49 protein-coding genes are annotated in these 56328 nt (G+C 65.0%); 21 read left to right on the top strand and 28 right to left on the bottom strand.

All coding sequences use genetic code 11. The features are described 5' to 3' along the window. The first annotated feature begins 378 nt into the window (after positions 1-378). Positions 379-639, top strand: coding sequence for a hypothetical protein (locus ACREE8_RS13675; RefSeq protein WP_431573561.1), 261 nt, complete (start codon positions 379-381; stop codon positions 637-639). A 155-nt stretch (positions 640-794) separates the two neighbouring features. Here ACREE8_RS13675 and hutU read toward each other — a convergent pair whose 3' ends face one another. Continuing rightward, complete coding sequence (gene hutU / locus ACREE8_RS13670; RefSeq protein ID WP_431573560.1) at positions 795-2474, bottom strand: urocanate hydratase; 1680 nt, start codon at positions 2472-2474, stop codon at positions 795-797. A 198-nt stretch (positions 2475-2672) separates the two neighbouring features. Here hutU and ACREE8_RS13665 point away from each other — a divergent pair, with 198 nt between their 5' ends. Genes ACREE8_RS13665 through ACREE8_RS13655 form a run of 3 tightly spaced genes read left to right on the top strand, consistent with a single transcriptional unit; the run spans position 2673 to position 5615 of the window. After that, positions 2673-3428, top strand: a complete 756-nt coding sequence (locus ACREE8_RS13665; protein WP_431573559.1) for a hypothetical protein — start codon at positions 2673-2675, stop codon at positions 3426-3428. Continuing rightward, positions 3425-4258 (top strand): hypothetical protein, encoded by an 834-nt coding sequence (locus tag ACREE8_RS13660; protein ID WP_431573558.1) that lies wholly within the window; start codon positions 3425-3427, stop codon positions 4256-4258. Before ACREE8_RS13665 ends, ACREE8_RS13660 begins: the two co-directional genes overlap by 4 nt. 34 nt (positions 4259-4292) lie before the next feature. Further along, complete coding sequence (locus ACREE8_RS13655; protein ID WP_431573557.1) at positions 4293-5615, top strand: hypothetical protein; 1323 nt, start codon at positions 4293-4295, stop codon at positions 5613-5615. A gap of 81 nt (positions 5616-5696) precedes the next feature. Here ACREE8_RS13655 and ACREE8_RS13650 read toward each other — a convergent pair whose 3' ends face one another. Beyond that, a complete protein-coding gene (locus ACREE8_RS13650) occupies positions 5697-9023 on the bottom strand; it encodes a S8 family peptidase (RefSeq protein WP_431573556.1) in 3327 nt (1108 codons plus the stop codon). Between the two features lie 409 nt (positions 9024-9432). After that, positions 9433-10341: a hypothetical protein gene (locus ACREE8_RS13645; protein ID WP_431573555.1), complete on the bottom strand. Its 909-nt coding sequence runs from the start codon at positions 10339-10341 to the stop codon at positions 9433-9435. A 181-nt stretch (positions 10342-10522) separates the two neighbouring features. Here ACREE8_RS13645 and hutG point away from each other — a divergent pair, with 181 nt between their 5' ends. Then, positions 10523-11332 (top strand): N-formylglutamate deformylase, encoded by an 810-nt coding sequence (hutG, locus tag ACREE8_RS13640; RefSeq protein ID WP_431573554.1) that lies wholly within the window; start codon positions 10523-10525, stop codon positions 11330-11332. A gap of 30 nt (positions 11333-11362) precedes the next feature. After that, positions 11363-11920 (top strand): thioredoxin family protein, encoded by a 558-nt coding sequence (locus tag ACREE8_RS13635; RefSeq protein ID WP_431573553.1) that lies wholly within the window; start codon positions 11363-11365, stop codon positions 11918-11920. Here ACREE8_RS13635 and hutI read toward each other — a convergent pair. The 6 genes from hutI to ACREE8_RS13605 all read right to left on the bottom strand — a co-directional run bounded on the left by hutI (position 11901) and on the right by ACREE8_RS13605 (position 19186). Then, positions 11901-13190: an imidazolonepropionase gene (hutI, locus tag ACREE8_RS13630; protein ID WP_431573552.1), complete on the bottom strand. Its 1290-nt coding sequence runs from the start codon at positions 13188-13190 to the stop codon at positions 11901-11903. The genes ACREE8_RS13635 and hutI overlap by 20 nt on opposite strands. Before the next feature lie 130 nt (positions 13191-13320). Continuing rightward, on the bottom strand, positions 13321-14154 hold the full coding sequence (locus tag ACREE8_RS13625; protein ID WP_431573551.1) for a hypothetical protein: 834 nt from the start codon (positions 14152-14154) through the stop codon (positions 13321-13323). Positions 14155-14158: 4 nt separating this feature from the next. Beyond that, on the bottom strand, positions 14159-15520 hold the full coding sequence (locus ACREE8_RS13620; RefSeq protein ID WP_431573550.1) for a phenylacetate--CoA ligase family protein: 1362 nt from the start codon (positions 15518-15520) through the stop codon (positions 14159-14161). A gap of 39 nt (positions 15521-15559) precedes the next feature. After that, positions 15560-16921 carry a phenylacetate--CoA ligase family protein gene (locus ACREE8_RS13615; RefSeq protein ID WP_431573549.1) on the bottom strand — a complete coding sequence of 454 codons (1362 nt, stop codon included), beginning with the start codon at positions 16919-16921 and terminating at the stop codon, positions 15560-15562. Positions 16922-16971: 50 nt separating this feature from the next. After that, positions 16972-18012, bottom strand: a complete 1041-nt coding sequence (locus ACREE8_RS13610; RefSeq protein WP_431573548.1) for a fumarylacetoacetate hydrolase family protein — start codon at positions 18010-18012, stop codon at positions 16972-16974. 13 nt (positions 18013-18025) lie between these two features. Further along, entirely contained in the window at positions 18026-19186 is a 1161-nt protein-coding gene (locus ACREE8_RS13605) for a homogentisate 1,2-dioxygenase (RefSeq protein WP_431573547.1), read from the bottom strand. A gap of 402 nt (positions 19187-19588) precedes the next feature. On the opposite strand from ACREE8_RS13605, the gene ACREE8_RS13600 reads away from it, so the two are divergent. The 3 genes from ACREE8_RS13600 to ACREE8_RS13590 all read left to right on the top strand — a co-directional run bounded on the left by ACREE8_RS13600 (position 19589) and on the right by ACREE8_RS13590 (position 22607). Continuing rightward, a complete protein-coding gene (locus ACREE8_RS13600) occupies positions 19589-19885 on the top strand; it encodes an HU family DNA-binding protein (RefSeq protein WP_431573546.1) in 297 nt (98 codons plus the stop codon). Between the two features lie 320 nt (positions 19886-20205). Next, positions 20206-21609: a formimidoylglutamate deiminase gene (locus tag ACREE8_RS13595; protein ID WP_431573545.1), complete on the top strand. Its 1404-nt coding sequence runs from the start codon at positions 20206-20208 to the stop codon at positions 21607-21609. Between the two features lie 77 nt (positions 21610-21686). After that, a complete protein-coding gene (locus tag ACREE8_RS13590) occupies positions 21687-22607 on the top strand; it encodes a hypothetical protein (protein ID WP_431573544.1) in 921 nt (306 codons plus the stop codon). 33 nt (positions 22608-22640) lie between these two features. On the opposite strand, the gene ACREE8_RS13585 is transcribed toward ACREE8_RS13590, so the two are convergent. Beyond that, a complete protein-coding gene (locus ACREE8_RS13585; RefSeq protein WP_431573543.1) occupies positions 22641-22955 on the bottom strand; it encodes a DUF1127 domain-containing protein in 315 nt (104 codons plus the stop codon). Between the two features lie 123 nt (positions 22956-23078). On the opposite strand from ACREE8_RS13585, the gene gcvA reads away from it, so the two are divergent. Continuing rightward, on the top strand, positions 23079-24035 hold the full coding sequence (gene gcvA / locus ACREE8_RS13580; RefSeq protein WP_431573542.1) for a transcriptional regulator GcvA: 957 nt from the start codon (positions 23079-23081) through the stop codon (positions 24033-24035). Positions 24036-24057: 22 nt separating this feature from the next. On the opposite strand, the gene ACREE8_RS13575 is transcribed toward gcvA, so the two are convergent. Continuing rightward, positions 24058-25611: an HAL/PAL/TAL family ammonia-lyase gene (locus tag ACREE8_RS13575; RefSeq protein WP_431573541.1), complete on the bottom strand. Its 1554-nt coding sequence runs from the start codon at positions 25609-25611 to the stop codon at positions 24058-24060. Positions 25612-25791: 180 nt separating this feature from the next. Between ACREE8_RS13575 and ACREE8_RS13570 the strand changes: the two genes are divergently transcribed. Beyond that, positions 25792-27318: a trimethylamine methyltransferase family protein gene (locus tag ACREE8_RS13570; RefSeq protein WP_431573540.1), complete on the top strand. Its 1527-nt coding sequence runs from the start codon at positions 25792-25794 to the stop codon at positions 27316-27318. A 9-nt stretch (positions 27319-27327) separates the two neighbouring features. On the opposite strand, the gene ACREE8_RS13565 is transcribed toward ACREE8_RS13570, so the two are convergent. Further along, positions 27328-29055 carry a sensor domain-containing diguanylate cyclase gene (locus ACREE8_RS13565; protein WP_431573539.1) on the bottom strand — a complete coding sequence of 576 codons (1728 nt, stop codon included), beginning with the start codon at positions 29053-29055 and terminating at the stop codon, positions 27328-27330. Positions 29056-29225: 170 nt separating this feature from the next. Further along, entirely contained in the window at positions 29226-30155 is a 930-nt protein-coding gene (locus tag ACREE8_RS13560; RefSeq protein WP_431573538.1) for a fatty acid desaturase, read from the bottom strand. A 265-nt stretch (positions 30156-30420) separates the two neighbouring features. Here ACREE8_RS13560 and ACREE8_RS13555 point away from each other — a divergent pair, with 265 nt between their 5' ends. Genes ACREE8_RS13555 through ACREE8_RS13540 form a run of 4 tightly spaced genes read left to right on the top strand, consistent with a single transcriptional unit; the run spans position 30421 to position 32996 of the window. Next, on the top strand, positions 30421-30852 hold the full coding sequence (locus tag ACREE8_RS13555; protein ID WP_431573537.1) for a GFA family protein: 432 nt from the start codon (positions 30421-30423) through the stop codon (positions 30850-30852). After that, complete coding sequence (locus ACREE8_RS13550; RefSeq protein WP_431573536.1) at positions 30849-31289, top strand: GFA family protein; 441 nt, start codon at positions 30849-30851, stop codon at positions 31287-31289. The genes ACREE8_RS13555 and ACREE8_RS13550 overlap by 4 nt, the downstream gene beginning before the upstream one ends. Further along, on the top strand, positions 31286-32092 hold the full coding sequence (locus ACREE8_RS13545) for a phosphate/phosphite/phosphonate ABC transporter substrate-binding protein (protein WP_431573535.1): 807 nt from the start codon (positions 31286-31288) through the stop codon (positions 32090-32092). Before ACREE8_RS13550 ends, ACREE8_RS13545 begins: the two co-directional genes overlap by 4 nt. Continuing rightward, positions 32076-32996, top strand: a complete 921-nt coding sequence (locus ACREE8_RS13540; protein ID WP_431573534.1) for a DMT family transporter — start codon at positions 32076-32078, stop codon at positions 32994-32996. The genes ACREE8_RS13545 and ACREE8_RS13540 overlap by 17 nt, the downstream gene beginning before the upstream one ends. Positions 32997-33001: 5 nt before the next feature. On the opposite strand, the gene ACREE8_RS13535 is transcribed toward ACREE8_RS13540, so the two are convergent. The 4 genes from ACREE8_RS13535 to ACREE8_RS13520 form a co-directional block, all read right to left on the bottom strand. After that, positions 33002-34159: an NAD(P)/FAD-dependent oxidoreductase gene (locus tag ACREE8_RS13535; RefSeq protein WP_431573533.1), complete on the bottom strand. Its 1158-nt coding sequence runs from the start codon at positions 34157-34159 to the stop codon at positions 33002-33004. Then, positions 34159-35106: a dimethyl sulfoxide reductase anchor subunit family protein gene (locus ACREE8_RS13530; protein ID WP_431573532.1), complete on the bottom strand. Its 948-nt coding sequence runs from the start codon at positions 35104-35106 to the stop codon at positions 34159-34161. Before ACREE8_RS13530 ends, ACREE8_RS13535 begins: the two co-directional genes overlap by 1 nt. 15 nt (positions 35107-35121) lie before the next feature. After that, positions 35122-35874: a 4Fe-4S dicluster domain-containing protein gene (locus ACREE8_RS13525; protein WP_431573531.1), complete on the bottom strand. Its 753-nt coding sequence runs from the start codon at positions 35872-35874 to the stop codon at positions 35122-35124. 187 nt (positions 35875-36061) lie between these two features. Then, positions 36062-38965, bottom strand: coding sequence for a molybdopterin oxidoreductase family protein (locus ACREE8_RS13520; protein ID WP_431573530.1), 2904 nt, complete (start codon positions 38963-38965; stop codon positions 36062-36064). Between the two features lie 158 nt (positions 38966-39123). On the opposite strand from ACREE8_RS13520, the gene ACREE8_RS13515 reads away from it, so the two are divergent. Then, the gene (locus ACREE8_RS13515) at positions 39124-39348 is read left to right on the top strand and encodes a sulfurtransferase TusA family protein (RefSeq protein ID WP_431573529.1); all 225 of its coding nucleotides are present in this window, start codon (positions 39124-39126) and stop codon (positions 39346-39348) included. A 46-nt stretch (positions 39349-39394) separates the two neighbouring features. Here ACREE8_RS13515 and ACREE8_RS13510 read toward each other — a convergent pair whose 3' ends face one another. The 3 genes from ACREE8_RS13510 to ACREE8_RS13500 form a co-directional block, all read right to left on the bottom strand. Further along, positions 39395-41575 carry a glycosyltransferase family 2 protein gene (locus ACREE8_RS13510; RefSeq protein WP_431573528.1) on the bottom strand — a complete coding sequence of 727 codons (2181 nt, stop codon included), beginning with the start codon at positions 41573-41575 and terminating at the stop codon, positions 39395-39397. A 74-nt stretch (positions 41576-41649) separates the two neighbouring features. Then, on the bottom strand, positions 41650-43035 hold the full coding sequence (locus ACREE8_RS13505) for a glycosyltransferase family 4 protein (RefSeq protein ID WP_431573527.1): 1386 nt from the start codon (positions 43033-43035) through the stop codon (positions 41650-41652). Then, a complete protein-coding gene (locus ACREE8_RS13500) occupies positions 43035-44939 on the bottom strand; it encodes a hypothetical protein (protein WP_431573526.1) in 1905 nt (634 codons plus the stop codon). The genes ACREE8_RS13505 and ACREE8_RS13500 overlap by 1 nt, the downstream gene beginning before the upstream one ends. 134 nt (positions 44940-45073) lie before the next feature. Here ACREE8_RS13500 and ACREE8_RS13495 point away from each other — a divergent pair, with 134 nt between their 5' ends. Then, on the top strand, positions 45074-45805 hold the full coding sequence (locus ACREE8_RS13495) for a class I SAM-dependent methyltransferase (protein ID WP_431573525.1): 732 nt from the start codon (positions 45074-45076) through the stop codon (positions 45803-45805). Here ACREE8_RS13495 and ACREE8_RS13490 read toward each other — a convergent pair. The 7 genes from ACREE8_RS13490 to ACREE8_RS13460 all read right to left on the bottom strand — a co-directional run bounded on the left by ACREE8_RS13490 (position 45802) and on the right by ACREE8_RS13460 (position 52087). Then, the gene (locus ACREE8_RS13490) at positions 45802-46479 is read right to left on the bottom strand and encodes a GNAT family N-acetyltransferase (RefSeq protein WP_431573524.1); all 678 of its coding nucleotides are present in this window, start codon (positions 46477-46479) and stop codon (positions 45802-45804) included. The genes ACREE8_RS13495 and ACREE8_RS13490 overlap by 4 nt on opposite strands. Before the next feature lie 23 nt (positions 46480-46502). After that, positions 46503-47636 (bottom strand): DegT/DnrJ/EryC1/StrS family aminotransferase, encoded by a 1134-nt coding sequence (locus tag ACREE8_RS13485; protein WP_431573523.1) that lies wholly within the window; start codon positions 47634-47636, stop codon positions 46503-46505. A gap of 221 nt (positions 47637-47857) precedes the next feature. Next, positions 47858-48988, bottom strand: a complete 1131-nt coding sequence (locus ACREE8_RS13480; protein WP_431573522.1) for a TAXI family TRAP transporter solute-binding subunit — start codon at positions 48986-48988, stop codon at positions 47858-47860. A 138-nt stretch (positions 48989-49126) separates the two neighbouring features. Beyond that, positions 49127-50341, bottom strand: coding sequence for a beta-ketoacyl-[acyl-carrier-protein] synthase family protein (locus ACREE8_RS13475; protein ID WP_431573521.1), 1215 nt, complete (start codon positions 50339-50341; stop codon positions 49127-49129). 16 nt (positions 50342-50357) lie between these two features. Further along, a complete protein-coding gene (locus ACREE8_RS13470; RefSeq protein ID WP_431573520.1) occupies positions 50358-50606 on the bottom strand; it encodes a phosphopantetheine-binding protein in 249 nt (82 codons plus the stop codon). Between the two features lie 24 nt (positions 50607-50630). Further along, positions 50631-51746, bottom strand: coding sequence for a UDP-3-O-(3-hydroxymyristoyl)glucosamine N-acyltransferase (gene lpxD / locus ACREE8_RS13465; protein WP_431573519.1), 1116 nt, complete (start codon positions 51744-51746; stop codon positions 50631-50633). A 23-nt stretch (positions 51747-51769) separates the two neighbouring features. After that, the gene (locus tag ACREE8_RS13460; RefSeq protein WP_431573518.1) at positions 51770-52087 is read right to left on the bottom strand and encodes a hypothetical protein; all 318 of its coding nucleotides are present in this window, start codon (positions 52085-52087) and stop codon (positions 51770-51772) included. A gap of 18 nt (positions 52088-52105) precedes the next feature. On the opposite strand from ACREE8_RS13460, the gene ACREE8_RS13455 reads away from it, so the two are divergent. The 3 genes from ACREE8_RS13455 (at position 52106) to ACREE8_RS13445 (ending at position 55385) form a co-directional block, all read left to right on the top strand. Next, positions 52106-52279: a hypothetical protein gene (locus ACREE8_RS13455; protein WP_431573517.1), complete on the top strand. Its 174-nt coding sequence runs from the start codon at positions 52106-52108 to the stop codon at positions 52277-52279. 69 nt (positions 52280-52348) lie between these two features. Beyond that, positions 52349-53155, top strand: coding sequence for an SDR family oxidoreductase (locus tag ACREE8_RS13450; RefSeq protein ID WP_431573516.1), 807 nt, complete (start codon positions 52349-52351; stop codon positions 53153-53155). A 73-nt stretch (positions 53156-53228) separates the two neighbouring features. Next, entirely contained in the window at positions 53229-55385 is a 2157-nt protein-coding gene (locus tag ACREE8_RS13445; RefSeq protein WP_431573515.1) for an acetate--CoA ligase family protein, read from the top strand. A gap of 81 nt (positions 55386-55466) precedes the next feature. Here the strand turns inward: ACREE8_RS13445 and ACREE8_RS13440 are convergent, their stop codons facing one another. Beyond that, entirely contained in the window at positions 55467-55736 is a 270-nt protein-coding gene (locus tag ACREE8_RS13440) for a hypothetical protein (protein WP_431573514.1), read from the bottom strand. 234 nt (positions 55737-55970) lie between these two features. On the opposite strand from ACREE8_RS13440, the gene ACREE8_RS13435 reads away from it, so the two are divergent. Beyond that, positions 55971-56328, top strand: a 358-nt coding sequence (locus ACREE8_RS13435; protein ID WP_431573513.1) for an SDR family NAD(P)-dependent oxidoreductase, incomplete at its 3' end; no start/stop codon positions are given.

Below are 56328 nucleotides of genomic sequence, written 5' to 3'. Positions count from 1 at the left end.
TAATATCCCGCTTGACATTGTTCACTTTTTGTTCTAAATGTAACAACTTTGCTGGAGCGGGGAAGGCCCTGTCCCAGCCCGCACCGATCAGACACTGCTCGAATTTCGGCGTTCAGAACTGCCCTTGGGCGATCTCGCCGGGCCCGTCTCCGCCGCCGTCAGGCGCTTGATAGGCCCTTGTTCCGGGCTTGTTTCTCGAGCACCCCATGAACCGGTTATCGTTTGAAAAATGATTTTTTTCCAATGGGTTGGGAAATTCCGATGCCGGCAACCCTTGAACGGGCCTTGTTCTCAAGCGAATCCGTACCCCTCTAGGATGAAGCGAAATCCATGACATTCCGGAAGGGCAAATCGGGAAACCCCGGCGGCCGGCCGAAAATGCCGGCGGAGCTGCGCGACCTCTGCCGCCGGCATACCGATCTGGCCATCGAGACCCTGATCGACATTTGCCGTGACAGGGACGCGCCGCCGAACGCGCGGGCGAATGCCGCCAATCTGCTCCTCAACCGTGCCTGGGGCAAAGACCCGGCGGCGATGCCCGGCGAGGGCGGCGGGGAAAAGCGCGAGATTGTCGTGAGATGGCTGCGCGACGACGATCCGAAGGACAAGGCGCTCAATCCCCCTCCGGCCAAGTCTTAGGGCATCTTCCGGCGAAGCGGGCACCGGTTCGCCGTGGAAGATGCGACCGAACGGAAGATTCGAGAGCGCCATCCAACCCGTCTTGGTCGGATAGCGCTCCAGAGTCGGGACTCGACGCGACAGCCTCGCGCCGGCGATCGGTCGGTAGATCGCTGTCAGTTCCCGCGCAGCATCGGCAGCTTCAGGCCCTTTTCCTTGGCGCAGTCGATCGCGATCTGATAGCCGGCATCGGCATGGCGCATGACGCCGGTCGCGGGATCGTTGGTCAGAACCCGCTCCAGCCGGCGCGCCGCGTCCTTGGTGCCGTCGGCGACGATCACCATGCCGGCATGCTGCGAATAGCCGATGCCGACACCGCCGCCATGATGGAGCGACACCCAGGTGGCGCCGGACGCGGTGTTCAGCAGCGCGTTGAGGAGCGGCCAGTCGCTGATCGCATCCGAGCCGTCCTGCATCGCCTCGGTCTCGCGGTTCGGGCTGGCGACCGAGCCTGAATCCAGGTGATCGCGGCCGATCACGACCGGCGCCTTGAGCTCGCCCTTGGCCACCATCTCGTTGAAGGCGAGACCGAGCCTGGCGCGCTCGCCCAGGCCCACCCAGCAGATGCGGGCGGGCAGGCCCTGGAACTGGATGCGTTCCCTGGCCATGTCGAGCCAGTTGTGGAGATGCGGGTTGTCGGGGATGAGCTGCTTCACCCGCGCATCGGTCTTGTAGATGTCCTCGGGATCGCCCGAGAGGGCGGCCCAGCGGAACGGGCCGATGCCGCGGCAGAAGAGGGGCCGGATATAGGCCGGCACGAAGCCCGGGAAGTCGAAGGCATCGGCGACGCCGGTCTCGAGCGCCATCTGCCGGATGTTGTTGCCATAGTCGAGCGTCGGAATGCCCATGCGATGGAAATCGAGCATGGCCTTGACCTGCACCGCCATCGATTGCTTGGCGGCCTGGACCACGGCGTCGGGATCGCTCTCGCGCATGCGCTCGGCCTTGTCGAGCGACCAGCCGGCCGGCAGATAACCGTTGAGCGGGTCATGCGCCGAGGTCTGGTCGGTCACGATGTCGGGGCGGACGCCGCGGCGGATCAGCTCGGGGAAGATCTCGGCGGCATTGCCGAGGAGGCCGATGGAGACGGCCTGGCCTTGCGCGGTCGCTTCCTTGATCATGCCCAGAGCCTGATCGAGATTGTCGGCGCGCCGGTCGAGATAGCGCGTCTCGAGACGGCGCTCGATGCGGCTCGGCTGGCATTCGATCGCCAGCATCGAGGCGCCGGCCATGGTCGCCGCCAGCGGCTGCGCGCCGCCCATGCCGCCGAGCCCGCCGGTCAGGATCCATTTGCCCTTGAGGTTGCCGCCGAAATGCCGGCGTCCCACCTCGACGAAGGTCTCGTAGGTGCCCTGCACGATGCCCTGGCTGCCGATATAGATCCAGGAGCCGGCCGTCATCTGGCCATACATCATCAGGCCCTTGCGATCGAGCTCGTGGAATTTCTCCCAGGTCGCCCAATGCGGCACGATGTTGGAGTTGGCGATCAGGACGCGCGGCGCATCGGCATGGGTGCGGAAGATGCCGACCGGCTTGCCCGACTGCACCAGCAGCGTCTCGTCGGCCTCGAGGCTGCGCAAGCTCGCCACGATCCGGTCGTAGCATTCCCAATCGCGCGCGGCGCGACCGATGCCGCCATAGACCACCAGCTCCTGCGGCTTCTCGGCGACGGCGGCGTCGAGATTGTTCATCAGCATGCGCAGGGGCGCCTCGGTCAGCCAGCTCTTGGCGCTGAGCGTGGTCCCGTGCGGGCTCTTGATCTGGCGGTCATTGTCGAGGCGGGGGTTCTGAATCATCGTCATTTTCCTGGTCGTTCGGGCTCTTTATAGGCGAGGGCAGCCGGTCGCGTCGAGACCGGAGCCTTGCCTTGTGTGGGGCTTTCGCGGAAGATCGGGGGACTGATTGCGCCGTCACTCTTGCCATTTGCAGACAACAGGGCGCGCCTCTTTCCGACATTAATAGCGCGCTTTTCCGGCTTCCTGAGAGCGGTGTCCATGGCCGCATCGGTCGAGGAGCGCCTGGCCAAGGTCGAGAGCGACATCGCCTCGATCATGGTGGCGTTGGCGTCGCGTCCAGCTGCCGGTGGCACCGATGCCAAGGCGGCGTCGGGCGGGAAGGATGGCTGGGACAAAGCCGGGGTCCTGATCCAGCTGGTCGGCCCGATCGTCGCCGGGCTGGTGATCTGGTATGTCGGGTTTGCCGTCAAGGATTCGGTCGATATCGCGCTGCACCGGCAGGAGGTCGAGATCTCCTCGGCCAGCGAGATGCAGGCGCTGATCGGCAAGCTTCTGGAGCCCGATGTCGGCGAGGCCGACGCAAGGGCGACCGCGTTGGCTCTCGCAGCCTTCGGTCTGCCTGCCGCCAACATTCTCATTTTCGAGCTGCAAACCGGCAACGCCGGCGCGCGCGTGGGAGCGCAGTCGGGCCTGGGGCTGCTGGTGAGAGCGCATCCCGAGGCGGTCTGCGAAATGTTCCGATGGGTCATTGAGGACGGCCGGCGCTACTACGGCTGGCCGGCGCATCAGGCCGTCATCGAACTCATCGGCCAAGGTCGCTGCCTGCAGGTCCGGCAGGCGCTGATTCGGTTTCAGGCTCTTGTTCCGGACAGTTCGCCCGAGACGGTTGCCAAATTCGCCACCGAGATCGCCACCGATCCGCCGCCCAGCGTAAGCGGTGTCGATGATATGAGAGCCACGATCGATACCGCGCTCGCGGCGCTGAGCGGAACCAAGCCCGCGGCCTCGCCATGAGAGGACCGGCCGCCATCGCCATCCGGCTGCTGGCCGCCCTCCTGATCGTTGGCGCGACCCTGCTGGGGGCGTCTTCGGCCTCGGCCACGATGAAAGGCTGCGATACCGGCGGGGTTTCCGGATTCAAGGTGCTGCTCAGCGATGTGTCGGTTGCAGGTGTGCAGGCCGATCCCGACAAGCTCAGCGACGCCCTCTATTTCGTGCTCGACAGCAAGCTGCAGTCCCTTGCCAATGCGGGGCCCCGGGCGAGCGCTCAGATCGTCCGCTGCCCGGGGCGCCAGCCGCGCATCACGGGCCAGGACTACACCACATCGCTCGTCAAGGCCCTCAACACCGACGATGTGTTGCTGGATATGTGGGGCAGCATCGCGGCGCGGCAGGGAAGCGGGCAGCCGCAGGAAGACGTATGGGTCGCCTACTACCTGATCCCGCTCGCCAATTACGATCCGAATGCGGCGGTGAAGCCGTTGCAGCATGCGAATGTCAGCAATCCGGTGGGACCGCTTTCGGATCCGGTGGCCGATGTGCTGGCGATGTTGGACCAGGGGCCCGGCTTCGAAGCCTATGCGTCGATCGTGCTTGGCATGAAGCTCGCGAAGAACCGCGATTATGACGACGCGCGCTATGCTCTCTGCGCGGCTCGAGCGAGGCTCTCCGCCTTGAACGGCAACGGTGCCGCGCCGAACTCCGATCTGACCGCGCTCAGCGGCTATGTCGGCGACAAGCTGCAACAGAACTATGATGCGGCGATTCACGACGGTCACTATAACGGCGCCATGAAGCAGTTCGGCGATCTCCTGGGGAAGCCCAATGAGTGCCCGGCCGGTTGAACCCACGCGCTGTCGCGCGAGACGATGGCGCCGGTTGACGCTGGTGCTGCTTGCCGTGGCGTCTTTGTCGCTGGTCCTGGTGCCGCGGGCGCAGGCCGGGATGGTCACGGATTGCAATCATCTGCCCGATTTCGAAGGGGCCGATGTCACGACGCTGGTCCTGCAATATGAGTATGCCGGGCGGCCCGGTGACCGGCTCAGCGAGGCCGCGCGCAATCTGTCGCTCCTGATTCAGATGGACTCGCTGCTGACGCAGCTCAAATACCGGAATATCGGGGTCGCGTTCGTCCAGACGGATCCCTATGCCCCCAACCCCTGCACGCCCGAGCGGGTGGCGCAACGGATGATGGGACATATCCCCTCCGGCAAGGGCGTCGTCATTCTTTCCGGCCGGCTGTTCGAGGTCGAGGACCGTCTTTATCTGCAGAGCTCGATGCTGTTTCTGCGCAAGGATGTTCCGGAGGTGCTGAGCCTGCCGGCGAACGCCGATCTGCCGAAGGAAGCGACCTTCACTGCGCGTCTTCCGCAGGCGCCGATCGCCTTTGCGCCGCGTCTCCTCCTCAAGGCGGACATCGAGGCGATCAATGCGCAGTTCCGCCAGGCGATGGTCGTCCGCCAATCCCGTTCCTATGAGGCCCCAGGAACGCCGATCGAGCTTGGGGGCGACATGCCGTTCGCCTATTCGGTGGTCGGCGAGCAGGAGGGCTGGATGTATATCAAGCCCTTCCGCGATTACCCTGGACCGGAGGGCTGGATCAATTTCGGCGACGACACGGTCCATGCCGCGCTGCATCGGCTTCTGCCCGAGCTCGATTATCTCGACGCCACGGTTGCCTATCTGCAATCCCGCATCCGCGGGCCCGAGGGCGGCGCGCCTTCCGCCGGCAAGTTGCTGGAATGGTCGCAGGCGAAGTTCATGCAGTTCGGCGAGATGACCATGAAGGACGGCGCTGCCAATGCGGACCGAACGGCGATGGCCATCGGCCTTGGCATGGTTGGAATCCTCGAGACCGAGCAGAATGGCTGGGGCAAGGAACCCGGCAATGCCAATCCGTTCGGCGCCATGGTCGCGGCCATGCCCTACAGCGCCGATGCGCGCAATCTTGCCAGCCTCGTGGATATTTACAGCTGCTGTCTGGGCGGCGACCGGTCGGTCGAGCCCCAGACGGCGGAGCGCGGCCTGCTCGACGCCCTTTCGGTCGATCCCGGCAGCAGCGTCGCCCTGGCCAATCTCAAGAGCTTCTATCTGCAGCTTCAACGTCTCCCGGACCTGCGCTGGCCGGGCATGGATGAGGCCGCCCTATCGAAGCGGTTGAAGGCGGTGCAAGCGGTGCAGCAGGCCCAGCAACAGCCCTAGGCGTGACCCCAGAGACACACGTCACCGGTCTGCGCAGTTCCATCTGGCGATAAGGCCGGTCGCGCTCCGACTCTGCCGGGTCTAATACTCCGACAGCGTCAGGCCGACATTGTCGGCATAGCCATCATTGGTTCTGCCGGACAGGCGCGTAAACTCCAGGCTCACAACCAGCGCGACGGTTCCCACAGGGACCGGCTCGCTCGCCTCGGCCGGCCACAGCCCCGTCTTGCCCTCGCGCTCCCGCGGACCGACTGAAGGCAAAACGACGCGTCCGAGCGTCTGCTGATTGGCGCCGAGAAATGTCAGCGTGGCGCTGGCGAAATCGCCCTCCTGCCGATAGCCGCCGAGATAGGCGGAGAAGTTCGCCCTGACCGCGTTCCGGTCTATGGCCTCGCGCCATGCTGAATCGACGGCGATGACCTGTTGCAGTCCGCCTGTCGGTTGGCTTCCTGCGCCCGCAAACAGATAGGCTCCGCGATCCGGCGGTCCCATGTCGGTCGGCGAGGGAGAAGCGGCGCCATCCGCGTAGGCGATGATCTGCGCGGAAGCCCCGTCCCCTTGCGGCCGCCAGTTGGCGACCCCGTCGCCCGGCGTTTCGGCGCCAGGATTGAGGACGAGATTGTCCGATAGCCTCACAGCCGCCTGCTGTTCCCATTGCAGGGCCAAGGTCGGCGGCTGGGTCTCTGCGCCTTGGGGCAGGACGGAGATGCCATAGATGCCGTTGGCCGCCGCATCGGACAAGGACAACCGCTCGCCCCTGTCATCGTCCACGCCTTCGGCGACGGTCTTGCCTTCGCGATCAAGCAAACTCAAATGCGCGCGAGGATCGGGCGTACGGACCGCCGTGTAAGTGGGATCTGAAGCAAAGACATAGAGCTCCGGATGGCGCACCACATGCTCGATCGGCTCGCCCGGGTGCGTGACTTCATAGATCTTGTCATGCACCAGGATGGGGATGCGCCGGACGTCGCCGAACACGCTGTTGGCCAGGGTATAGCTGCCCGTGCTTCCCGAGACTCGGACCAGATAATAGACATCCTGATCGAGCCGGACCTCCAGCGGTTCGGTGGCGCAACTGCCACCACCCGGGTTTGCGACCAGCGGGCCCTGCGTATTGTCGGGATTGAGGCGGAACACCTGCAGGTTGATCGGCGAATCGTTGCCATAGATCGAGACCGCGGAATAGGCGGCCAGGAGGACCTGCTCGGCCAATGTAATGTGCGCGCCGCGGACGATGTAATAATCGACGTCTGTCGCCGCATGAATGTTGGCGTCGATCGTCACGCGGGGATCGGTCGACACACCGGCGACAGTGCCGTGAGACAGCTTCAAGGTATAGAGGTATCGCGCCTGCGCCACTTGATCATTGACTTCATACGTGTCCGGCGCGATGACGCGGCCGGTGAAACTGATGCTCAGGTTGTAGGCATTGATATCGGTGCCTTTGAGCGCCAGCCGGAGCGGCCCACCCGGTACGCTGTAAGTAAGGCTATGCCCGGGTGCCAGCGGATTTCCCACCGGAAAGGCGTTATCGGAGACGAGCGCCGGCGTGGCGCAGTGCGCGCCCAGTGAATCGAATGCGAAAACCGATACCGGACCCAGGGCATCGACATAGCTGAGATTGATCGTCGCGGTCGATGCCCCCGGCGCGTTGAAGGCGAAGTAGTCGCGATCGTTGCTGCTGATATTCAGGTTCGGCTGAACGTAGGGCGGCGCTGCGCCGAGGTTCGTGGGAATGGTTTCAAGCGAATTGTTCTCGAACCGGTCATTCACCATCGGAATGCCGTCGGCCGCGCGCCGAACCGCGGCCAGCGCATCGATGACGCGGCTGGCCGGTGCGGTTGCGGGATGCGCGGTATCGACCAGGATCTGGGCGACGTCGTCGCTGTTCAGATTCGGATTGATCGCCTTCATCATGGCGGCGACGCCGGCGACGAAGGGCGCGGAGGCGCTTGTCCCACCGAAGGTTTGGGGTATCGCGATGCCAATCGCCTGCGATATGGGCAATGCTCCGGTCGGGCCCGTGCTCGGTGGATAGGACATGACGGGAAAATTGGTGGGCGCGAAGACCGTCACTCTGGCCCCGAAATTGGAATAGCCCATGGGGCTCAAGGCGGGCGTTTCGCTCACCGCACCGACGCAGATGACATGATCCTCGATGCAGGGGTGAAAGAAGCTGGGATCGCCAACATCGTATCCGGCCGCCGGATTCCCCTGGCCGTTACCGGCGGAGGCGACGAACACCACGCGGCTGCCGCCATCCACGGCGTCCCCGATTGCATTCTTGTCGCGATCCTGAATGCGACAAGGTTGATTGCAATTTCCACCGAAGCTCATGGAGATCACGTCGGCGCCCCAAGCCACGGCGGTGCGCAGCGCACGCTCGCGCTGAGCCTTTGTCGTCACCAGCTTGAACAGCATCGGCGTGGCTATGAATGTCCCCGAGCCCGCATAGCCAAGACTGTTGTTCGCAATCCCGGCCGCGACACCTGCCGAGCCTGTGCCATGCCAATAACAGGGATTTCCCGTTCCGCAGCCCGTCTGGTTCGGCGCATCGGCGATGTAATCATCCTGCACGAAGTCGTACTGGACGGGTTGAGCTGGGGCGGGCGTGAAATCGCTGTCCGCACCCTGTGCCCGGCCCTGCGTATCGAGCCAGAATCCTCCGTCGAGGATGGCAATCTGCACCGGCCGCTGGATCCCATGGGCCAACAGGAACTGCCAGGCGAGCGCAAGATTCGTCTGGTTGCCGGTCGCGGCATAACGCGGCTCGGCAAAGGCGTCGGCGGCGCCTCGCTCCTGTGATGTGAACATCGCCTGTGGAAAGGCCTGCTGCGGCGCAGTCACAGGGTTGAGCCCCGCCTTGAAGCCGGCGGCGCGCGCTTCCAGGACGCGCGCGAACGTCTCGAGGCCTGCCTCCGACGAAAACTCCAAGGGCGCGTCCACGCCGACGGCGCGTGCATTGGCGGCCAGTGCGGTCAGGTCAGTCGCGCCGAGGCCGACATGGACCACGAACTCCGTCGGTTTCCGCTGTTCATCGCTCAAGCTGATGCCGAGCCGCGAGGGGGGAACGGGTATCGTGTTGTCTCCGAGCACAGTGCCGTCATAGCGCCGGAGGAAATCCTGCAATTCGGCAGCCGATGAAGGCGTCACCAGGACGACGTTCTCGACAAAATCGCTTTGAATGCCTTTCGCGTCGCGGGATGCGGCAACCGGCTGAGGATTGCCCGCGGCGTCCGGCACATTCGTCACCGCCGGCTTGAGGGCGGGATTGACGGATGCATCGAACCCGCCGGTCTTGCCCGACACGCACGCTGCCAGGAGGATCAGGAGCGCGACGCAAAATGCGAGCTTTCGTTCTGCCCGGTGCAGGGGGCGTCGCGCGATCTCGTTCGTCCTTCCATACATGACGTGGCTCCCAATCGGTGGCGTCAGTCAGGGGATAGGCGATCCATCTTTGCAGCGCCGCGAGCCGGCAGCTCGATTAAGCGGAAAACGAGCTCTCAGCGACGGCAGCGAAATCGCCGCGCTATTTTCGAGCGCAAGCAATCTGTCGACATACTGGGCCACAATGGTGTCGCGGATGTCGCGCCAATGTCGGAAACTGCAGATTGGCGGGAACAAACGAGCGAGGATACTTTACCTATTATCACAGTCCGCAGCCAGCGGCAACGACGCAACGCGCCGTGCAGGCTCGCGCTTCACGGGTTTTTCATTGGCTCCTTCGCCAACCTGCAGACCGTTCCATCCGACGATATCGAACGCGACGCCATGAGTTCATGCCGCTGCCATTCGGCAGGCTTCGCACGATTTCTCTTCAGTCGCTGGTCAACCGGACCACGATCGTGTTGGTGCCGGTGACGATCAGGGCCGAGCCTTGATGATAGCGCTCGCCGTAAAAGGGCGAGGGGTCGATATAGCGGGGCGGGCGGGCCTTCATCGCCGCCTTCACGTCGGGCGGGAACCAATGCTCGGCCTCGATCTCGTCATTGGGACCGGGCGCCTTGTCCTTGGCCGCGGTCACCAGCTTCGCCATGTCCTCATAGGAAAATTCCATGACGGCGGTGATGCGCCATTGCGTGGCGTCCCTGACGCTGGTGCCGGCCTCGTCATGCGGCAGCATCTGCCAGGTCGTCGCAATGGGCTTGGCGGGGAGGGTGATGTTCTCGCCCAGGAAATCGGTGTTGTGCCGGATCATCGCGCCCAGATCGCGGCCCGGGATATGCACCCAGTTGGTGCCGAAGAGAATGCCGGCGATGGCGATCACGGCGGTGACGCAGACCGCGATGATGACCTTTTGGTGGCGCGCGAGCTGGCCGAACTTCGGCATGCGCGTGATCGGCGCGAACGGGTCCTGGAATCCGCTGGGGAGCGGCTGCTGCCGCGGCCGGTTGGGGTCGGGCCGGCCCTTGCCCTGTCCCTGGCCGCCACCGCCACCCGGCTTCGGCGCCTGCGGCCGGGGAGAGGCCGGGTTCATGGTCGGAATCAAGCCCGGTGGACCGCTCGGTGCCGCGGCCTGGCTGGCGGCCTTCTGCCGGGCGATCATGGCCGCCGCCAACAGCTTCTTCTTCTCGGCCGCGCTCAAGGCGCGGATGCGCGCCTTCTGCTCGGGTGTCAGGCTGCGCACCCAGGCTTTCTCTTCCTCGGTGAGCTCGCGGCCGATGCCGCCGCCGGATTTGCCCGCAGGCGCGCCGGGAGGCCGCTGGGGGTTCGTTTCATCTGCCATGTCAGGGCCTCTTGCTGACCGATGATCGCAGATGCCATGCGGGCTGCCAATCGGGGAGGCGGCGGGTCCGCGCATAAGGTTAACAAAGCGCGTCCGCGGCTCTTCACAAGAGCGGCGCCGACGGGCAGAGTCGACCCTTCGCGCGCGGACCCCACCGACCTTTCAGGGAATTCAGATTGCCATGGAGCCCTTCCGATTCCAGCCCGGGCCGGCGCCGCTTCTGATCAGCATGCCCCATGTCGGGACCCATCTGCCCGACGCGCTGGCCCGGCGCATGACCGATGCCGCGCAGGCCGTGCCCGACACCGACTGGCATGTGGATCGGCTCTATGACTTCGCGGCCTCGCTCGGCGCCAATCTCCTGGTCGCGACCCATTCGCGCTATGTGATCGACCTCAATCGCCCGCCGGACGGGACGGTGCTCTATCCGGGTGCCAGCAATACCGAGCTGTGCCCGACCACGAGCTTCGACGACGAGCCCCTCTGGCGGCCGGACGAGGCGCCCGGAACCGACGAGGTGAAGCAGCGGGTCGAGCAGGTCTGGCGGCCCTATCACGCGCGCCTCGCGCAGACGCTGTCCGGCATCAAGTCGCGGTTCGGTACGGCGCTCCTGTTCGACGCCCACTCGATCCGCTCCGAAGTCTCGCGCTTCTTCGCTGGCAGGCTGCCGGACATCAATCTCGGCACCGCGGACGGCAAGAGCGCGCCCTCCGAGCTGGCGGCCCGCCTGATCGAAGCCGCCGGCGAGGCCGACGGCTATAGCAGCGTCCTCAATGGCCGCTTCAAGGGCGGCTATATCACGCGCCACTATGGCAAGCCCGCCGACGGCGTCGCCGCGGTGCAGCTCGAGCTGTCGCAGATCACCTATATGGATGAAGACCCGCCCTTCGGTTTCCGCGAGGACCGCGCCAAAGGCATCCGCCCGCATCTGCGCCGCATCCTCGAGACCATGCTCGACTGGGGCCGCGAGGCGAAGGGGCTGAGCTGGTAGACAAAGACGCGATCATCCAAGGAGCATTCCATGCCCACAGCCACCGGCACATCCCATGAATTCGGCTGGCGCGCAGCCGATTTCGATCTCGAGGGCGTGGACGGGCGCAAGCACAAGCTCGCCGACGTCACGGGCGAGAAGGGCACGCTCGTTTTGTTCATCTGCAACCATTGCCCTTACGTCAAAGGCGTGATCGGCGGTCTGGTCGAGGATGGCAAGGCGCTGGCGGCGGAAGGCGTGAGGACCATCGCTATCATGCCGAACGACACCGACACCTATCAGGTCGACAATTTCGACCGGATGAAGGAGTTCGCGCAGGAGCATCGCCTGGGCTTCCCCTATGTGATCGACCGCACGCAGGCCGTCGCGCGCAGCTATGGCGCGGTCTGCACACCGGACATCTTCGGCTTCGATGCAGGACTGGCGCTGCGCTATCGCGGCCGGGTGCAGGAGATGCGTGGCAGCACGCCCGTGGCGGGTGCGCGGCGCGAATTGCTGGAAGCGATGCGCATGATCGCGCGGACCGGCAAGGGTCCCGAGGACCAGGTGCCGCCGATCGGTTGCTCGATCAAATGGCGGCGGTCCTGACCTCGCCGACGCTGGGCGCCGCGACCGGCTCGGGCTGAATTCGCGGCTCGCTCGGCACCTTCGCATCCGGCCTGCCCTGCCAGACGCGCTGGTGCAGCGGGTTGAAGCCGATGCGATAGGTGAGCTCCGCCGGCCGGTCGATGTTCCAGACCGCGAAATCGGCCCGCTTGCCGGCCTGGAGCGTGCCGATGCTGCCGCCCAGCCCCAGCGCCTTGGCGGCGTTGCGCGTGATGCCGGCAAGAGTCTCTTCCGGCGTCAGGCGGAACAAGGTGGCGCCCATATTGAGCATCAGCAGCAGCGAGGTGACGGGCGAGCTGCCGGGATTGCTGTCGGTCGCGAGCGCGATCGGGACGCCGGCCTTGCGCAGCGCCTCGATCGGCGGGAGCTTGGTCTCGCGCAGGAAATAGAAGGCGCCCGGCAGCAGCACCGCGACCGTGCCGGTATTGGTCATCGCCTGCACACCGTCCTCGCCCAGATATTCGAGATGATCGGCCGAGAGCGCGCCATAGCGGGTGCCGAGGACGGCACCCTTCTGGTCGGAGAGCTGCTCGGCATGGATCTTGACCGGCAGTCCGAAGGAAGTGGCAGCGCGGAACAGCTTCTCGGTCTGGGCCGCGGTGAAGCCGATGCGCTCGCAGAAGGCGTCGACCGCGTCGACCAGTCCCGCCGCATGGGCCGCCGGCAGCATCTTGCTCGCGACCGCGTCGATATACTCGTCGGGCCGGTCCTCATATTCGGGCGGCAGGGCATGGGCGGCGAGGAAGGTGGTGCGCACCGTGACGGGGTGGCGCTCGCCCAGCGCGCGCGCGACCTTGAGCTGCTTGATCTCGGCATCGCGCTCGAGCCCGTAGCCCGACTTGATCTCGATCGTGGTCAGGCCTTCGGCCAGGAGCGGCTTCAGCCGTTCGGTGGCGCTGGCGAGGAGGGAAGCTTCGCTGGCCGCGCGGGTCGCCGTCACCGTCGAGCGGATGCCGCCGCCGGCCTTGGCGATCTCCTCATAGGTGGCGCCATTGAGGCGCCGCTCGAACTCATGCGCCCGGTCGCCGCCATAGACGAGATGGGTATGGCAATCGACCAGGCCCGGCGTGACCCAGCGCCCATCGAGATCGTGAATATTGCGCGCGGTCCGGCGCGGCAATTCGCCGACGGGTCCGACCCAGGCGATCCGGCTGCCCTCGACCGCGATGGCCCCGGGCTCGATCGTGCCATAAGGCACCGAGCCCTCGCGCATCGTCGCCAGACGCCCATTGATCCACAGGGAGTCCCACATGGCCGCTCCTCTCCTCGCTCTCCCGATCCTGGCGGCGTGGTCTGGGCGCCGGCCGTGTCCCTGGATTATAGGCCCGCGGCCCCATCGGCGGGCGCAATTTTTGTGACGCCCGTAGCCGTGGTCGAAGGCGTCAGTATGGCGCTTCGATCGGTTCGAAACTCATGGGGTTGAAATCGTGGAGTTCGCGGACAGAGGTCAGGCCTTTGTCCGAGATTTGGGCGGAAAAGAGCTTGCCGGCTTCGGCCCAGAGAAGCCGTTGTCCGTCGACATCGGCCCATTCCCATTCGGGCAGATCCAGGGGGGCCTTATCGTGGCCATCGAGAAGCAGATGCTCGTCGAACGAGGTGCCTCTGTTCCTGTGGTCTTTGTTTCGGGGGCGTCCCGTGACTTTGCCGTGAAGAAGCTTCCTCAAGGTCCATCGCTCGTCGATCGGCTTATCGAAAGCGAGAATGACGTGGAGGCCTTCGGCTTTCTCGACATTTTTCAGCTTCCAGCCGTCTCGCTGAATGCGAGCGATGTAGGGGTCGAGTCGTTTGCTTCCAGGGAAGTAAGGGTCCATTTGGAGGTGGCTGTTATCGAACTCAAATCGATGTAAACCGTTATTGGGGTTCTCATTGAACCAGTAGCTGCTGTTCGAGGTGAAGAGCCCGCCACCGTCCCAAGAGTCGCTCTTGAACCAAAGCGCCTCTGCTTTCAAATAGGGTGCGCGCGAGATCGCTGTCCAGGCGTTGGTCGGACCGCTTCGTCGTTTGGCGAAATAGATCATGTGCCGCCCGTCCGGCGACAGGTCAGAGCGTCGTTCGTAGATTCTGCCCTTTAGCCATTGCCCCAGACGAAAGGAATCGTCGTTCAGATTCCAGCCCATAGTGCAGACCAGGTTCGAAGGACCACGGCGCAGCACGACCGCAGTCCGCGATTCGCGGGCGATCAGGACATGAAGGCGGGCGGGTACGGCCTTGTCCATGGGATCACGTCGGCCGTACCACGAGCCGTGCCTTGCCCGAGCTCGCGATGCGTTCGAGGGAGTCCACCGCCTCGATCGTCATGATCGGCACCGCACCGACCTTGTCGAGTTCGGCCTCGATCGCCCGGCGCAGCGACTCAAGCGCCGGTACCGGGTCGCCGGCTTCCGGCCCCAGCAGCACCCGCACATGGAGCCCTTGCGGCCGCGCCTCGATCTGAAACTGCCGTAAGCCTGGATTGAGCAGGAGCGGGTCGCGGAAGCGGACCGACGCGATGCGTATGAGGCCCCCGGCTTTCGCGGGCAGGTCGAGCATTTCTTCACGCCGTCCCTGGATCGTCGCCAGGCGCCAATGGGGCCGCCCGCAACGGCAGGGCTCCGACGCGAGCGCCACGCGGTCCGTGATCTCGTAGCGAATCAACGGCAGCACCGGATTGAAGAGCGGTGTCACCAACACACGTTCGCCGACGGTGCCCAGGGGTACGGGCCGATAATCCTCGTCGACGACCTCGAAGATCATCAGTTCTTCCAGCAGATGCATGCCGTTCGCCTCGGCGCACTCGCTCCCGATCATACCGGTCTCGGTCGTGGCATAGCTGTCGATGATGGGAGACTGCCAGGCTTCGAAGGCGAGGCGGCGGACCTCGGGCGACAGGGTCTCCGAGACCGAGCTGCAGCAGCGCGGCGCGATCGAAAGCCTGCCGGCCAGCTGCTCGAGCGCAAGCTCGCGCAGGATCGAGGGGTAGGAGATCAGCACTTCCGGGCGATAATTGTTGAGCGCCTTGACCAGCTGCGGCACAGGCATCGTGACATCCAACGATGGCGAATTGGGACGGCCGTTCCGGATCTCGCGAAAGACCTGGTTCGAGACGTGAATTGTGGTGGCGGCCCCGATGCCGGTGACGCGGGTCGTCTTGGTCACGCCCATCCCGCCCAGCCAGCGCAGCGTGTTCGCAATTCCGAGAAGGCGGGCATTGCGGTCATAGACCATCAAGGATCGGGTACCGGTCGAGCCGCCGCTGGGGAAGACATGATACTTCCCGAACAGCGCGACCGTGGGGCCTTTTTCTGCGAGGTGAGTCTCGATCAGGGCGCGGTTTATCTGTGGGTCGGTCACGATCCGGTCGAACTCGGCCATCACGATGGATTTGTTCAGAATCGGAAAATCCTGAAGCCGCTTCGGTCCGTCGCCCGTCGCCTTCAGAGCGTCGCGGTAGTAAGGCGAGCGCGGCACCACATAGGCGATCATCTTCCGCAAGCGGTCCCGCTGCAAGGCGAGCAACTTGTCGCGTGGCCATTTTTCTCTTTCGGCGAGGGCCGCGATGAACTCCAGCGTCCTCGGCTGCCGGCTCATGGGTGTCTTGGGCATTATCGTTCCTGGCGTGCGGGTTTGGCTCTTTCCACGAGGTCACCTCGGCCGCATCACGAGCGGAGCCTTGCCCGAGCCGGCGATGCGTTCGATCCGGTCCACCGGCTCGATAGTGACGACCGGCCGCGCACCGACCTTGGCAAGCTCGACCTCGACCACCCGGCGGAGCCGGTCCATCGTGCCTGCGGGATCCCCGGCATCGGGGCTCAGCACGATCCGGAGATGCAGCCCTTGCGTCCGCGTCTCGATCTGATACTGGCGTACGCCCGGATCGAGCAGGAGGGCGTCACGGAAATGCACCGGCGCGACGCGGGTGGTGCCGCCATCCTTGGCGGGCAGATCCAGCATCTCCTCGCGCCGCCCCTGGATCGAGGCGAGGCGCCAATGCGGGCGTCCGCAGCGGCAGGGCTCGGCGGCGAGGGCGACGCGGTCGGTGATCTCGTAGCGGATCAGAGGCAGGACCGGATTGAAGAGCGTGGTGACGAGGATGCGCTCGCCGACGGTGCCGAGCCGCACGGGGCGGTACTCCTCGTCGACATTCTCGACGATCATCAGCTCTTCCATCAGATGGAGGCCGTCGGACTCCTCGCAGTCGGTGGCGATGATGCCGGTCTCGGTCGTGGCGTAGCTGTCGATGACGCGCGCCCCCCAGGCATCGAAGGCGAGGCGGCGAACCTCCGGCGCCAGCATCTCGGAGACCGAGCTGCAGCGGCGGGGGGCGATCGACAGCCGGCCAGCGAGCTGTTCCAGCGCCAGCTCGCGCAGGATCGACGGATAGGAAATCAGCACCTCGGGCCGATAGCGGTTGAGCCCCTCCACCAGGGCCGCCATCGGCATGGTGACGTCGAGGGCCGGAGCGTCGGGCCGGTTCTTGCGAAGCTCGTGGAACACATGATTGGAGACATGGATCGAGGTGGCGGCGCCGATGCCGATGACCCGGGTTCCTTCGCCGACACCCATCCGCTGCAGCCAGCGCAGCGTGGTGGCGATGCCGAGGAGACGGGTGACGCGGTCATAGACGATCGTGCCGCGAATGCCGCTCGAGCCGCCGGTCGGGAAGACATGATATTTCCGAAACAGCTCGACGGTCGAGCCGTGGCGGTTGAGATGGTCTTCCACCAGCGCGCGGTTGAGCTGCGGATCGGCGAGGATCCGGTCGAACTCCGCCATCAGGGCGGATTTGGTGAGAACCGGAAAATCCTGAAGGCGTCTCGGGCTGCCGCCCAGCTTCGTCGCCAGGTCGCGATAATAGGGTGAATGGAGCAGCGCATGGGCGATCGTCCGCTGCAGCCGATGGCGTTGCAGGGCCAGCAGCCGTTCGCGCGGCCAGCCGTCCTGCTCGGCGAACTCCGCGACGAAGCGAAGCGTCCTCGCGCGCTGGCTCATCGGCTTCTTGAGCATGGGGCGATCGTCCCTGCCGGCGGAGGTTGGGCCCCGGCGGGCCGACCTTATCAGGAGGAGAGAGGAGGGTGTAGCGGCGGCGATGCCGGGGAGACGGTCTGATCGATCGCGCCGAAGATCGAACGGCCCGCCCGATCCTGCATCTCGATGGTCACGCGGTCGCCGGCGCGCAGGAACGGTGTGCGCGGTTTTCCCTCGAGGATCGTCTCGACCATGCGCTGCTCGGCGATGCAGGAATAGCCGACGCCGCCCTGAGCGATTGGACGCCCCGGACCGCCGTCGGGCCCGCGGTTGGACACGGTGCCCGATCCCAGGATGCTGCCGGCGCGCAGGTTCCGCGTTTTCGCCGCATGCGCGATCAGGGTCGGGAAATCGAACGTCATGTCGATGCCGGCGTCGGCCTGGCCGAAGGGAGCGCCGTTCAGGCGAACCAGCAAAGGAAGGTTGAGCCTGGCGCCGTCCCAGTCCGGACCCAGCTCATCAGGCGTGACGGCGACGGGCGAGAAAGCGGAGGCCGGCTTCGACTGGAAGAAGCCGAAGCCCTTGGCCAGCTCGCCCGGGATGAGGTTGCGCAGCGACACGTCATTGACGAGCATCACCAAACGGATGCGTTCGCGCGCCTGGGCCGCGGTCGCGCCCATCGGCACATCGTCGAGGACGACCGCGACCTCCGCCTCGAAATCGACACCCCATGCCTCGTCGGCCGCCGGAATGGAATCGTGAGGCGCCAGAAACTCGTCCGAGCCGCCCTGATAGATCAGGGGATCGGTCCAGAAGCTTTGCGGCATCTCGGCGCCGCGGGCCTGGCGGACCAGCGCCACATGGTTCACATAGGCCGAGCCGTCGGCCCATTGATAGGCGCGCGGCAAAGGCGAGGCACAATGCTCGGGATCGAAGGCGAAGCTGCCGCTGACATCGCCGGATTCGAGGGCCCGATGCTGCGCCTGAAGACGCGGTGCCGCCGCCGCCCAATTGTCGAGGGCCGCCTGGAGCGTGGCAACGCCATCCAGGAAGACCGCGCACTTCAGATCGCGGCTGACCAGAACGAGCCGGCCGTCGCGGCCGCCGGTCTTGAGCGTCGCCAGTTTCATGACCGCCGGCGCCTCAGGAGCCGGATTTCCGGGAGGGCGCCTTCACCGGGCCCGGCGACTGCCAGGACTGGGCATAGGCCTCGAACTCCGTGGCCGCGGCGCCTTCGCCCATCTCGAGCGGATCGCGCGCGTCGATCATGACGGCATATTCGTCGGTGCCGGGCTTGGTCTGCTCATACATGCGCGTCAGGGCCTTGGGGTGAGGCCCATGGGTGAAGCCGCAGGGGTGCCAGGTCACCATCCCCGGCTTGATGTTGTCGCGGCTGAAAAAATCGCCCGCGTGATAGAAGATGACCTCGTCATAATCGTCGTTGTTGTGGAAGAACGGCACCTTGATCGCACCGGGATCGGTCTCGAAGGGCCGCGGCACGAAGCTGCAGACGACGAAGCGGTCGCCGAGGAAAGTCGTGTGCGCCGAGGGCGGCAGATGCTGGCGGTGCGACATGATCGGGCGGATATGCCTGATGTTGATGCGCACCGGCACGAGGTCGCCATGCCAGCCCACCGCATCCAGCGGATTGAAGGGATAGGTGACGGTCGAGAGCCGGTTCTGGCGCTTGATGACGACGCGAGTCTGGTGCTCGCCCTGTTGCGCCAGGAAGGCGTCGTCGATCGCGGGCACGTCGAGCATGGCCGGGTCGAAGATCGCATGCTGCCCGACCAGCCCCTTCTCGGGCAGAGTATAGGAGCCGTTGCTGCATTCGATCATCAGCAGGTCGACCGGCGACGCAACCTCGATCCGCCACATGGTCGAGCGCGGGAGCATCAGATAGTCGCCGGCCGAGAGCGACAGATGGCCATAGTCGCAGAAGAGCTCGGCGCTGCCGCGATGCAGGAACAAGAGCTCGTCGCCATCGGCATTGCGGACCAGATGATCCATCGACCGGTCGCACCGCCAATAGCGGAGCTTCAACGAGGCATTTGAGAGGACAGGGGCGGCCTTCCAGGGCGATGCCATGCCGCTCGGAATTTTGTCGAGATCGAAAGCCCGGGGCCGCAGCGGCCCTTCCCAGCCGGTCCATCCGGTCGGCGGATGCGCGTGATACATCATCGTCGCCGGGCCGAAGAAGCCTTCCTTGCCCAGCTCGCGCTCGAAGGTGCCTTCTGGCAGATCGCAATGCGCCTGGCGCGATGCGCGGCCTTCGATGCGGGGCAAGGCGATGAATTTGCGCATGCGACATCTCCCGGAGGTTTCGACGTCAAAACGGCCCGGCTAAATTAGTTTCAAATGAAACTATTGTCAAGAAAGCCAGCCCTGGGCCGACTTTTCCACAGGCTGCTTCCGATTCGCGTCCGCCCGAGTCCTGCCACAATTGAAACAAATGCCGGCACACTGAAATCGCGAGTCGTTCGACCATCAGGCGCGAGACTCGCGTTGTGGCGGCGGTGTAACTAAAAAAACTGCGTGGTGACGGCATTATTTTGATGTGCGCATGTTCCGAATCGGCACGAGACATGTTATGGGGCGTGTACGCCAACCCATACTGAGTTGGCCCTATGGCCGTCGCGATTGAACTTTCGCACATCCGTGCGTTGGACGAAGGCGACGGACAGTCCATAACAATAGGGGATACCCATGGCTGAGAAAGCTGCAGTAACCACCATCCCGTTGTCGAAGATCATCGCGGAGCTCGCCGCCCAGCATGACATGCCGAAGAAGGCCGTCGCTGGCGTGTTCGACGATTTCGTCGGCCTGATCGTCAAGAATCTCAAGAAGGGCAACAAGGTCCGCATCACGGGCCTCGGCATCCTCCAGGTCCGCAAGCGCGCCGCCCGCATGGGCCGCAATCCGGCGACCGGCGAAGCCATCAAGATCAAGGCGTCGAAGAAGGTCGCCTTCCGCGTTGCCAAGGATCTCAAGGAAGCGATTTGATCGCATTCTCGCTGCTGCAGCTTCGATCGCTCGGCATTCCTTGATGAGATGACGCCGGCTGCGGTTCTTGGGAGCAGGGTCTTCCGAGGACCGCGGTCCCGTCGCCGGCGACAAAGCTGCGGCAGGGGATGCGACCCTTGGAGATCGCCTGTCGGCCTCCAGGCTCTTTTTCCCAGTCCGCCGGATTGCCGAATGGCGGCGCGGGTTACTGCCCTCCCGAAATTTTGCTATAAGATCGGGACACGCGCCCCCGAGCCCCCGGTGCCAGGTCGGCCCGGCAGGACGGCCGGTCGCGCAACTCGGCATATCCAGTCCCCTTCATGAGCATTGTCCATCGTCTCCTCGCCGAAAGAGCGCTCCTGCCGGACGGCTGGGCGAAGGACGTGCTGTTCGAGATCGCGGTCGATGGCAGCCTCGCGGCGGTGACCGCCGACGCGGGCGCCCAGCCCGCCGCCCGTCACGCGGTGCGCGCGGCCGGTCCTGTCCTTCCGGGCATGCCCAATCTCCATTCGCATGCCTTTCAGCGCGCCATGGCGGGCCTGACCGAACGTGCCGGGCAGGGCGGTGCCGCCGGCGAGGACAGCTTCTGGACCTGGCGGAGCGTGATGTATGGCTTTGTGGAGACGCTGTCGCCCGGCCAGGTCGAGGCCATCGCCGCCCAGCTCTATGTCGAGATGATCAAGGCGGGCTACACCACCGTCGGCGAGTTCCACTATCTGCATCACGATCCGGAGGGCCGGCCCTATGCCGATCCCGCCGAGATGTCGGAGCGGGTGCTGGCGGCCGCGGCCCATGTGGGCATCGGCATCACACATCTGCCCGTGCTCTATGCCCAGGGCGGTTTCGGCGGCCAGCCGGCCAGGCCCGGCCAGCGCCGCTTCCTCCATTCGCTCGATGCCTATCTGGCCCTGATCCAGGAACTGATGCGCCGCCATCGCGGCAACCCGCAGGTTCGCATCGGCATCGCGCCGCACAGCCTGCGCGCCGTGACGCCGGAAATGCTGACCGGCGCCGTCGCCGGGCTCGATGCGCTCGACCCCGAGGCGCCGATCCACATCCATATCGCCGAGCAGACGCTCGAGGTCGATGACTGCGTCGCCTGGTCGGGACGTCGGCCGGTCGATTGGCTGATGGGCCATCTGCCCGTGGGCCCGCGCTGGTGCCTGGTGCATGCGACCCATATGACGGAGGCGGAGACGCGGGCGCTGGCGATCTCCGGCGCGGTCGCGGGGCTCTGCCCGACCACGGAAGCGAATCTCGGCGACGGTTTCTTTCCGGCGATCGCCTATCAGCGCCTGGGTGGCGCCTTCGGTGTCGGTTCCGACAGCCATATCTCCGTCAGTCCCGTCGAGGAGCTGCGCTGGCTCGAATATGGCCAGCGGCTCCTGGAGCGCCGCCGTAACCGCATGACCGGCCGCACCGGTTCGGTCGGCGCCGATCTCTATCGCGCGGCGCTCGAAGGCGGTGCGCGTGCCCTGGCGCGGCCGATCGGCAGCCTGGCGCCCGGCCATCGCGCCGACCTGCTGGTGCTCGACGCCGAGCATCCGCTGCTCTATGGCCGTCAGGACGACACGCTGATCGACGCGCTGGTCTTCGCCGGCAACGCCAACCCCGTGCGCGACGTCATGATCGGCGGGCGCTGGGTGGTCGAAGCCGGCCATCATTTCGCCGAAGAGGCGGTCGCCGCGCGGTTCCGCGGCGCGGTCGCGACCCTGGCGGCGTGACGAGGCGCCTCAACCCCGAAATCTTCACCTCCTAAAAGCCGGCTTCCCTGAAACCAGGAACCCAAAAGAGGACCTTCATGTCGGCCCGTCTGCTCCTTACCGCCAGCTTTGCTGGACTGCTGTCTCTGAGCCTGCCGGCTCTGGCCCAAGGTCCCGTCAGCGACAGCGCGACTTCCGAGGTCAAGATCACCGTCAAGGACGGTGTCTTCGAGGTCGACAGCACCAACCGGCGCTTTACGGTCGTGCAATATTGGCCGCAAGGGAGTGGCGATTTCATCCATATGTTGATCAAGGAGGAGATGGCATCGGTCGAGCGCGACGATTCCGAGGGGCCGGTGAAATCCAACGTCACCATCTCGACCTGGAAGATCGGCGCAGACGGCTCGCGCAAGCCCGGTCCGGGTTTCAATCTCACGGGCGATTCCGGCTCGCCCGCGGGCCTCGCCGGCAATGACGCCTTCTATCGGATCATCGAATATGGCTGCTGCGGCGCGCTCGACCGCTCGACCTTCTTCAGCCTCGAGAGCGGCAAGCCGCTGCTCGCGGTGAGCGGTGAGCCGGCGACGCTCGAGGTGCCGAATTCCGAGGGCATCATGCGAGAGGCCGGCGTCCTGCCCTCATGGGCCGCCGACCGCGACACGACCTTCCTCAAGTTCAAGGATGCGGTTGCGATCGTCACCTATGCCGACCGCACTCATATGCTGCAGCGCGCGGTGCTCAAGGGGCCGGCCGATAAATCCTACGACGATCTCCTCAACGAGATCATGAGCGAGCCGGCCGCGAGCTTCCACAAGGCCGGCGGCGGCGACGCGGAGACGCAGTTCACTTTGTGGTCAGCGGACGGAAAGAAGGATCCGGCCATGATCACCGACGCGGTTTTCGAGATCGTGTTCACCCCCGACTACAAGATCGAGATTCCGGTCGTGGCCGACAAGCTCGATTTCGCCCATGCAACCCTGCCCAAGGGCTTCACGCTCGAGGCGCTGCCGGTCAACTGAACCTGCCCACGGGCTTCCGCGAGGTTTCGACACTCACAGGCCGCGATGGATCTCGCGGCCTGTGCGCGGGGCTTGCTGAAGCCGCAGCTCCCACAGGCCGCGATCGACGTTGGCCTCGATATCGTCGCGATCGATGCCGATATCGCGCAACATCCAGTCATTCAGATGCCGCAGCCGGGTGACGCTGCCGCGCCGTTCGCGCTGCTCGTCGAGCCACCGCGCCAGGCTGGCGATCACGCCCTGCCACACCGCGCGGGCAGGGGAGGGGCTGTTTTGCGGGGCCTCGTGGCGCCCGAGCTCGGACAGGAAGGCGGGCGGGGCGGGGTGGCGCTGGAGCCGGTTCGACATGGCGATATCCTTCAAATCTGTTTATCGGATATGATCCTTGAGTAAAGGAGATAGGGCTTAAAAGCCTCGATATCAAACGACTTTGCCTTGACCTATTAGTGAGTTTTATTTGAATATAGCGCCATGGTGACCTTCATTCCCGGACTGGGCGGGTTGCGCGGCTTCGAGGCGGCGGCGCGCCATTCGAGCTTCACCAAGGCCGCGGCCGAACTCGGCGTGACGCCGGCCGCGGTGAGCCATCTCGTGCGCGAGCTCGAGGATCAGCTGGGCGTGAAACTTTTCGCGCGGACCAGCCGCGTGGTCCGGCTGACACCGGCCGGGGAGATCCTGCGTCACGCCGCGGCGGAGGCGATCGACGGGGTGGGGCGGGCGGTGGCGCGGCTGCGCGAGGCGGCCGGCCGGCCGAGATTGATGGTCACGAGCTCGCCTTCATTCGCGGCCAAATGGCTGGTGCCGCGGCTCGATCGTTTCCTGCTGCAGAATCCCGAGGCCGATGTCCGCATCGAGGTGTCGCAGCGATTGATCGACTTCGTTCGCGAGGACGTCGATATCGGCATCCGCTTCGGCAAGGGCGACTATCCCGGCCTGCTGGCGGACCGGCTGTTCGAGGACATGGTCTTCCCGGTCTGCAGCCCGAAGCTGCTCAAAGGCAAATATCCGCTGCGCCAGCCGAGGGATCTGCGCCATCACACGCTGATCCATGTCGATTGGAACGCGCTGGACGACACCTGGCCGAACTGGAATATGTGGCTGCTGGCTGCGGGCGTGGCGAAAGAGGCAGGGGCCGCGCGCGGCATCCATTTCACCCAGACCGATCTGGCGCTCCAGGCCGCGATCGACGGGCAGGGTGTCGTACTGGGCGATTCGACGCTGGCGGCGGACGATCTGGCGAGCGGGCGGTTGGTGCGGCCCTTCGATCTGTCGCTCAAGGGACCGGCGCAATTCGCCTATTTCCTGATCCGTCCCGACAGCGCGGCGGAGCCGCCGCTGGTGACGGCGTTTCGCGATTGGATTCTGGCCGAGGCCGCGCAGATGAAGAAGACCGACGGTGCCCGTCGCACCGGCCAGCCGCCGACCTAGCGACGCCGCGCTCCCGCCCGCGTCATTCGATGCTGCCGGCCACCTGCCGGGCGAAGATCTCCGATCGCAGCATGCGGTCGCACACGCTCTCGATGGCGGAACCGTAAGGGCGATCCTGCTCCAGCGGCGGCACCAGCGCCCGCACCGCCTCATGGGCGATGCGGGGACCGACCCCCAGGCCCGGAGGCTTGGCGTGGTCGACCGCTTCGGCACCGACGATCAACTCGCAGGCGATCAGGAGCGCATAGCGTTCGAGCGCGGTCTCGAACTTCGCCACCGCCAGCGGCGCGTTGGTGGTGTCGTCCTCGATGCCTTCCGCACTCTGGCGCTGATCGGCGGCAACGGGATTGGCCGCGAAGCGGATCTCGGCGGCGAGCGCCTCGGTGGTCTTGGTGAGCGGGCCCAGTCCCACCGAGGGCGGCGGCTCCCGCGTCAGGACATCCGGCAGATCGGTGAGGCGCTTCGACATCATGCGCCCGATGCGATTGACAGCGAGGTTGGCGGTCTGCGCCAGGCCGATGGCGGCGGCGTCGAAGGCCAGCGCCAGGGCCGGCGTGTGGAAATTGCCGTTCGAGAGGATGATGTCGGCCTCGGGCAGCACCAGCGGATTGTCGCCGGCGCCATTGAACTCGGGCCGCAGGGCCTGCTCCGCGTGATCCAATGTGATCTCGAAGGAGCCATGCACCTGGCTGACGCAACGGAAGGAGAGCGGGTCCTGGATCCGGCGCGCGGCACCGGGTTGCAGGAGCGCACTGCCGGCGAGGAGACGCAAGAGCCGCGCCGCGGATTGGGGCTGGCCGGGCTGCGGACGGGCGGCGGCGACGCGGGGATCGAAGGGCGAGAGATTGGCGCGGAAACCTTCCATGCTGAGGGCGGCGGCGAGATCGGCGAGGAGTGCCAGGTCGCGGGCCCAGGCGAGCGCCAGGGCACCGCGCGCGGCCGTTGCCGAATTGGCGCTGCAGAGGGCCAGCCCTTCCTTGGGCGCCAATGACACCGGCGTCAGGCCGGCGCGTTTGAGCGCTTCGGCGCCGGGCATGACGTCGCCTTCGAACTCCGCCTCGCCCTCCCCGATCACGACCAGCCCCATATGAGCCAGCTGGCAGAGATCGGAAGCGCCGATCGAGCCGATCGAGGGAATGACGGGATGGACCTTGCGGTTGATGAGCTCCAGCAGGAACCGCGCCAGCTCCGGCCTGACGCCGGCGCCGCCCGCCGCCATGCTGGTCGCGCGGATCAGCACCGTGGCGCGCGTGGCGGCGCGCGAGAAGCCGGCCCCGACCGAATGGGCCCGGCCCAGCACCGTCAACCGGGAAAACTCGGCCAGGACTTCGGCCGGAACGGTTTTGGTCGCCTGCGTCCCCAGGCCGCGCGTCAGTCCATAAACCGGCCGGCCCTCGGTCAGGTGGCGATCGACCACGGCCCGGGATACCGCCATTCGTCGTTCGGCCAGGGGCGACAGCGCGACCCGGGCATCGTGCAAGGCGACCTCGCGCACCCTCTCGATATCGAGGGGCGCGTCGCCGATGGAGAGAGGTCTGGCGGGGGTTGTGGTCGAGGTGACGGATGGGGTTTTCATGACGATTTGCCTAACGCGAAACGGGTGTTTGCGTCCATGGGGTCTCAGGCATCCGGGATTTCACGCGAAACCCCGCCGGGGCGGCCTTGACGGCGTCGGGGCGGGGCCCCTAGCTTCCCACCCGCGCCATGACCGGGGCATTCCTGCCCGTCGGCGGGAGCGGTTCGATCGGGAGACAGCATGTCGCGTGACCAGCAAGGACGCCGCCGCGAACGTCGCGTGGTGGGCGGCCTCAAGCAACTGCCCTGGCGCCATTACCGGAATCCCTACAAGCCCATCGAGGTCCTGCGTCCCGAGCAGGTCGACAAGATCCACGAGGCGTCGCTCAAGATCCTCGAGGAGATCGGCATCGAGTTCCTCGACGCCGAGGCGCTTTCGATCCTCAAAGCTGCCGGCGCCAAGATCGAGGCCGGCTCGCAGCGCGTGCGGTTCGATCGCGGGCTGGTGCTGGAATCGATCGCCAAGGTGCCGCGCGAAGTGACGCTTCATGCGCGCAATCCGGAACACAACCTGACCTTCGGCGGCAACCATGTGAATTTCGGCTCGGTCGCGAGCGCGCCCAATGTCAGCGACATGGATCGCGGCCGCCGGCCCGGCAACTTCCAGGATTATTGCGACCTGCTGAAGCTGGTACAGACCTACAACATCGTGCAGTTCACCGGCGGCTATCCGGTCGAGCCCGCCGATCGTCCGCCGGCGACCCGCCATCTCGACGCGCATCTGGCCGTGATCACGCTCACCGACAAGCTTTGGCATCCCTATTCGCTGGGGCGCCATCGCATCGCCGATGCGATCGAGATGATCTGCATCGCGCGCGGCATCACCAAGGACCAGCTCAAGCGTGAGCCCAGCCTGTTCTCGATCGTGAACTCCAACTCGCCGCTGCGCCTCGACGGGCCGATGCTGCAGGGCCTGATGGAGATGGCGCGCCACGGCCAGCCGGTGGTGCTCACCCCCTTCACCCTGTCGGGCGCCATGGCGCCCGTGACCATCGCTGGTGCCCTGGCGCAACAGAATGCCGAGGCCCTCGCCGGGATCACGATGATCCAGCTGGTGGCGCCGGGTGTGCCGTGCATGTATGGCGGCTTCACCTCGAATGTCGACATGAAGTCGGGGGCGCCGGCTTTCGGCACGCCGGAATATACCCGGGCCGCGATGGCCGGTGGCCAGCTCGCGCGCCGTTACGGCTTTCCCTATCGCTCCTCAAACGCCTGCGCCGCCAATGCGGTCGATGCGCAGGCCGCCTACGAATCCGAGATGTCGATCTGGGGCGCCGTGATGGGCGGCGTCAACATGATGCTCCATGGCGCCGGCTGGATGGAGGGCGGCCTGGTCGCTTCCTTCGAGAAGTTCATCCTCGATGTCGAGATGCTGCAGATGATGGGTGAGTTCCTGCAACCGCTCGAGGTGACCGACGACACGTTGGGCCTCGAGGCCATGGCCGATGTCGGCCCGGGCGGGCATTTCTTCGGCACGGCTCACACCATGGCGCGCTACGAGACGGCGTTCTATTCGCCGGTCCTGTCCGACTGGCGCAATTACGAGAGCTGGCGCCTGGCCGGGGCGCAGACGGCGGAGCAGCGGGCGAACGCGATCTGGAAACAGGCGCTGGCCGAGTTCCAGCCCCCGCCGCTGGATCCGGCCATTACCGAAGCGCTCGAAGCCTTCGTCGCCAAGCGCAAGGAAGAGGGCGGCGTCCCGACCTGAGGCCGCGACTCAGGCGGGGCCGGAGGTCGCGGTTTCCATTCGCGTCGGCAGGATGCCGCCCGACAGGGGCGGCCGGGGTCCCGGTCCAGCATAGACCGCGACCTGATTGCGTCCGGCGCGCTTGGCACTGTACATCGCGCGATCGGCGCTGGGCATGAGATCGGCGGCGTCGCTGCAAAGGTCGGGATAGAGGCTGAACCCGATCGATATGGTGACGTGGGAAGCGCCCGGCACCAATTCCCCCAGCTCGATGCTGGCGACGGCTTCCCGGAGCTTCTCACAAACCCGGACGCCATTCTCGGCATCGACATCGGGCAGCAGCGCGACGACCTCTTCCCCGCCATAGCGGCAGGCGAGGTCGCTGCGCCGGAGCATCCTGGCGATCTGGTCGCAGACCGATTTGAGAACGATGTCGCCGGCCTTGTGCCCGAACTGATCGTTGAAGCCCTTGAAATGGTCGATATCGATCATCGCGATGCCGAGGCGCGAATGGGCACGATCGGCGCGCGCCAGTTCGCGCGCCAGAATCTCGTCCAGGACGCGCCGGTTGAAGAGGCCGGTCAGTGGATCGCGGATGGCGAGACTGCGCAGCTTCTCGCGCAAGTCCATATTGGCGAGCGCCAGCGACAGGCGATTGGCCAGCCCGCGGGCCGTGTCCTGGATCCCGCTGAAGGCGATCTCGGGTGTCGCGGCCGGCGAGGCCAGATGCAACACGCCATAGACGGCGCCCTGCGCCGCAATAGGCACGCACATATAGGAATGCGGCGCCCCCTGCACATGCTGGCAATTGAGGCCATGCCGTGCCGAGTTCGCCATGTAGGCGGTGCCGCGGCGCAGGGCCCAGCATTGGTCGGGCCCGAAGCTCTCCGTCAGATCCGATTTGAGGGCCGGATTGCCCCAGGAGGCGGACAGCACGAGCTGGTCGCGGGAATTGTTGTAGGTGTAGAGCGCACCGGTCATGTCGGCGACGATCTGCGAGGAATAGTCGGCGATCACCAGCAGACTCTCCTCGCGCGTCGGCACGGCCTGGAGCGCGTTGGTCATGTCGGCCGCCAGCTCGACCTCGCGACTGCGCAGCTGCAGCGCGGATTCGGACGATTCACGGCGGCGAATCTGGCGGTTGAAGGCGAAGAACTGGGCGATGCTCAGCGCGATGGCGATGATGCCGGCCACAGTGACGAGACCGAAGGCGAGCATGTTGCGAAAATCGAGATCGCTCGACAGAGCCGCGATATCCGCCCGGCGGTGGGCCCGGAGTTCGCCCACCAGTTTGCGGATCGCATCCATGACCTGCTTGCCCTGGATGACGAAATCGAGGCGGTTGCCGGTCAGGGGACCGTTCTGCTTGATGTCGGCGATGCCCTGCTCGAACAAGGCGAGCCGGTGTGCGACCAGGTCGGCAAAGCGCAAGCTCGATCCGTCGGCTTCGACAGTGCCTTCGAACAAGGCCGGCGACGAAACCTCGATGGCACGCAGACGCTCGAGTCCCTGGTAGTAGGACTCGAGATAGCTTGCATCGGCCGTCAAGGCATAGCCGCGGAATCCCGTCTCGGCGTCGACCAACGCCAAGAGAGCGGCTTCGGTCTGAGCCGCTTCGGCTTCCTGCACGCGGACGGCGTCACTCCTGCGACCGACGTCGATCCCCAGCACCAGGGCCGAGCCCGCCATGGCGGCGAGCAGCACGATGCCGACGAAAAAAGGAACGACAATCGCAAGAGAGCGATGTTTTTGGGCCATGACCACCCCTCTCCGACTTCAATCCTAGTAAAATAAACCAGGAAAGCCAGCGAAGTGTTCGGATGCGAACGGCGTGGCCTTCGAAATGCGAACGATTGGCCTCATCACCGGTTCCCGCCCCCTGAGCGGTCACCCTGGGATTTACAGTTCGAATCAGCGAAACGTGGAGGTCAGGGCCGGCCTTGCGGATGGATGACCGGCTCCTTCGGCGTCAGGAACCAGCGCCGCAGGACTTCGCCATAGCCGGCGAGGCGATAGCCGCCATTGGCCGCGAAGACCTGGTCGCGCACCTGCCGATAGCGCGCCGGCCGGTTGTGCCAGGGCGAGTTCGGCTCGTTGTGATGCACGAAATGCAGATTGTTGTTGAGATAGAGGAACGACATGATACGGCCCGCTTCGACGATGGCGGTCCGGCTGCCGATCTCGGCCGCGGCGCGATGCTCGCAGAAGGAGCGCAGGAGCGTCAGCGACAGGCCGGGATAGGCGAAACAAAGGACATATTTCCAGAATGACATGTCGCAGACGCCCATCGCCCACCAGAGCACGATGGCGACGGCCAGCACATGCACCAGCCATTGCCCGAGATGCTGCATGTCGCGGGTCGCGATCGCCTTGAGCAATTGCCGGGCGGCGCGATAGACGCAGTAGAGCGGCGTGACGAGGAGGCGGCCGGCCACCGTCGTCATCACCAGGCGCAGGCGCCGATGCAGGGGACCCAAGGCCGTCCATTGCTCCGCCGTCAGATAGTTCGATTCCGGGTCGTCGATCGGGCAGGTCAGGCGGTCGTCGCGGTGATGGGTCAGATGCGATTCACGGTAGCTGAGATAGGGCAGCCAGAGCCACAGCGAGGGATAGACCAGCAGGCTGTTGAGGAACCGGCCGCGGAAAGGAAACCCATGCACCGCTTCATGCTGCAGCGACCCGTGCAGGGCGACCGTGAAACCGCCCAAGGGCAGGAGCAGCCACCAGGGGATCACGTGGCTGTACCAAGTGAGCAACCCGAAGGTCACATAGACCCCCGCCGCTACAAACAGCGTGGGAACGTCGACGGAACTGCGGACGTAACTGGAGGGTGGGTCGAAAGCGACGATGCGGGCCATGACGGCGGAAGCTTATGCCCTTCCGGGAAAACGGCTGCAAGAGTGGGGCTTGCGCGGCCGACCGATACCAATCCTACACCATAAGTTGTTAACTTTCCTGCCCCGGCTGGCGCGGCGCTTTGCTCCTCCCGGCGGCAGTCCCCGCCGGATCGGGCGCCAGGTTGGGCGGATGACAAGCCGGCGCCCCGCCGCCATAATTGGCCTCTCGCCCAGCGCCGTGTCCGGCTTGCTGGGCGATCCTTTGAGGCGGCCAGGACCGGCAGGAATGAGCCAAATCCGACAATTGCCCACCCATGCGACCGGCCGCTGCCTGTGCGGGGCGATCCGGTTCGAGATCGATGGACCCTTGCGGGACGTGGTGGTCTGCCATTGCGGCCAATGCCGGCGTCAGCACGGCGCCCCGCCGGGCTACACCCAGGCCGCCTGGGAGCATATCCGCTTCGAAGGGGAGGAATCCCTGGCCTGGTACCGCTCCTCGGACAAGGCGCGCCGGGGTTTCTGCCGGGTCTGCGGCTCGAGCCTGTTCTGGGAGCCGATCGGGACCGGCCGGGTGTCCATCGCCGCCGGCTCGCTCGACGCGCCGACCGGCCTGAAGACCGTCCGCCATATCTTCGTCGCCGACAAAGGCGACTATTATGAAATCCATGACGATGCGGATCAGCTTTCGGGCTCGATGCTGACCGCCACCCGCTCATGACATCGCGGGCTGCGGACGGCGCTCCCACGGCGACGGGGCCCACCGCGACGGGGCATTGCCTCTGCGGCGCGGTGCGCTATCGCGTTTTCGCGACGCTCAACCCGGTGAGCAACTGCCATTGCAGCCAATGCCGCCGCCAGCATGGTGCCCCCGGCAGCTATACCGGCGGCCTGCCGGTCGAAAGCGTGGTCATCGACGGCCGCGAAAATCTGCGCTGGTATCAGTCTTCCGCCACGGCGCGACGCGGGTTCTGCCGCGAATGCGGTTCCAAGCTCTTTTGGCAGGCGACGAACCGGAAGACAATCGACATCGCCACCGGCAGCCTCGACCAGCCCACGGGTCTCCATCTTGGCCGCCATATCTTTGTCGCCGACAAGGGCGACTACTACGACATCGCGGACGATGTCCGCCGTTTCGCAGGCAGCAGCTCCTCATGACCATTGCCGGATTGCCGATGTATGACCCGCCGCTGCTGCATGCGGCGACCGACGCCTGGTGGTCGGGCCTCGCCCGCGCTTTCCGCCATGAAGGGCTCGAGGGCTTGCCGGAGCGCCTGACCCGCGGCATGCCCGAATATGAGTTGTGGGCGCGGCCCGATCTGGTCTTCGCCCAGACTTGCGGCTATCCGCTGATGAAGAGCTTCCGCCAGCGGCTCAAGGTGGTGGCGACGCCGGTCTATGACGCACCCGGCTGCGAAGGCGCCCATTACCGCAGCTGGATCGTGGTGCGCGAGGCGAGCCCTTTGATGCAGCTCGCCGAGCTCCGGGGCACGCGGGTCGCCTACAATTCGACGGACTCCCAGTCGGGCTACAATGTGCTGCGTGCGATGCTGGCGCCTCTGGCAAGAAACGGTCATTTCGTCTCGCAGGCGATCGAGACCGGCGGTCATCGCAAGAGCATCGCGGCGGTGCGCGAGGATCGGGCGGATTTTGCCGCGATCGATTGCGTCACCTATGCGGTCGTGATGCGCCATCAGCCCGAGCTGCTCTACGGAACGCGCGTTGTCGCGGCCAGTCCCTCGGTGCCCTCGCTGCCTTATGTGACGGCGCGGGAGACGACGGAAGACGATCTCGCGCGCATGAGAAACGGGCTCAAGGAAGCCCTGATCGAGCCGGACCTCGCCTGGGCGCGCGAGGCGCTGCTGATTGCCGGTGTGGAAATCCTCGCCGATGACGCTTACGAAACCATCCTGATCCAGGAGCGCGAGGCGCAGGCTCTAGGCTATGGCACGCTCGTCTGAGAAGGTCATCGCCGGCGGGCTGCTGCTGGCCAACCTCGCGGTGGCCGGCTCCGCCTTGTTCTGGGGCACGCTGTGGTGGCCGATGCGCCAATTGGCGGCGCGCGGCGTCGACGGGCCCTGGGTCGCCGTCCTCACCTTCGCGACGCCGGTTCTCCTTCTGCTGCCGGTGGTGCTGTGGCGCCGCCAACATTTCCGATCAGGGGGATGGCTCCTGGCCGGCACCGGCCTGCTGATCGGCAGCTCGAGCATCCTCTATGCCGATGGCCTGCTGGTCGGCGAGATCGTGCGCGTGCTGCTGCTGTTCTATCTCATGCCGGTTTGGAGCGTGCTGTTCGAGCGCCTCATCATCGGCACGCCGGTCACGCCGGCGCGCTTCGGCACGATCGCGCTGGGGTTGGTCGGCATGATCGTGCTGATGGGTTTCGAGAACGGCTTCCCGTTTCCGCGCTCGTTGGGCGACTGGTTCGGGCTGACCTCGGGCGTCTGCTGGGCGCTCGGAATCGTGCTCGTTCGCCTGGGAGGGCCGGCCGGTGCCTTCGAGAAGACCTACGCACAATTCGCCGGTGCGGTTCTTGTCGGTCTCCTCTTGATGCCGTTGATCCTCAGCCCCGTGCCGCCTTTCCCGGCGAACGCCATCACCGATCATTGGCCCTGGCTCCTGGCCATAGCCGCCTTCTGGCTGATCCCGACGGCGGGCTTGAGCCTGTGGGGCGCGGGGCAGCTGTCGCCGGTGCGCTCGGCCCTGCTGCTGATGTTCGAGGTGCCGGTCGGGGTGATCTCGTCGGTCCTCCTGACCGACGAGCCCTTCGGCCTGCGCGAGATGATCGGCGGCGCGCTCATCGTCAGCGCGGCGATCCTCGACGTGCTGCTGGTGCCGCAGGCGGCGGAGCCGGCGCGCGGCTGACGGCGTCAGAAGCCGAAGCGCGCCGGCCGGAACGGCGCCAGTGCCGCCGGCATGGTGCCGGTGGTGATCTCCTCGGCCAGAAGATCGGCGATTGCCAGCGCCAGGGTTACGCCGCTATGCGTCGCCGCGACGAAGGCGCCGGGCGTATCCTGCAGCGGTCCCAGGATCGAATGGCCGTCGGCGGGCATGGCGCGCCGGCCGATCCGGTGGGTGGCGCCGCGATGCAGATCGATCTTGCGCAGGTCCGGCATCCAATCGAGCGCGCGCTCGATCAGGGTCTGGCGTCCGGACAGCAGGCTGGCCTCGGTGGGATTGGCCCGGATCTGGGTATCGATATCGTCGGCGCCGAGCAGCAGGCCGCCGCCCGGCGTCCGGCGCAGATGAAAGCCGGTCTCGTCCGGCGACCAGAGCACCATGTCGAAGCCCGACGCCAAGGGCGTGGCCGGCGTCTCCACCAGCAGCCCTGCCAGCTCCTCGACCGGAAAGCCGCTGCGGCCCGTCGCCAGTTCGACGATCGAGGCGGCAGCTGTCCCGCCGGCGATGACCAGATGCCTGCAAGGGATGACGCCTTCGGCCGTGACGGCGGCGCGCACCGAGCCGTCGGCCGCGCGATCCAATCCCTTGATGGCGCAATTCTCGCGCAGGATGGCGCCGCGCTCGGCCAGCTGCGCCTTGAGCCAGCCCAGCAGCCGCGGCACCTCGATCCAGCGATCGAGCGAGGCGAACAATCCTTCCGCACCATCGGGGAAGGCCAAGCCGGGAGCGAGCCGGCGCATGGCCGGGGCGTCGACCCAGTCCGCGCTGTAGCCCCAGCGCCGCAGGACGCCGCCCTGATCGCGCATCCGGTCGAACAGATGGGATTTGTCCGGCCCTGCCCATTGCAGCGAGCCGTTGCCGGCAAGTCCGATCGCCGAGGCGCCAATCTGGCGGGCCAGCTTCTCGTAAGCGTCGACACCGGCGCGATTCAGCCGGTGATAGGCCTCATGCTCGGTCTTGGAGGTGCCGTTGATCCAGGCGAAGGTCGCAGCGCTGATCTGGCCGCCGGCGACGCCGGCATCGAAGGCGACGATCTTAAATCCGCTGCGCGCCAGGCGCCAGGCGAGCGCCAGCCCGACGATGCCGCTGCCGGCGACGACGATGTCGGCTGTCCTCGGAATCGCCATCAGACCTCGCTGGCTCCGTAGTAAAGCGTCACGGCATGGCGGGCCTGCGCGAAGAACAGCCACCGCTCCACGAACACGCCGGCCATGCCCGAGATCGCAGCCAGGAAAGCGACCGCGATGCCTGCGATCGGCGACAGCACGAACAGCAGCAGCGTCAGCAACAGCGGCAGGCCGAAGGCCAACAATAGCGCAATCCGGCGCAGTTTCGCCGCATGTTTGCGGGCGATGCGGAATCCCATCTCCCGCATCAGATAATTCTCGCCGGTATGGGGCGCCTCGAACAACCTGACCTTGCCCAGCGCGCCGAGACCGGTGGCGCTTTCGGCGGTGCTGCGCGGAGCGGCGGCATCGATATGGCGCCAATAGCCGAGCTTCACGGCGGTCGCGACCAGGATCAATCCCAGCGCGATCCAGGCCTGCAGCGGATCGCCCAGACCGAAGGCCAGCGCCAGCGCGTCGAGCCAAAGCGCGCCGGTCATCAGCCCCAGCGCCAGGTAAACGGGTAGGGTCCAGCCGTTCGACCAGCGCGGGATCGGCTTCAGACAGGCATAGATCATCGCGGTGCAGGCGATCGTCACCAGGGAAAGCAGGAAGGTCGCGAACCCGAAAACCGCCCAGATGCCGTCATGAGTCTGCAGCAGCACCCAGCCCAGCGCGAAGAGGCCGGTCGGCAGGAAGGTGATGCAGGCGATCAGCCCCTCCCGCGACAGCCAGGAGGTGCGCCATTGCGAGAAAGCGCGCCAGGCGCGTTCGGGATGGCCCAGATGGAAGGTCGAAGAGAGCAGGCCGATCGAGACCGCGGCAAGGCCGAGACCCAGGCCGGCGAGGCCGAACCAGCGATCGGCCGGCAGGCGATCGAGCGACCCCAGCAGGCTCATCAGGGCCAGCAGCCCATATCCAGCGCCGGACATTGTCGTGAAAAAGATAACCGAGAAGGCGGGATGCATGTCAGGCGCAGCCGATCATCGCGACAGGGCCCGATCGACCCAGCGCAGCAGCACATTGCCGATGTTGCCGTTGCCGAGCGATTCGAGACGTGCTGGCGCACCGCTGCCGGCCTCGCAGCTGTTCTTGCGCGGGCGCGGCGGCAGATATTTGTTGGTCGGGCGGTAGCCCTGCTCGGGCATCAGGTCATAGCCCTGCCGCTCGGCCACCAGTCGCGAGACCGAGGATTCGGGATCGCCCAGATCGCCGAAATGGCGGGCGCCGACGGGGCAGGTGGCCACGCAAGCCGGCACACGATCGATCTCGGGAAGATTCTCATTGTAGATCTTGTCGACGCAGAGGGTGCATTTCTTCATCACGCCGACATCGTAATCATATTCGCGCGCGCCATAGGGGCAGGCCCAGGAACAGAGCTTGCAGCCGATGCAGATATCTTCATTGACCAGGACGATCCCGTCCTCGGCGCGCTTGTAGGAAGCGCCGGTCGGACAGACCGTGACGCAGGCCGGCTCCGCGCAATGGAGGCAGGAGCGGGGAAAATGCACCGTCTGGCTCTCGCGGCCTTCGCCGACCTCGAAGCTGTGGATGCGGTTGAACCAGACGCCGAGCGGATTGGGGCCGTAGGGATCCTCGTCCGTCATCGGCGCCATCTGGCCGCCGCTGTTCCACTCCTTGCAGTTCACCGCACAGGCGTGACAGCCGACGCAGATATCGAGATCGATGACGAGCCCGAGCTGCTTGCCGGTTGGATGGGCGGGGAGGGAGGTCATGCGGCCGCCCTCCGGCGCGTTTTGTCTTGCGCGATACCCCTCCCCCTACCCCCTAAGTCGATGTGATCGCTTCGCTCTACTTCTGAGCTTCGATCGCGATTTGGAATTGAGGTCGCGTCCCATTTCCTCGCCCCCTCCCCTTGCGGGAGGGGGTAGGGGGAGGGGTGGCAGCTGCAACAATGCATCATCACACCTTCTCCTTCCGTCCGCGGAAGGCGGCGCCATAGCGCAGCCGCTTCGGGCGCTTGGGCGCGCCCGGGATCGGTTTGGCGGCGGGGAATTGTGGCTCGGTGCGGCCGCTTTCAGCCGGCGTGCATTTCTCCAGCCGCACTTTGAGATCGTACCAGGCGGCCTGGCCGGTGACCGGATCGCTGTTCGAGTAGCGATGGCCATCGGGCTTCGGTGGCAGCAATTCCGAGATCACGTGATTGAGGAGGAATCCCTGCTCGGATTCCGGCGCCTTGGGCGAAAGGTCCCAGGCGCCCTTGCGCTTGCCGATCGCATTCCAGGTCCAGACGGTGCGTTCGTCGACGCCTTCCATCAGCTTGATGGGTGCCTTGACGCGGCCATGCGCACTGACGATCCAGACCCAGTCCTCGTCCGCCAGACCCAGCGCCTCGCCGGTGCGGCGGTTCACGAACAGCTTGTTATGGCCGTGGATCTGGCGGAGCCAGGCGTTCTGCGAGCCCCAGCTGTGATACATCGCCATCGGGCGCTGCGTGATGGCGTAGAGCGGGAACGCCGCCTCATTGCCGGCTTCCTGCTCGAGTGGGCGATACCAGAAGGGCAGGGGGTCAAAATAGGTGGCGATCCGCTCGCGATGCGCGTCCGGCGGCTGCATCCTTCCGTACCCTGCGGCGGCGAGACGGAATTTCTGCAGCACCTCGCTATAGATCTGCATTTGGATCGGCTCGGGGCGGTCGATGAACCCCATCTGGGTCGCCCAGCGCAGATAGTCGGCATTGGCGAAGCGATAATAGCGCTGATTCGGCTCCAGCTCATGGCGCCAGAAGCAGCCATTGGCCTTGTACATCTCGAGCTGATTCGGATTGACCTCGCCGCGGCCGATCTTGTCGCCGTCGGCGCCTCGCCAGCCGGCCAGCGGTCCGATGCCCGGACGGCGTTCGTGATTGACGATGTAATCGGCATAGAAGCCCGGATAGCGGGGCTCACCCTCAGGCGTGGTGAAGCCTTTGAGACCGAGGCGCGCGCCCAGATCGATCAGCACGTCCTGGAAGGGCCGCACGTCGCGGTCGGGTTGGATCACCGGCTGGCGGATCGCGTCGGCGCAGCCATCGGCATCCGAGATCGGCCGGTCCAGCAGCGAGATGCAGTCATGGCGCTCGAGATAAGTGGTGTCGGGGAACACCAGGTCCGCATAAGAGACCATCTCCGAGGCATAGGCATCGGAATAGATGATGTGCGGAATCTTGTATTGCCCGGTCGCCGGATCCTTGTCGGAAAGCATCTTCATCGTGCCGCTGCTGTTCATGGCCGAGTTCCAGCTCATATTGGCCATGTAGAGGAACAGCACGTCGATCGGGTAGGGATCGCCCGCCCAGGCGTTGGCGATCACCATATGCATCAACCCATGGGCCGCGAGCGGCGCCTCCCAGCTGAAGGCCTTGTCGATGCGGCGCGCCGTGCCGTCGGGATCGACCAGCAGATTCTCAGGGCCCGTCGGGAATCCCAGCGGCATGCCGCCCAAAGCCTCGCCGGGATTCATCTCGAGCGCATGGCCCGCCGGCAGGGGTGCCGGCGGCACCGGCTTCGGATAGGGCGGCTTATGGCGGAAGCCCCCCGGGCAGTCGATCGAGCCCAACAGCATCTGCAGGAGATGGATCGAGCGGCAGGTATGAAAGCCGTTCGAATGGGCCGAGATGCCGCGCATCGCATGCATGCTCACGGGCCGCCCGATCACATGGTCGTGGTGACGCCCGAGCCAGTCGGTCCAGGGAATGTCGAGGCGGATTTCCTGCTCGAAGGCCGCGTGCGCCAGCTCCGCGGCGATCCGCCGTGTCGTGTCGGCCGGAATGCCGGTCTCCTCGGCGACCGCGTCCGGGCAGTAGCGCGGATCGAGATAGCGCTCCGCCATGAGCTGGAACGCAGGGACGGCGTGCCGACCGTCGGGCAAGGTGAACTCGCCGATCAGCCCCGGATCGAGATCGGCCTGATAGGCGGTGACGGGCGCGTTGGCTTGCTTGTTCCAGGCCAGCGGCTGGCCTTCGCTGTTGCGCGCGAAGAGCCCGTCCTGCGCCGTTCCGGGCGCCCGGATCACGAGCCATGAGGCGTTGGTGTAGCGCACCAGATAGTCGACATCGATCTTGTCGGCCTTGAGCAGCTCATGGATCAGCGCCAGCACGAACAGCCCGTCGCTGCCCGGCCGGATGCCGAGCCATTCGTCGGCGATCGCGGAATAGCCGGTGCGCACCGGGTTGATCGAGAGGAACTTGGCGCCATGGTCCGCCGGCCGGCCCTTGAGCTTGCCCAGCCCGATCTTGATCGGGTTGCTGGCATGGTCCTCGGCGACGCCGAACATGACGAAGTACCGGGTATGGTCCCAGTCCGGCTCGCCGAACTCCCAGAACGACCCGCCGATCGAGTAGAGCCCGGCGGCGGCCATGTTGACGGAGCAGAACCCGCCATGGGCGGCATAATTGGGCGTGCCGAATTCCTTGGCCCAGAAGCCGGTGAGGGCCTGGCTCTGGTCGCGGCCGGTGAAGAAGGCGAGTTTCCTGGGATCGCGCCAGCGGACCTCGGACAGCCACTGGGTCGCCAGCAGCAGCGCTTCTTCCCATTCGATCTCGACGAACTCGCCCTGGCCGCGCTCGCCGACGCGCTTCAGGGGCTTGCGCAGCCGGGCCGGCGAGTTCTGGGTCATGATGCCGGCCGAGCCCTTGCCGCACAGCACGCCCTTGTTCACCGGATGGTCGCGATTGCCCTCGATATAGCGGACCCGTCCGTCCTTGATATGGACCTTGATTCCGCAGCGGCAGGCGCACATGTAGCAGGTGGTCGTCTTGACCTCGTCCGAAACCTTCGGCGAGGTGTCGACCTGCTCATGAACCGTGGTGAAGACGTCGAATCGCAAAATCCGGTAGACCTCGAAATGATCGCGCCCGGAGCATAGCCGCTGGCGGCCCGATCATCGGCAAAAACCTTGCCTCGTCCAGGATTCCAGCCGCCCGGACTGCCGCTGGCCTCGGATTTTGCTAGGATGTGGCCCAACCCTGGGACGTTCCCTGTCGCATGACAACCACCCTCGATGCCCGCAATCTCAAATGCCCCTTGCCGGTCTTGCGCGCGCGCAAGGCGATGAAGGAGGTCGCGGCCGGCGGTCTGCTCAAGGTGCTGGCGACCGACCCGGGCGCGCCTCGGGATTTCGTGCATTTTTGCCGGACCACCGGCCATGAGCTGGTCGAGTCGACCGAGTCGGACGGGATTTATAGCGTTACGATTCGAAAGTCCGCCTGATCGGTTGTTCGCCTGAGTCCCTTGGTCGGGGACTGCTCCGCGCATTTCAGCCCCGGCGAAGCCAGCGAGAGCCATGGCGCGCGATGTTGGCCAGCTTTCGAAGGCGGACGGCGAGGCGGAAAGCTCGCGACCCCAGCTGTGCCTCGGCCTCGATGAGCCGCGTGGCGGTCTTCTCGATAATCATGGAAAAGCGCTCAAGCCGATCGCCGATACCGGCAGGCTTGGCCGAGGCCAGGATCGTCTCAAACACGCCGGCGTTGTATGCGGGATCGAAATGACTCCGGCAATAAGCTTCGAGCCGCTTCATGAGTTCGGCCCGGACATTCGCGTCCCGCACCCGTTCAATGGCTGCCGACCATTCGCTTGATGCGCCATTGACCTTGATGATTCCTTCATTTTCTCCTGCCCTGGCGAATGCTATCTCGTCCGTCACCAGGGGAACCGCGCCCAGATAAAGCGAGGTCAGCAAGACGCTGTCGGTCTTGTAAGCGATGTTCGAGCTGGCGCCTTTCGAGTGAACAAGGATGTCGATGCCGGGCCTGCGCCAGCGTTCGGCGAAGTCGTCATAGAGATAGACGGGCGGCACATCGCGGAATGCGACCGGCGGGCGCGGTCTCGTCCAAGCCTTCGGCTTCGGCGATCTTCTGGCGAACAACTCGACAGCGCCTTGCTTGGCGACTGCCTCCAGGGCGGGATAGACATTGCATTCCAGATCGGCCCGCCGGAAGTCGCCGCCGATGAATCCAATGCGTAGCGAGGAAGGATGGGGTTCCTGCAGAATTCGTCGATACTTTTCCAGTGCGATTCGATCGAACACGGGCCCGAAGGGTCGGACATCGCCATGCAGATTTTCTGCCGTGTAGTAGCCGGCCAGACTGGGCGACGTCGCGAGAACCGCCTTGAATCTGCGCAAGGCCCGTCTCATGTTCCCGATCTTGTATCTCGCGAAGCTCCTGTCTTCACGCGCCAACTCGATGAAATTGTCGTCGGCGAGGTAGTAGAGATCGATTCTCGCCATGAGACATGCTTCGGTCAGCGCTTGGATCGAATCGTCGAGCAGGAACCGCACGATGATGATGGCATCACATGTCATCGCCGCCTGTAGCTGGCGGGCGTATGGTGCCGAGAGATCGATGAAGCGAAGACTTGGTCCGTATTGCTCCCTGATTCCGTCGAAACAGAGCGAAACCGAAGCATCCATATGACCGAGCACGCCAACGGTCGGTCGTGTGGCTGCGGCGAGTATGTCGCGATCAACCGCCCCCCCGCCACGCGACGGACTGATCCAGGCCTTGTCCTCGAAGAAATTGCCGGCGGCGGCCGTGGCGGCCTTCAACCAGTGCGATGACGCTTCCGGAACCGCGGTCACATCGCGGTCGGGAAGGTTTCCAGGCAGCAAATCACCGGGCGAGCGACTGGAATTGAACTCATCCCTGACGTCTTTGTAGACGGGATAGACCCTTCCCAGGCTGTCGGCCAGCGAGGGACCCATCTCGCGTCCCATGAAGGCGGGAACCCGGATGATCGGATAATGGCGGTGAATGCGACGCCAGAGATCCCAGTCGCACTCACGCGCGGCGAGAACATGCGGATCGAAGAAGCCGACCTGTTCGACGATAGTCCTCGGAACGACGACGCTCGCATTCGCGATGAAGTTGTACCTTGCCAGGTTGCCATAGGGAATTTCGGCCTTCCCCAGAGTGTTGACGTGGCCGTCCGATCCCACCATGTCCGCATAGCCGTGGACGAGCGATTGCGGATGCGCCCGCGCCGCTGGCAACAGCTGTTCGAAGGCGCCCGGATCGAAGATGAAATCGTCGAATGCAAAACCGATGAAACGGCCCCGCGACTTGAGATAGGCCTCGAACTCGGATACTGCTGGAAGGCCGATATTGCGCGGATGGGTGAGACAGCCGATGCGTCCGTCATCGGCCATCGCGCGGCGAATGATGTCGGCGCTGCCGTCGGTCGAAGCATCGTCAATGATGATGAGCTCGAAGTCGCGGAAAGTCTGGCCCCGGATGTTGTCGATTGCCGCCTGAAGCAGTCCATCCCGGCCGCGACGGAACGTCGGGAGAAAGATGGAGAGTTCGGGATCGGCGCCCTTCCAGGCGCTCCCGGCGGCCCATACCGTGTCGGCGACGAGTTCTGAAACCTTAGGCATGAGGAAATTCACCGAGTCGTTCAGTCCGCCGCAAAATAACAGTTGCTGGGCAGCGGATTCCATGTCGGTAAAGCGGATATGAGCTGATCATCGAACTGGCAGGCGCCGAGTCGGCCGGTCGAATCGCAGATTCCGGCTCATCGTGGAGCCCGGCCGGTCAATGCGCGTCGTGTCAAACGCGCCGCGCCTCGAAGATAGTTTCTCAGTCGAGGGCTGCCCGAAAGAAAGCGGCGAAGCGGGACGCCCATCCTCCAGTAGGTCGATGCCCGGATCGCCGCCAGCTCGCGCTCGGCGTCGCTGGGAACAGCAACCGCCGCGACGGGGTGAATCACCTCGCCGTCGATTGCCGACAGAAGCCGCAGGGCGTTCAGCCCGATCGGGTCGGCTTCTCGATAGCCGGCGAATTCCGCCTCCACCTGCCTCAACATCCGATCAAACTCACCCAGGGATGTTCTGCCATCATATCGTTCGACGACTCGGTTCCTCCCGGCTTGCGCGAACCTCTTCGATGCGCCCGGCGTTTCCCTCATTATCCTTATCTTCTGCGCAAGGTCGTTCGCATCTCCCGGGGTGAAATGCAGCCCCGTGACCATATCCTCGACGATATCGATCAAACCGCCGGTTCGCGCCGCGATGACCGGTGTTCCGGCAGCCATGGATTCGATCGCTACCATGCCGAAAGGCTCAATCTGCGATGGCACTATGGTGGCGAAAGCCTGGGCATAGACAAGACCCGCATTGCTCGTGCGGCCAGGGAAGGCGACTAGATCGGAAACGCCGAGTTTTCGTGTGAGATCCTGTAACGAGCTGCCAAGCGGACCGTCACCATAGACGTCGACACCGATCTCGATGCCACTGTCCCGCAGGAGTCGGACCGCCTGAATGACGATATCGATCCCCTTGTGACGTTCCAATGTGCCAAGCACGCAGAATCGGGTGCTCGCAGCTCTCTGAATCGGGCGCGGATCGAGATCGGTCCAATTGGGAATTGTGCAGACGATCCCGGGCCGGGCAAGCAGGCGGAAATGACTTTCAGTCCAAGACGAACAGCATACGATGCGACTGGCGGATTCCAGTGCGATGCCGTCCGCAACTGTCTTGAGCCAATCGAATCGCCGGATTTGCCCCGGATCGAGAATGCCGTGGGCCCAGAGAATATAGGGCAGGCCCGCCATCCTTGCTCCCAGAGGCGCCTCGAGATTCGTGAGGGTATTCACGACCACGACGTCGGCCTTTGTCTGCCAGTACAGATCCGCATAAGCCTCGGCGGATCTGAGAACATGACGCGCGTATTCCGCGGCTTCTTGCGAATCTTCGAACAAGTACCAGCGTGTGGCCGGAGCTTCTTGCCACTTGATGCCCGCGCTTGCCAACGTCGCGGGCATCGGCCCGAGGGACGCCTCGGGTATCAACACCGTCGCGCGATGTCTAGTTCCTCGCTCAAGGCCGACCGCGAGATTGACCAGCATGCGTTCCGCGCCGGAAAGCAGAGGCGAATGCGAAACCAGGGTCACGTTCGCCATTATCGGCGAAACTCTCTTGCAGCGTGAACGCGCCGCATCAAGGCGGCAAACTGCTTCGCGACAACCGGGACATCGAAGCTTGTCGCGATATCGGTGCGAGCCGTCGCGTGCATGGTTCCCAGAAGATCCTTATCCAGAAGCCCCTCGACAGCCTGCCGCCATGCCTCCTTTTGGCTATGATCATGGACGAGAACGCCGTTCTCGCCCTGTTGGATGCACCAGATATAGGGCTCGACATCGGAATAGACGCCGACCGCCCCGGCAGCGGTGGTCTCAAGGTATTTGTTCGGGCATTTGGATCGCGACGTGCGCGTGTCGTCGAGCGGACCCAGGAGAATATCCACGCCGGTCTTGCGGATCTCCCGGGCATATTGCTCGTAGGGAAGATGGGGGAGCTCGATGATGCGGCATCCCGCAATGAGGTTTCGTTGATGCGGGAGAACGGTGCCGAAAACGAGCAGATCCACATCGGTTCTTGCTCTTCCTATTTCGCCCAAGGCCGCGAAAGGAGCGTCGGTGAAACGTGCGGATCCGCTGTAACCGATCAGAAACCGTTCGGAGGCGGGCCGCGGCGTCGCCTCGAATGCCGCAAGATCCACGCTGTTCGGAAGGCTGATGACCTGGCGGGCGTAGGGCGCAAGGTCCGAGATCAGGAGGCGGTTATATGTAAGGACGTGGTCGGCATTGCTGATCCCAAACAAGAAATTCTCGTAGTTGGGAGTGCCGCGGCTGAAGCTGGCTTTGTAAAGGTCCGGCCAGTCGGCCGCAACCGTGAGCCAGTTGTCGTCGATCATGTAAATCGAGGGGATTCGAAGGTCGCGGCACCATCCGATGATGTTCCGAACATTGTCCACTTTGCAGCGAGAAAGAATGACGATATCGCTGCCGGCGATGTCATTTCGGGTAACAAGATGATCGAAGAGCGATTTGTAGGTGGCAAATCCGCTGCCCTCGAGATTGTCGACATAGTTGAAGAAGCAGAGCCGGTTGTGATGATATTCCCAGGGACCGCCGGTCACGGTAATCTTCAGAGGGCCTGGGCGATCCGTGGCCGGCGAGGCCGCCGGCGGATCGGATCGCGCCAACGAGGCGCTGCGGCGCAGGAGATAGGCGACGTCACCTTCTGGAATGTCCTTCAGGAATGATGATTGTCGAGTGTCCGACGGCCGGAGCCGCCGCGACAGATAACGTCGTTGCAGGTCGTCCGAAACAGGGACGGGTGCGGGGAAATGCGCGGCCATATCGGCTACGACCGGTTGGCGACGCTGCGTCCCGTCGAGAAAGGTGAAATTGTACGATCGAGCGAGCCGAAGCAGGAGGTCCCATTCGGCCGACCGCTGCATCAGCGGCGATGGATCGAAGCCCCCTATGGCTTCCAGTAGCCTGCGAGGGATGGCGACGCTGGACGGAGAGAGCAGGGGGCCGTTCAGCAACCAGCCATAGAGATTCTCACCCGACAAGCCGTGTGGCAGCCCGTAACGTCCAGCGATATCGTGATCGGCGATTGCGAGGATCTCGTCTATGGGTCCGTCGCTCCGGGACGCCGCAGCCAGCGAATCAACGATGCGGGGGGACAGGAGGTCCCGGGCGCTGGCAAATAGCACGCGCTGCCCTGCTGCGGAGGCCAGGCCTCGGTTGAAGAGGCGAGCCGGCGACCAGTCCTCCTCGGGAGCGGTCAGCGTCGTGACGCTGGCATATGCCGAGCTCAGCGATTGGGCGGTCGGCAGGGTCTGCCACCGGCTATCGGCGAAAACGACGATGACCTCGATGTCGGCCGGTGCCGGTGCAAAGATCTGGTCAAGGGCTTCTGCGAAGCGGCCCAATGCGATCTGGTTGATCTCGAACCGGCCGAAGAATGCCGCTATGATCGACAGGGAAATATGAGCCTTTGCATCCGCGAACATGTGCGACCTCTAGGCACCTTGCCGGCTGGCTGTCGAGACCGCTGCTAGCTTGCTTGAAGCTATTGCAAGGCTGTGGAAAGTAATAGACCGAGTAGCCTTCGTAATCGAATTCGGTGCAGGCAGGAAGAGGCGTCATGCAGGAGCTGGATGACCGGACGTTCTTGGCGGAGCGGGTCCAACCCATACCCGGTTGGTTGTTCGACTTCGCGGCGTTGAGAACCATGGAGCTGCTGAGATGGCAGGGTGAGCAGGGCATCACGGGCAGTCTTCTGGAGATCGGTGTTTACTGCGGCCGCTATTTTTCATTGCTCTTAAGGTCGGCGAGGCGGACCGGGGCGACCGTCGTCGGTATAGATACGTTTCAGCTGAATAGCCCCGCCTTGCTCCGGGAGCATATGGAGCGTGCCCTCGGCGGCGCCGATTTCAAGCTCATCGAACAGCCATCGACCAGCCTGAAGGCGAAGAATGTATTAACCGTGTGCGGCAGCCGGCCAAGATTCATCAGTATCGATGGTTCGCATGCCTATGACGATGTCCTTTGGGACCTGCGTCTTTCGGAGTCGATCCTGGCGGCGGGAGGCGTGATTGCCGCGGACGATTTTATTAGCCCCGAATGTCTCGGAGTCAATCAGGCGATCAACGACTTCCTTTCGCGGCGAAAGGATCTGGCGCCTTTCGCGTACTTTGCAAATAAGCTCTTCCTTTGTCGTCGGCGCATGCATCGCAGCTATATCGAACTGATGGAAGCGCTTGTACTGGCAGACCAAACCGATATTCGCGCTCTTAAATTCGCCGAACATAGGAAAGTCGGCCGAATCAATTGCTTCACTCACTTCCACGGTGATGAGCTTCTGGTTGCGGGCTAGTGGGGACGAAGTCCTTTGCCGGCCGGAAAGGCTATCGGATAGTTCAAGACCGTCAGGCCAAAAGGCAGGTTGGACTCCGAATGCGAGGCAACAACCTCGCGGCGAATAATATCACCCTCGCGGATCTCGCGCAGCGGCAGGACGGTTTCCTGGATGAAGCCGTTGCTTTCCTGGTGGCGTATGGCGGCGGGGTTGTTGGACATGACCCGCACAATCAGCCTTTGAGCGCCGAGCTCGTCGATCGCCCAGCGGATCACCTGTTGTGCCACCTGTCTGAAGAGCCCGCGAGGACCGTAAGACGAGCCGCGCAGCGTGTTGTCGATTTCGGCTTCGCCGTCGCCGACGAGCAGCAGACCGTAATGTCCGAGCGGTTCGCCATCCAGGCTTTCGACCAGGAACAGGATGCGTCCCGGGTCGCCGACCGGAAATCGCCCCATCCATCGGCGGGTGCCTTCCGGATCGAACGGCACGATGGTGAGGAAGCGGTCCTTGTTCTCCTCGCGCCAGCGGGCGAGGGTCGCGACCAGGCGGTCGTCGGCGAGATCGGAGGCCAGCAGAGGACGCAAGGTCGCCATGGTGCCGCCGGCCTCATCGTGAATCTGGAAGCGGAGAGGATGGGCGGCGGACTTCGCGTCCGCCAGCTTCCGCTCCGCCGCCGGCCAGAGCCCGCTCACGCGAACGTCCTCTTCGGGGGCGCTTAAGCAACCATGCCGATGCGGAAGCGGATCACGCTCTCGATGACCTTGTCCACATCGGCATCGGTGAGCCGAAGATGCAGCGGCAGCGAAATGATCCGCTCCGACATGCGGTCGGCATTCGGGCAGAGCCCGCGATAGTCCGCAAACATGCGGTAGTCGGTGTTCGACAGATAATGAACGCCGGGAAACACGCCGCATTCGTTGAGATGCACCATCATCTGGTCGCGTTTCGCGACGGCGATCTGATAGAGGTGGCGCGACGAGACGCAGCCCGGGGCGACCGGAATGGTCGAGATCGCCTCCAGTCCGCGGAAGCCCGCGTCGTAGCGCGCGGCAATCTCGCGCCGGCGGTCATTGTCCCGTTCGAGATAGGGGAGCTGCGCCAGTGCGATCGCGGCCATGATAGAATTACCGTGATACTTGAAGCCCACATATTCGACGTCATAGAGCCACTTGTAGGTTCCGCCTTCGCTGGTGCGCGTATAGGTATCTTTGTTGATGCCGAGCCAGGTCTTCTTGCGGGCGATCTCATCCAGATGCCCATCCTCGAAACAGATCATTCCCGAATCCGCCGTCGGCAGGTTCTTCACCGCCTGGAAGGAAAAGACGGTGACGTCGCCCGTGGGCGTCCGGTCATGGAGACGCGTACCAGCCATGTGGGCGGCATCCAGGATCAGCTTGATGTCGTGGGCGGCGCAAAGCGTCTGGATCTCTTCGAAGCGGCCGGTATTGCCGCCGAGGCCCACGAAGATCAGCGCCTTCGTTCGCGGCGTGATGCGCTGGGCGACGGACCGAGGATCCAGGCAGAGATATTCGTCGACATCGGCGAAGACCGGCTTCAGCCCTTCATAGAGGATGACATGATTGGTGGAGACGAAGGTCAGCGGCGTGGTGATGACCTCGTCGCCCTCCTGCCAGCCATATTCTTCCTTGAAGACGTTCAGCGCTAGGTGCAGGCCGGCCGTAGCTGAGTTCAGGAAATGAGCATGCGGCAGCCCGACATGTTCCTTCCACCGGTTCTCTATCTCGACGGTCTTGAATCCCAACCCGGTCCAGCCCCGTTCGAGACATTCGCGAATTTCGGCGAGCACCTCGTCGATGGCGAAGGTCGGGACGAAGAGTTGGATACTCATCAGGCAATGCTCCTGGGGGACGAGGCCGGGCTACGGAAGGGCGGCCATAGAGTGACACAAGTGAGGATGCCCCAACTTGTGTCAATTTGCGATAGTGCGCGACCGGAAGATGTATTGATACCCAGGGAAATTCGGGTCGATCCCCGACGGAAATTCAGGTGGCTTCGGCGCCGGGGCAGGCATTACCCGCTGAAAATGAGGCAGCGACTCCGGGGCGGACGTCAGTTCGACGTCCCGGTCGTTGCCTTGCCCAACTCCGCATAGTAGCGCGCGGCGCCCGGATGAAGCGGGATCGGCAGGCGCAGCAGCGCGGCATCGAGCTTGATTTTCTGACCCACCGGACCGGCCTGGTCGAGCAGCCGGCGGGTCGATTTGTGCCAGAGCGCGCGCGTCAGCTCATAGACCAGCTCCGCATCGAGCTTCTCGTCCACCACCCACAGCGCGCCGATGCCGAGCGTGACGGTGCTGCCAACGCCGTCATAAGCACCGGCCGGGATGAGATCCACGGTGAGATAGGGATTGGCCTCGCGAAGTGCCGAGGCCTGATCGTCGTTGAGCGCCACCAGCTTGATCGGGGTTTCGCTGGCCAGGTCGACCAGGGCCGGGATCGGGTAGCTGCCGACCGTGATGATCGCGTCGATCTCGCGTGCGGCGAATTTTTTGGTCGCGTCGGCCAGGTCGAGATAGGCGGGCTTGATCCGCTTCTCGGTGAGGCCATAGGCGCCCAGGACCAGAAGCGATGTCACCATCGCATCGGAGCCTTTTTCCCCGATCGCTACCCGCCGCCCTTTGAGATCGGCAACGCTGTCGATCGAGACGTCGGCATGAACCACCACATGCACGCCCTCCTGATAGAGGTTCGCGATGGCGCGCAGACCCGGAATGGCGCGTCCACCATCGAAGGGGGGCAGACCCGTGGCCGCCGCCGCGGCGATGTCCGCCTGGCAGAGACCGGAATCGAGGTTGCCGGCGGCGATCTGGGTGAGGTTGTCGATCGATCCGTTGGTGGTCTGCGCGAGCGCGATCAGCCCCGGCACCCCGCAACTGCCGCCCTGATTGCAGTCCCGGGCGCCCGGCGGGTTGGAGACCGCGCTGGCGATCACGCCGCCGATCGGAAAGTAACTGGTCTCGGGCGCCCCGGTACCGATGCGGAAATAGCGAAGGTCCTGCGCCTGAAGGGGACCGGTCAGCGCCATCAGGCAGAGGCTGAGCAGCAGCGCGCGCGCCATCAGGCTCGCGCTGGAACCGTCAGACAGCCTTCGGCAAAGTGACTGGCGCACGGGGTGGGTCGGGAATGCGGAGGTCCCGCGACGCGGCGCGGCAGCCTGCTCGGCGGTGATGGGAGTACGCATTCGCCTCATGGGTGGCGCGCCATTTATTCAGCGCCCAGCATCGGGAATAGTGAGACCAAAACAAGGCGCCTTGAAGGGTCACTTGTGGCAAAGGCGTGGGCCAGGACGCATCTATAGCCGCTGGCGCGTGCTTGTGTCCTAGGAATCGATGCGTTTCAGCGCCAGAACGCAATTCAACCCGCCAAAGGCGAAGGAGTTGGAGAGCGCGGCCTCGACCGCGACCTTGCGCGCCTGGTTGGGCACATAATCGAGATCGCATTCCGGATCGGCCTCGGTGAAGCCCGCCGTCGGCGGAAGCATATCCTCCGTCAGAGCACCCAGAACGGCCACCAGCTCGATGGCACCGGCGGCCCCCAGCGCATGGCCATGGACGGCCTTGGTCGAGGAGACGGCGAGGCGGTCGGCATGGCGGCCGAAGACCTTTCGAATGGCCTTGGTTTCCGCCGGATCATTGGCCGGCGTGGCGGTGCCGTGGGCGTTGATATAGCCGATCTGCTCGGGCGCCAAACCGGCATCGGCCAACGCGCCGGCAATGGCGGCCGCGGCGCCGTCGACCGATGGCGCCACGATATCGCCGGCGTCCGCGGACATGCCGGCGCCAACCAGTTCGGCCAAAGGACGGGCCCCTCGCGCACGTGCTGCCTCCAGCGGCTCGAGCAGGAACATGCCGGCTCCTTCGCCCAGCACCATGCCGCGCCGGTCGCGGCAAAAGGGACGGCAGCCATCCGGCGATACGACCCGAAGCGCCTCCCACCCCTTGATCCCGCCGAAGGTCAGGGGGGCCTCGGCACCGCCGGCGAGCGCAACCGGGACCCGGCCCAGGCGGACCATGTCGAAGGCGACCGTAAGGGCATGATTGGAGGAAGCGCAGGCCGAGGTCACGCCAAAGGCGGGCCCGCGCAGGCCGAACTCCATCGAGACATGGCTGGTGGGGGCGCTGGGCATGGCGCGCGGCACGGTGAGCGGCGGGAGGCGATCGGCCTTCTCTCCGTAGAGCCGCTGAAAGCCTTCGTCCTGGGTGGACTGGCCGCCGATCCCGGTCGCGACAATGACCGCGCACCGTCGAGCCAACTCGCCGTTCAGGGTAATTCCCGACTGCTTGACCGCTTCGCGCGCGGCCACCAGAGCGAATTGCGTGAAACGGTCATAAAGCGGCAGCTTCTTTTCGTGGAAGTGGCGGGCGGGGTTGAAGCCGCGAACCTGAGCGCCGGTCGTGATCCGCATCCGCTCCAGAGGCAGGCCCTCGAGCGTGGCGGTCGCCGAACGGCCCTCGCGCATTCCGGCCCAGGTCGACGCGAAATCCGGTCCCAGCGCCGATACGCAGCCGGCACCGGTAATGACCACGCGGTTCATGACCCGGAGCGCGCGCTCAAGCCGTCTTGGCAGTCATCTGCCGCTCGATCTCCGCCACGAGCCCGGCCACCGAACCGGTCTCCGTGCGGGGATCGTTGGTCGGCAGATAGATTTTGAACTCTTCCTCGATCGCGAACATGATCTGCACGAAATCCAACGACGGAATATCCAGATCCTTCAAGGTCGAGTTCCCCGAAATTCGCGCCCGGTCCAAACCACTTTCGCGGGCGATAATCTCGATTACCTTGTCCTCGATAGCCGACATCACTGCTGCTTTCTCCCCTTCTGGTCACGTATCGGGCCGGTCCTTACTACGTTCCAGCCCCCTGACTCGTTCCCCCAACCCTCTTATTTCTTCCGCTATTCGCTTGAGCCGTGCAAGCCCCAGCAACTGCTCCAAAAACTGCTGACGGGGCATGGCGGGCGTTCCCCCGACCACCAGGCCCGATGCCAGATCCCGGCCGACCCCAGACGAGGCCATCACCACTGTGTCGTCGCCGATGGTCACATGATCGGCGATTCCCGCCTGGCCGCCCAGCACCACCCGATTCCCGATCTGGCAGCTTCCGGCAATGCCGACTTGACCGGCAATCAGGCAATCCTCACCGATCCGGCAATTATGGCCGATCATCACCAGATCGTCGATTTTGGTCCCTCGTCCGATCACCGTATCGCCGACGGTGCCGCGATCGACGGCGCTGTTGGCGCCGATCTCGACATCGTCGCCGATCACCACCCGGCCCAGGGAGGGGATCCGCTCGATGGCCTGGTTCCGGGTCTGGACCCGATCTCCCAGCGTCGAGGTCTCGACGCTGCCCGGCTCCGGCGTGGCATAGGAAAACCCGTCCGCCCCGAGACAGACATTGAAATGCAATATCACCCCTGCGCCCAGGATCACGCCGGGACCCAGGCGCACGCCGGCGTGGAGCCGGCAGCCGGGACCCAGCCGCGATCCCTCGCCAATGGTGACGTTGCCGTCGAGAATGCAGCCGGCGCCGATCTCGGCGCGGGCACCGATCTGGGTAAAGGGTCCTACGAAAGCGTCAGGGGCGATCCGCGCGCTGGCATCGACGATGGCCGAGGGATGGACGCCCGGTTGGAGCCGCGCCTCCGGCAGGAACAGCGGCAGAAGTTTCGCCAGGGCGTAGCGGGGCCGCGACACCCGGATCAGGCCGGCAAACCGTCCCGCGGGCAAGGCCAGGCCCTCGACCGTCAGAACTGCGCGCGGGGCGGGGGATGTCAATTGTCCGAAGGCCTGGGCGGAGAAGACCAGCGGCAAGTCCGCAGCCGAGCGGGCATCCGCGGGTTCGCAGGGGCGATCGACTTCGATGCCGCCGTCGCCCTCCCATCGGCCGCCAATATGGGCGGCCAGCGCATCGAGGCGATGACGCGACGCTGAGCTCATGCCGATGATCGCGCTCCGGCCGCTCAGGGCTGGAGGAACTTCGTCTTGCAGCTCGAAGCGATCGATTTCAGCTTGTTGAGGGAGTCCGGGTTCGCCAGCGTCGCCGCGTTGAGATCGGCCGCGAGCTTTTGATACTCTTCATACGTGAACTGCGACTTCGCGCCATCGTTCGCGCAATTGCAAAAACCGGTGCATTTGGTTTGATCGAAATTCTGCGAGCAGGACTGCATGCAGCTCTTGAAATCGTTGTCGAGCTGCTCTTTCGGAATCTCGGTGGCAAGGACCGGCCCCGCGAGCAGGACAAGGGCAAGGCCGAGGCTGGCAGCGAAGGACCGGAACATGAGCGGAGTCGTCCTTAAATGGTGCGCAATGGCGGCATCCTCTCCCTGGCGGTGGGCGGCGTCAATCGCGGGTGGCTCGTTCTTTCGATGTTCGCGGCCAAGAGCCGCTGCGCATTAATTGTGGCCAATCCGGGGCGCGCGCCCGGTGGCCCCAAGGCCGCTGCCCTCGACGGGTTGTGTCAGACCGGCTAAGAAGCGGTTCCCCGCCCGATGAGCCAGGGCTTCCAGCCGGTTTCTTGTCGGTTTCCAGGCCCGCCCGTCATGTCCGCCACCGCCCCTGATGCCGCCTCCAAGATTTTCCGCCCCGGTCTTCTCGCCGGGCGCACGGCCCTGGTCACCGGTGGCGGCACGGGGATCGGTTTGGCCATCGCACAGGAGCTGGGCCGGTTGGGCGCGCGGGTCGTTATCGCCGCGCGCGACGGCGATCGGCTGGAACGCGCGGCGGCCGATCTTGGCGAGGCCGGGATCGCCGTCCGTGCCGAGCCCTTGAACATCCGCAAGGAGGCCGAGGTCGATCTGCTCCTGGATCGGCTGCAGGCCGACGACTGGTTGCCGGACATTCTGGTGAACAATGCGGGCGGCCAGTTCCACGCCGAGCCGCTGGCGATCAGCGCCAATGGATTTCGCGCGGTGGTGGATTTGAATCTGAATGGGACCTGGCATGTGACCAAGGCGGTCGGCGAACGGCTGGTTGCCGCGCGGCGGCCGGGGCGGATCGTCAATATCGTCCTGTCGCTGTTTCAGGGCTTGCCCGGCTCGGCCCATGCCGGCGCGGCGCGTGCCGGGGTCATCAACCTCACCAAGTCGCTGGCCCTGGCCTGGGCCAAGCATGGCATCACCATCAATGCGGTGGCTCCCGGCACCATCGACACGCCCGCTCTCGCGCAATACGACGCGGCGGAAATGGCCGCCGATATCCAGCGCCTGCCGGTCAAGCGGATGGGCCGGCCGGAAGAGGTGGCGCAGCTCGTCGCCTTCCTGGTGTCGCCGGCGGGCGATTACATGACGGGCACGACGCTGATCCTGGATGGCGGCGAACATCTGATGGGCCCGGTGGCCGCCGCATGAACCCTCCGGACCGGACCTAGCCAGCCCGGCCCGTCTCGGCCAGACTGGTCCCCAGAGTTCTCGAACCCTTCCCATGAACATCGCGATCGACCCGACGCCCATGTCCGCTTCCGTGACCGACGACCGGCAGAAACGCCGCCTGGCTAATCTGCGCCGCCTGCTTTCGCCCCGCCATGTCGCCTTTGTCGGCGGCCAGGGGGTCGCCGTTCCGATCGAGCTCTGCCAGAAGGCCGGCTTCGCCGGCAAGATCTGGCCGGTCAATCCCAAATATCCCGAGATCGCCGGGCTGCCTTGCGTGAAGACGCTGGCCGATCTGCCGGAGCCGCCGGATGCCGTGTTCCTGGCGGTGCCGCGCGAAATGACGGTGGAGATGGTGGGCGAGCTGGCGCGGATGGGTGCGGGTGGGGCGGTTTGCTATGCCGCGGGCTTCGCCGAGGTGGGCGAGGAGGGCAAGGAACTGCAGAAGGCGCTGGTGGCGGCGGCCGGCGATCTCGCGGTGGTCGGCCCCAATTGCTACGGCCTGCTCAACTATGTCGACGGTGTCGCCATGTTCGCCTCGGGGCCCGGCTGGGCCCGCTCCAAGGGCGGCGTGGCGCTGGTGATGCAGAGCGGCAACATCGCGCTCAACCTCACCAACCATCAGCGGTCGGTGCCGCTTTCCTATGTCATCACCTGCGGCAATCAGGCGGTGCTCGACATCGCCGATTACATCGAATGCCTGGCCGACGACCCGCTCGTGTCGGTCATCGGCCTCTATATGGAAGGCATGCCGGACGCCGCGCGGTTCGCGCGGGCGGCCCTGAAGGCGCTCAAGGCCGGCAAGCCGGTGGTGGTGCTGAAGGCCGGCAATTCGGAGCTGGGCAGCAAGCTGGCCATGAGCCACACCAGCTCGCTCGCTGGCAATGACAAGCTCTTCAGCACGCTGTTCGATCGGCTGGGGGTCGTGCGCGTGCGCGAGCTTTCCGAGCTGCTGGAGACGGCGAAGCTGCTGTCGATCTCCGGTGCGCCCGAGGACAACCGCCTGCTCGTTTTCACCTGCTCGGGCGGCGACAGCCTGATGACGGCCGACCGCTCGGCCGAGGTCGGGGTCGAGCTGCCGCAATTCCCTGAGAAAACCGCCGCGTCCTTGCGCGAGCAGCTGCCGCATTTCGCCTCGGTCTCCAATCCCCTGGACTACAACACCTCGCTCTGGGGGCATAAGGACAAGCTCGAGACATGTTTCGAGACGGCGCTCCACGGCGACTATGACGCCGCCATGCTGGTGATCGATTTCCCGGTCGACGACAAGAGCGGCTACGACGCCTGCTTCATCGCAACCGATGCGCTCATCCGTGCGGGCCGGATCCATGGCAAGCCGGCGCTGGTGACGAGCTCGCTCTCGGAGCTGATGCCGACCGAAGCGCGCGATCATGTGGTCAAGTCGGGCGGCACGCCGCTGCAGGGTCTGCAGACCGCGATCGACGCCTTCGCCGGTGCCGCGCGTTTCGGACAGCGCCGTCGCGCCCTGATGAAGCCTGGCGCGATCGAAGCGGCCCTGCTGCCGAACCTGCCGCCGGTGCTGGCGACGACCCGTCTGCTGGGCGAGGCGGAAGGCAAGGCGGCCCTGAAGGCGCAAGGCCTGACGGTGCCGGAGAACCGCGTGGTCAACGCCGCCGAAGCGGGCCCAGCGGCGACGGCGCTCGGTTTTCCGGTGGTGGGCAAGCTGGCCGAGCCGGTGCTGGCGCACAAGACCGAAGCCGGCGCGGTCAAGCTCAACCTCAAGAGCGCCGACGAGGTGAAGGCGGCCGTGGCCTCGATCGGCGAGAATCTGGCGCGCTACAAGCCGGGCGCCCGGCCCGAGCGCTTCCTCATCGAGCGCATGGTTTCGGATGTGGTCGCGGAGCTGATCGTCGGGGTGAAACGCGACCCGCAGTTCGGGCTGATCCTCGTCGTCGGCGCCGGCGGCATCCTGGTCGAGATGGTCGAGGATGCCGCGACCTTATTGCTGCCGACCGCGCGGGAGGATGTCGCGAAGGCGGTTGCCGGGCTGAAGATCGCCAAGCTGCTGAAGGGCTATCGCGGCAAGCCCGCCGGCGATATCGATGCGGCGGTCGATGCGGTGATGGCGATCGCGGCCTATGCCTATGCCCATCGCGACAAGCTGGTCGAGCTCGACGTCAATCCGCTGATGGTGCTGCCAAAGGGCAAGGGCGTCGTCGCGGTCGATGCGCTCGTGGTGATGGGCGTCTGATTCCGATCGCCCCCGTGCTTATGGGGGCGCCGGCAGTCCTGTCAATTTCGGTCGGATCGCCAGGACGGGGAGCTCAGGGCCTCAGGGCAGACCGATGCGCGGCGGGCCGCCATTGGCGGCCTGGCTCGGACCGATCGTGTTCAACAGGCGCGAGGAATCCTCGGCCAGTTTGATGCACTCGGTCAGCATGCCCATGATGCGGACATTGTTGTATCGCACCGGCGCCGCAAGGGGACTCGGATCCTCGAGGATCTTGCTGCAGCGTCGGATGATGTCCTTCTGGATCTCGCTGAGGATGTCCTCGAGGCGCCATCCGGTCGGGTTCTCTGGTGTGACGAGGAAACGTGTCACCGGGGTCAGTCCTTCTGTGCCGAGCCGGGGCATGGAAAGCCCTCGGCTGCTTCAAGCCGACCTTAAGGACCAAGCGTAGCTATTTGGTTACCATAAGCCCGATGCCGTTCCGCCCCAGGATCGGCCGAAATATCCTGAAAAATCCTGGGGTTGTGCGGAAACGCGGGAGGGCGTCAACTGGGTTGGGGGCCGCTTTTGGCGGGCCCTGGACGGAATTGGGAAAAGGGGATCGGGATGGCGAAGGCGCAGGGCGTAGCCGTGGTGACGGGCGGCAATCGGGGGATCGGTCGCGAGATCTGCCTCCAGTTGGCGGAACAGGGCTTTCATGTGGTGCTGACGGCGCGCGATGCCGCCAAGGGCAAGGCAGCCGCCAAGGCGCTGAAGCAGGAGCTGGGCCCGAAGGCCGGAGCGATCGAGTTCTTCAAGCTCGATGTCACGGATGCCAAGCGAATCCGTGCGCTGGCGCGTCATCTCGAAAGCAAGCTCGGCGGTTGCGACGTGCTGGTGAACAATGCCGGCATCTATCTCGAGGGCGGCTATGACGCCGCCGGCTCGCCCATCGACAGCATCCAGACCGAACCGATGTCGAAGG

Source organism: Hypericibacter sp., from assembly GCF_050729195.1.
Taxonomy (GTDB): domain Bacteria; phylum Pseudomonadota; class Alphaproteobacteria; order Dongiales; family Dongiaceae; genus Hypericibacter.
This window is presented reverse-complemented; position numbering and strand designations above follow the sequence as displayed.

Excerpts from the sequence above, each read along its gene's own strand:
- ACREE8_RS13480 (WP_431573522.1), bottom strand. The coding sequence starts at position 48,988 with ATGCGTACTCCCATCACCGCCGAGCAGGCTGCCGCGCCGCGTCGCGGG.
- hutG (WP_431573554.1), top strand. The coding sequence starts at position 10,523 with ATGGAGCCCTTCCGATTCCAGCCCGGGCCGGCGCCGCTTCTGATCAGC.
- ACREE8_RS13675 (WP_431573561.1), top strand. The coding sequence starts at position 379 with ATGCCGGCGGAGCTGCGCGACCTCTGCCGCCGGCATACCGATCTGGCC.
- ACREE8_RS13615 (WP_431573549.1), bottom strand. The coding sequence starts at position 16,921 with ATGCTCAAGAAGCCGATGAGCCAGCGCGCGAGGACGCTTCGCTTCGTC.
- hutU (WP_431573560.1), bottom strand. The coding sequence starts at position 2,474 with ATGATTCAGAACCCCCGCCTCGACAATGACCGCCAGATCAAGAGCCCG.
- ACREE8_RS13620 (WP_431573550.1), bottom strand. The coding sequence starts at position 15,520 with ATGCCCAAGACACCCATGAGCCGGCAGCCGAGGACGCTGGAGTTCATC.
- ACREE8_RS13500 (WP_431573526.1), bottom strand. The coding sequence starts at position 44,939 with ATGTTCGCGGATGCAAAGGCTCATATTTCCCTGTCGATCATAGCGGCA.
- ACREE8_RS13600 (WP_431573546.1), top strand. The coding sequence starts at position 19,589 with ATGGCTGAGAAAGCTGCAGTAACCACCATCCCGTTGTCGAAGATCATC.
- ACREE8_RS13595 (WP_431573545.1), top strand. The coding sequence starts at position 20,206 with ATGAGCATTGTCCATCGTCTCCTCGCCGAAAGAGCGCTCCTGCCGGAC.
- ACREE8_RS13505 (WP_431573527.1), bottom strand. The coding sequence starts at position 43,035 with ATGGCGAACGTGACCCTGGTTTCGCATTCGCCTCTGCTTTCCGGCGCG.
- ACREE8_RS13515 (WP_431573529.1), top strand. The coding sequence starts at position 39,124 with ATGACAACCACCCTCGATGCCCGCAATCTCAAATGCCCCTTGCCGGTC.
- ACREE8_RS13455 (WP_431573517.1), top strand. The coding sequence starts at position 52,106 with ATGGTGCGCAATGGCGGCATCCTCTCCCTGGCGGTGGGCGGCGTCAAT.
- gcvA (WP_431573542.1), top strand. The coding sequence starts at position 23,079 with ATGGTGACCTTCATTCCCGGACTGGGCGGGTTGCGCGGCTTCGAGGCG.
- hutI (WP_431573552.1), bottom strand. The coding sequence starts at position 13,190 with ATGTGGGACTCCCTGTGGATCAATGGGCGTCTGGCGACGATGCGCGAG.
- ACREE8_RS13570 (WP_431573540.1), top strand. The coding sequence starts at position 25,792 with ATGTCGCGTGACCAGCAAGGACGCCGCCGCGAACGTCGCGTGGTGGGC.
- ACREE8_RS13645 (WP_431573555.1), bottom strand. The coding sequence starts at position 10,341 with ATGGCAGATGAAACGAACCCCCAGCGGCCTCCCGGCGCGCCTGCGGGC.
- ACREE8_RS13475 (WP_431573521.1), bottom strand. The coding sequence starts at position 50,341 with ATGAACCGCGTGGTCATTACCGGTGCCGGCTGCGTATCGGCGCTGGGA.
- ACREE8_RS13550 (WP_431573536.1), top strand. The coding sequence starts at position 30,849 with ATGACATCGCGGGCTGCGGACGGCGCTCCCACGGCGACGGGGCCCACC.
- ACREE8_RS13485 (WP_431573523.1), bottom strand. The coding sequence starts at position 47,636 with ATGAGTATCCAACTCTTCGTCCCGACCTTCGCCATCGACGAGGTGCTC.
- ACREE8_RS13555 (WP_431573537.1), top strand. The coding sequence starts at position 30,421 with ATGAGCCAAATCCGACAATTGCCCACCCATGCGACCGGCCGCTGCCTG.
- ACREE8_RS13575 (WP_431573541.1), bottom strand. The coding sequence starts at position 25,611 with ATGAAAACCCCATCCGTCACCTCGACCACAACCCCCGCCAGACCTCTC.
- ACREE8_RS13470 (WP_431573520.1), bottom strand. The coding sequence starts at position 50,606 with ATGTCGGCTATCGAGGACAAGGTAATCGAGATTATCGCCCGCGAAAGT.
- ACREE8_RS13495 (WP_431573525.1), top strand. The coding sequence starts at position 45,074 with ATGCAGGAGCTGGATGACCGGACGTTCTTGGCGGAGCGGGTCCAACCC.
- ACREE8_RS13450 (WP_431573516.1), top strand. The coding sequence starts at position 52,349 with ATGTCCGCCACCGCCCCTGATGCCGCCTCCAAGATTTTCCGCCCCGGT.
- ACREE8_RS13565 (WP_431573539.1), bottom strand. The coding sequence starts at position 29,055 with ATGGCCCAAAAACATCGCTCTCTTGCGATTGTCGTTCCTTTTTTCGTC.
- ACREE8_RS13610 (WP_431573548.1), bottom strand. The coding sequence starts at position 18,012 with ATGAAACTGGCGACGCTCAAGACCGGCGGCCGCGACGGCCGGCTCGTT.
- ACREE8_RS13665 (WP_431573559.1), top strand. The coding sequence starts at position 2,673 with ATGGCCGCATCGGTCGAGGAGCGCCTGGCCAAGGTCGAGAGCGACATC.
- ACREE8_RS13605 (WP_431573547.1), bottom strand. The coding sequence starts at position 19,186 with ATGCGCAAATTCATCGCCTTGCCCCGCATCGAAGGCCGCGCATCGCGC.
- ACREE8_RS13545 (WP_431573535.1), top strand. The coding sequence starts at position 31,286 with ATGACCATTGCCGGATTGCCGATGTATGACCCGCCGCTGCTGCATGCG.
- ACREE8_RS13625 (WP_431573551.1), bottom strand. The coding sequence starts at position 14,154 with ATGGACAAGGCCGTACCCGCCCGCCTTCATGTCCTGATCGCCCGCGAA.
- ACREE8_RS13530 (WP_431573532.1), bottom strand. The coding sequence starts at position 35,106 with ATGCATCCCGCCTTCTCGGTTATCTTTTTCACGACAATGTCCGGCGCT.
- ACREE8_RS13510 (WP_431573528.1), bottom strand. The coding sequence starts at position 41,575 with ATGGAATCCGCTGCCCAGCAACTGTTATTTTGCGGCGGACTGAACGAC.
- ACREE8_RS13445 (WP_431573515.1), top strand. The coding sequence starts at position 53,229 with ATGAACATCGCGATCGACCCGACGCCCATGTCCGCTTCCGTGACCGAC.
- ACREE8_RS13635 (WP_431573553.1), top strand. The coding sequence starts at position 11,363 with ATGCCCACAGCCACCGGCACATCCCATGAATTCGGCTGGCGCGCAGCC.
- ACREE8_RS13560 (WP_431573538.1), bottom strand. The coding sequence starts at position 30,155 with ATGGCCCGCATCGTCGCTTTCGACCCACCCTCCAGTTACGTCCGCAGT.
- ACREE8_RS13535 (WP_431573533.1), bottom strand. The coding sequence starts at position 34,159 with ATGGCGATTCCGAGGACAGCCGACATCGTCGTCGCCGGCAGCGGCATC.
- ACREE8_RS13590 (WP_431573544.1), top strand. The coding sequence starts at position 21,687 with ATGTCGGCCCGTCTGCTCCTTACCGCCAGCTTTGCTGGACTGCTGTCT.
- ACREE8_RS13460 (WP_431573518.1), bottom strand. The coding sequence starts at position 52,087 with ATGTTCCGGTCCTTCGCTGCCAGCCTCGGCCTTGCCCTTGTCCTGCTC.
- ACREE8_RS13525 (WP_431573531.1), bottom strand. The coding sequence starts at position 35,874 with ATGACCTCCCTCCCCGCCCATCCAACCGGCAAGCAGCTCGGGCTCGTC.
- lpxD (WP_431573519.1), bottom strand. The coding sequence starts at position 51,746 with ATGAGCTCAGCGTCGCGTCATCGCCTCGATGCGCTGGCCGCCCATATT.
- ACREE8_RS13585 (WP_431573543.1), bottom strand. The coding sequence starts at position 22,955 with ATGTCGAACCGGCTCCAGCGCCACCCCGCCCCGCCCGCCTTCCTGTCC.
- ACREE8_RS13660 (WP_431573558.1), top strand. The coding sequence starts at position 3,425 with ATGAGAGGACCGGCCGCCATCGCCATCCGGCTGCTGGCCGCCCTCCTG.
- ACREE8_RS13540 (WP_431573534.1), top strand. The coding sequence starts at position 32,076 with ATGGCACGCTCGTCTGAGAAGGTCATCGCCGGCGGGCTGCTGCTGGCC.
- ACREE8_RS13650 (WP_431573556.1), bottom strand. The coding sequence starts at position 9,023 with ATGTATGGAAGGACGAACGAGATCGCGCGACGCCCCCTGCACCGGGCA.